Annotated in this window: 54 protein-coding genes and 2 pseudogenes (1 of these 56 only partly in view); 22 read left to right on the top strand and 34 right to left on the bottom strand. The window is 67.0% G+C overall.

Going from position 1 to position 54,632, the window contains the following annotated elements; all coding sequences use genetic code 11:
- The 4 genes from paaK to BACI349Y_RS04675 form a co-directional block, all read left to right on the top strand.
- A protein-coding gene (paaK, locus tag BACI349Y_RS04690) for a phenylacetate--CoA ligase PaaK (RefSeq protein WP_201302390.1) crosses the window boundary here: on the top strand, positions 1-827 show its 3' portion. The gene continues 550 nt to the left of window position 1, outside the view; the window shows 827 of its 1,377 coding nt (coding positions 551-1,377); its start codon lies off the left edge, out of view; it ends in the stop codon at positions 825-827.
- A 97-nt stretch (positions 828-924) separates the two neighbouring features.
- Positions 925-1,557: a TetR/AcrR family transcriptional regulator gene (locus tag BACI349Y_RS04685; RefSeq protein WP_159630896.1), complete on the top strand. Its 633-nt coding sequence runs from the start codon at positions 925-927 to the stop codon at positions 1,555-1,557.
- 103 nt (positions 1,558-1,660) lie between these two features.
- A complete protein-coding gene (locus BACI349Y_RS04680; protein WP_159630894.1) occupies positions 1,661-2,791 on the top strand; it encodes a S1C family serine protease in 1,131 nt (376 codons plus the stop codon).
- 12 nt (positions 2,792-2,803) lie between these two features.
- Complete coding sequence (locus BACI349Y_RS04675; RefSeq protein WP_159630892.1) at positions 2,804-3,109, top strand: hypothetical protein; 306 nt, start codon at positions 2,804-2,806, stop codon at positions 3,107-3,109.
- 93 nt (positions 3,110-3,202) lie between these two features.
- Here BACI349Y_RS04675 and BACI349Y_RS04670 read toward each other — a convergent pair whose 3' ends face one another.
- Both BACI349Y_RS04670 and paaZ read right to left on the bottom strand, forming a co-directional pair.
- Positions 3,203-3,598 carry a VOC family protein gene (locus BACI349Y_RS04670; RefSeq protein ID WP_236560718.1) on the bottom strand — a complete coding sequence of 132 codons (396 nt, stop codon included), beginning with the start codon at positions 3,596-3,598 and terminating at the stop codon, positions 3,203-3,205.
- A gap of 178 nt (positions 3,599-3,776) precedes the next feature.
- Entirely contained in the window at positions 3,777-5,888 is a 2,112-nt protein-coding gene (paaZ, locus tag BACI349Y_RS04665; RefSeq protein WP_159630888.1) for a phenylacetic acid degradation bifunctional protein PaaZ, read from the bottom strand.
- Positions 5,889-6,030: 142 nt separating this feature from the next.
- On the opposite strand from paaZ, the gene BACI349Y_RS04660 reads away from it, so the two are divergent.
- Both BACI349Y_RS04660 and BACI349Y_RS04655 read left to right on the top strand, forming a co-directional pair.
- On the top strand, positions 6,031-6,465 hold the full coding sequence (locus BACI349Y_RS04660) for a PaaI family thioesterase (protein WP_159630886.1): 435 nt from the start codon (positions 6,031-6,033) through the stop codon (positions 6,463-6,465).
- 99 nt (positions 6,466-6,564) lie between these two features.
- Positions 6,565-7,272, top strand: a complete 708-nt coding sequence (locus BACI349Y_RS04655; RefSeq protein ID WP_159630884.1) for a DUF4397 domain-containing protein — start codon at positions 6,565-6,567, stop codon at positions 7,270-7,272.
- Between the two features lie 80 nt (positions 7,273-7,352).
- On the opposite strand, the gene BACI349Y_RS04650 is transcribed toward BACI349Y_RS04655, so the two are convergent.
- Both BACI349Y_RS04650 and BACI349Y_RS04645 read right to left on the bottom strand, forming a co-directional pair.
- The gene (locus BACI349Y_RS04650; protein ID WP_159630882.1) at positions 7,353-9,578 is read right to left on the bottom strand and encodes a peptidase; all 2,226 of its coding nucleotides are present in this window, start codon (positions 9,576-9,578) and stop codon (positions 7,353-7,355) included.
- 96 nt (positions 9,579-9,674) lie between these two features.
- Complete coding sequence (locus tag BACI349Y_RS04645) at positions 9,675-10,394, bottom strand: tyrosine-protein phosphatase (protein ID WP_159630880.1); 720 nt, start codon at positions 10,392-10,394, stop codon at positions 9,675-9,677.
- Positions 10,395-10,570: 176 nt separating this feature from the next.
- Here BACI349Y_RS04645 and BACI349Y_RS04640 point away from each other — a divergent pair, with 176 nt between their 5' ends.
- Positions 10,571-11,407: an SGNH/GDSL hydrolase family protein gene (locus BACI349Y_RS04640; RefSeq protein WP_159630878.1), complete on the top strand. Its 837-nt coding sequence runs from the start codon at positions 10,571-10,573 to the stop codon at positions 11,405-11,407.
- On the opposite strand, the gene BACI349Y_RS04635 is transcribed toward BACI349Y_RS04640, so the two are convergent.
- Entirely contained in the window at positions 11,392-12,048 is a 657-nt protein-coding gene (locus BACI349Y_RS04635) for a GNAT family N-acetyltransferase (protein WP_159630876.1), read from the bottom strand. The genes BACI349Y_RS04640 and BACI349Y_RS04635 overlap by 16 nt on opposite strands.
- 74 nt (positions 12,049-12,122) lie before the next feature.
- On the opposite strand from BACI349Y_RS04635, the gene BACI349Y_RS04630 reads away from it, so the two are divergent.
- Positions 12,123-12,356, top strand: coding sequence for a DUF6480 family protein (locus BACI349Y_RS04630; protein WP_159630874.1), 234 nt, complete (start codon positions 12,123-12,125; stop codon positions 12,354-12,356).
- Between the two features lie 24 nt (positions 12,357-12,380).
- Here BACI349Y_RS04630 and BACI349Y_RS04625 read toward each other — a convergent pair whose 3' ends face one another.
- The 4 genes and pseudogenes from BACI349Y_RS04625 to BACI349Y_RS04610 form a co-directional block, all read right to left on the bottom strand.
- Entirely contained in the window at positions 12,381-13,253 is an 873-nt protein-coding gene (locus tag BACI349Y_RS04625; RefSeq protein ID WP_159630872.1) for a 3-hydroxyacyl-CoA dehydrogenase family protein, read from the bottom strand.
- A gap of 3 nt (positions 13,254-13,256) precedes the next feature.
- Positions 13,257-14,063 carry an enoyl-CoA hydratase/isomerase family protein gene (locus BACI349Y_RS04620; RefSeq protein ID WP_201302389.1) on the bottom strand — a complete coding sequence of 269 codons (807 nt, stop codon included), beginning with the start codon at positions 14,061-14,063 and terminating at the stop codon, positions 13,257-13,259.
- A complete protein-coding gene (locus tag BACI349Y_RS04615) occupies positions 14,063-15,289 on the bottom strand; it encodes a thiolase family protein (RefSeq protein WP_159630870.1) in 1,227 nt (408 codons plus the stop codon). The genes BACI349Y_RS04620 and BACI349Y_RS04615 overlap by 1 nt, the downstream gene beginning before the upstream one ends.
- Positions 15,290-15,451: 162 nt before the next feature.
- Positions 15,452-15,982, bottom strand: a pseudogene (locus BACI349Y_RS04610) (pentapeptide repeat-containing protein); the annotation flags it as partial.
- 126 nt (positions 15,983-16,108) lie between these two features.
- On the opposite strand from BACI349Y_RS04610, the gene BACI349Y_RS04605 reads away from it, so the two are divergent.
- On the top strand, positions 16,109-16,285 hold the full coding sequence (locus BACI349Y_RS04605; protein WP_159630868.1) for a CsbD family protein: 177 nt from the start codon (positions 16,109-16,111) through the stop codon (positions 16,283-16,285).
- Positions 16,286-16,445: 160 nt separating this feature from the next.
- On the opposite strand, the gene BACI349Y_RS04600 is transcribed toward BACI349Y_RS04605, so the two are convergent.
- Positions 16,446-17,516 carry a DNA polymerase IV gene (locus tag BACI349Y_RS04600; protein ID WP_442858395.1) on the bottom strand — a complete coding sequence of 357 codons (1,071 nt, stop codon included), beginning with the start codon at positions 17,514-17,516 and terminating at the stop codon, positions 16,446-16,448.
- A 46-nt stretch (positions 17,517-17,562) separates the two neighbouring features.
- On the opposite strand from BACI349Y_RS04600, the gene BACI349Y_RS04595 reads away from it, so the two are divergent.
- Positions 17,563-18,300, top strand: a complete 738-nt coding sequence (locus BACI349Y_RS04595) for a dienelactone hydrolase family protein (RefSeq protein ID WP_159630866.1) — start codon at positions 17,563-17,565, stop codon at positions 18,298-18,300.
- Between the two features lie 102 nt (positions 18,301-18,402).
- Here the strand turns inward: BACI349Y_RS04595 and BACI349Y_RS04590 are convergent, their stop codons facing one another.
- Complete coding sequence (locus BACI349Y_RS04590) at positions 18,403-19,866, bottom strand: amino acid permease (RefSeq protein WP_159630864.1); 1,464 nt, start codon at positions 19,864-19,866, stop codon at positions 18,403-18,405.
- Between the two features lie 208 nt (positions 19,867-20,074).
- On the opposite strand from BACI349Y_RS04590, the gene BACI349Y_RS04585 reads away from it, so the two are divergent.
- The 5 genes from BACI349Y_RS04585 to BACI349Y_RS04565 all read left to right on the top strand — a co-directional run bounded on the left by BACI349Y_RS04585 (position 20,075) and on the right by BACI349Y_RS04565 (position 24,497).
- Positions 20,075-20,836, top strand: a complete 762-nt coding sequence (locus BACI349Y_RS04585) for a CPBP family intramembrane glutamic endopeptidase (protein ID WP_159630862.1) — start codon at positions 20,075-20,077, stop codon at positions 20,834-20,836.
- Positions 20,837-20,887: 51 nt separating this feature from the next.
- Positions 20,888-21,328: a VOC family protein gene (locus BACI349Y_RS04580; protein WP_159630860.1), complete on the top strand. Its 441-nt coding sequence runs from the start codon at positions 20,888-20,890 to the stop codon at positions 21,326-21,328.
- A gap of 22 nt (positions 21,329-21,350) precedes the next feature.
- On the top strand, positions 21,351-22,304 hold the full coding sequence (locus BACI349Y_RS04575; protein ID WP_159630858.1) for a 1,4-dihydroxy-2-naphthoyl-CoA synthase: 954 nt from the start codon (positions 21,351-21,353) through the stop codon (positions 22,302-22,304).
- A gap of 12 nt (positions 22,305-22,316) precedes the next feature.
- The gene (locus BACI349Y_RS04570) at positions 22,317-23,540 is read left to right on the top strand and encodes an AMP-binding protein (protein ID WP_159630856.1); all 1,224 of its coding nucleotides are present in this window, start codon (positions 22,317-22,319) and stop codon (positions 23,538-23,540) included.
- Between the two features lie 75 nt (positions 23,541-23,615).
- Positions 23,616-24,497: a 1,4-dihydroxy-2-naphthoate polyprenyltransferase gene (locus BACI349Y_RS04565; RefSeq protein WP_159630854.1), complete on the top strand. Its 882-nt coding sequence runs from the start codon at positions 23,616-23,618 to the stop codon at positions 24,495-24,497.
- On the opposite strand, the gene BACI349Y_RS04560 is transcribed toward BACI349Y_RS04565, so the two are convergent.
- On the bottom strand, positions 24,494-24,805 hold the full coding sequence (locus BACI349Y_RS04560; RefSeq protein ID WP_201302388.1) for a DUF4229 domain-containing protein: 312 nt from the start codon (positions 24,803-24,805) through the stop codon (positions 24,494-24,496). The two genes, BACI349Y_RS04565 and BACI349Y_RS04560, sit on opposite strands and share 4 nt — an antisense overlap.
- A gap of 61 nt (positions 24,806-24,866) precedes the next feature.
- Between BACI349Y_RS04560 and BACI349Y_RS04555 the strand changes: the two genes are divergently transcribed.
- The gene (locus BACI349Y_RS04555; protein ID WP_159630852.1) at positions 24,867-25,256 is read left to right on the top strand and encodes a PLD nuclease N-terminal domain-containing protein; all 390 of its coding nucleotides are present in this window, start codon (positions 24,867-24,869) and stop codon (positions 25,254-25,256) included.
- Positions 25,257-25,261: 5 nt separating this feature from the next.
- The gene (locus tag BACI349Y_RS04550; protein ID WP_224026974.1) at positions 25,262-25,831 is read left to right on the top strand and encodes a hypothetical protein; all 570 of its coding nucleotides are present in this window, start codon (positions 25,262-25,264) and stop codon (positions 25,829-25,831) included.
- 28 nt (positions 25,832-25,859) lie between these two features.
- On the opposite strand, the gene BACI349Y_RS04545 is transcribed toward BACI349Y_RS04550, so the two are convergent.
- The 10 genes from BACI349Y_RS04545 to BACI349Y_RS04500 all read right to left on the bottom strand — a co-directional run bounded on the left by BACI349Y_RS04545 (position 25,860) and on the right by BACI349Y_RS04500 (position 39,739).
- Positions 25,860-27,353 carry a dynamin family protein gene (locus BACI349Y_RS04545; RefSeq protein WP_159630850.1) on the bottom strand — a complete coding sequence of 498 codons (1,494 nt, stop codon included), beginning with the start codon at positions 27,351-27,353 and terminating at the stop codon, positions 25,860-25,862.
- Positions 27,350-29,230: a dynamin family protein gene (locus tag BACI349Y_RS04540; protein ID WP_159635199.1), complete on the bottom strand. Its 1,881-nt coding sequence runs from the start codon at positions 29,228-29,230 to the stop codon at positions 27,350-27,352. Before BACI349Y_RS04540 ends, BACI349Y_RS04545 begins: the two co-directional genes overlap by 4 nt.
- Positions 29,231-29,350: 120 nt before the next feature.
- Positions 29,351-30,466 carry an IniB N-terminal domain-containing protein gene (locus tag BACI349Y_RS04535; RefSeq protein WP_159630848.1) on the bottom strand — a complete coding sequence of 372 codons (1,116 nt, stop codon included), beginning with the start codon at positions 30,464-30,466 and terminating at the stop codon, positions 29,351-29,353.
- A 164-nt stretch (positions 30,467-30,630) separates the two neighbouring features.
- The gene (locus BACI349Y_RS04530; RefSeq protein ID WP_159630846.1) at positions 30,631-32,715 is read right to left on the bottom strand and encodes a LuxR C-terminal-related transcriptional regulator; all 2,085 of its coding nucleotides are present in this window, start codon (positions 32,713-32,715) and stop codon (positions 30,631-30,633) included.
- Position 32,716: 1 nt separating this feature from the next.
- Positions 32,717-34,633: an Hsp70 family protein gene (locus BACI349Y_RS04525; protein WP_159630844.1), complete on the bottom strand. Its 1,917-nt coding sequence runs from the start codon at positions 34,631-34,633 to the stop codon at positions 32,717-32,719.
- Positions 34,634-34,807: 174 nt separating this feature from the next.
- Complete coding sequence (ccsB, locus tag BACI349Y_RS04520) at positions 34,808-35,896, bottom strand: c-type cytochrome biogenesis protein CcsB (RefSeq protein WP_159630842.1); 1,089 nt, start codon at positions 35,894-35,896, stop codon at positions 34,808-34,810.
- Positions 35,896-37,674 (bottom strand): cytochrome c biogenesis protein ResB, encoded by a 1,779-nt coding sequence (resB, locus tag BACI349Y_RS04515; protein ID WP_159630840.1) that lies wholly within the window; start codon positions 37,672-37,674, stop codon positions 35,896-35,898. The genes ccsB and resB overlap by 1 nt, the downstream gene beginning before the upstream one ends.
- Positions 37,674-38,429 carry a cytochrome c biogenesis CcdA family protein gene (locus BACI349Y_RS04510; protein WP_159630838.1) on the bottom strand — a complete coding sequence of 252 codons (756 nt, stop codon included), beginning with the start codon at positions 38,427-38,429 and terminating at the stop codon, positions 37,674-37,676. The genes resB and BACI349Y_RS04510 overlap by 1 nt, the downstream gene beginning before the upstream one ends.
- 15 nt (positions 38,430-38,444) lie before the next feature.
- Complete coding sequence (locus tag BACI349Y_RS04505) at positions 38,445-39,023, bottom strand: TlpA family protein disulfide reductase (RefSeq protein WP_159635196.1); 579 nt, start codon at positions 39,021-39,023, stop codon at positions 38,445-38,447.
- 35 nt (positions 39,024-39,058) lie between these two features.
- On the bottom strand, positions 39,059-39,739 hold the full coding sequence (locus BACI349Y_RS04500; protein ID WP_159630836.1) for a histidine phosphatase family protein: 681 nt from the start codon (positions 39,737-39,739) through the stop codon (positions 39,059-39,061).
- A gap of 214 nt (positions 39,740-39,953) precedes the next feature.
- On the opposite strand from BACI349Y_RS04500, the gene BACI349Y_RS04495 reads away from it, so the two are divergent.
- A complete protein-coding gene (locus BACI349Y_RS04495; RefSeq protein WP_159630834.1) occupies positions 39,954-40,502 on the top strand; it encodes a YceI family protein in 549 nt (182 codons plus the stop codon).
- 233 nt (positions 40,503-40,735) lie between these two features.
- On the top strand, positions 40,736-41,563 hold the full coding sequence (locus BACI349Y_RS04490) for a hypothetical protein (protein WP_159630832.1): 828 nt from the start codon (positions 40,736-40,738) through the stop codon (positions 41,561-41,563).
- A gap of 71 nt (positions 41,564-41,634) precedes the next feature.
- On the opposite strand, the gene BACI349Y_RS04485 is transcribed toward BACI349Y_RS04490, so the two are convergent.
- On the bottom strand, positions 41,635-42,339 hold the full coding sequence (locus BACI349Y_RS04485; RefSeq protein WP_159630830.1) for a redox-sensing transcriptional repressor Rex: 705 nt from the start codon (positions 42,337-42,339) through the stop codon (positions 41,635-41,637).
- Positions 42,340-42,349: 10 nt separating this feature from the next.
- On the bottom strand, positions 42,350-42,604 hold the full coding sequence (locus BACI349Y_RS04480; protein WP_159630828.1) for a glutaredoxin family protein: 255 nt from the start codon (positions 42,602-42,604) through the stop codon (positions 42,350-42,352).
- A gap of 78 nt (positions 42,605-42,682) precedes the next feature.
- On the opposite strand from BACI349Y_RS04480, the gene BACI349Y_RS04475 reads away from it, so the two are divergent.
- Entirely contained in the window at positions 42,683-43,501 is an 819-nt protein-coding gene (locus tag BACI349Y_RS04475; protein ID WP_159630826.1) for an HAD family hydrolase, read from the top strand.
- Between the two features lie 105 nt (positions 43,502-43,606).
- On the opposite strand, the gene BACI349Y_RS04470 is transcribed toward BACI349Y_RS04475, so the two are convergent.
- The 8 genes from BACI349Y_RS04470 to BACI349Y_RS04435 form a co-directional block, all read right to left on the bottom strand.
- A complete protein-coding gene (locus tag BACI349Y_RS04470) occupies positions 43,607-43,705 on the bottom strand; it encodes a 30S ribosomal protein bS22 (protein ID WP_003792170.1) in 99 nt (32 codons plus the stop codon).
- A 151-nt stretch (positions 43,706-43,856) separates the two neighbouring features.
- Complete coding sequence (locus BACI349Y_RS04465) at positions 43,857-44,069, bottom strand: helix-turn-helix domain-containing protein (protein WP_043452394.1); 213 nt, start codon at positions 44,067-44,069, stop codon at positions 43,857-43,859.
- 154 nt (positions 44,070-44,223) lie between these two features.
- On the bottom strand, positions 44,224-45,345 hold the full coding sequence (locus BACI349Y_RS04460; RefSeq protein ID WP_159630824.1) for a 3-deoxy-7-phosphoheptulonate synthase: 1,122 nt from the start codon (positions 45,343-45,345) through the stop codon (positions 44,224-44,226).
- A gap of 243 nt (positions 45,346-45,588) precedes the next feature.
- Positions 45,589-46,608, bottom strand: a complete 1,020-nt coding sequence (locus tag BACI349Y_RS04455) for an acetylxylan esterase (protein ID WP_159630822.1) — start codon at positions 46,606-46,608, stop codon at positions 45,589-45,591.
- Between the two features lie 2 nt (positions 46,609-46,610).
- A complete protein-coding gene (locus BACI349Y_RS04450; protein WP_159630820.1) occupies positions 46,611-48,095 on the bottom strand; it encodes a rhamnulokinase in 1,485 nt (494 codons plus the stop codon).
- Positions 48,092-50,128: a bifunctional aldolase/short-chain dehydrogenase gene (locus BACI349Y_RS04445; protein ID WP_159630818.1), complete on the bottom strand. Its 2,037-nt coding sequence runs from the start codon at positions 50,126-50,128 to the stop codon at positions 48,092-48,094. The genes BACI349Y_RS04450 and BACI349Y_RS04445 overlap by 4 nt, the downstream gene beginning before the upstream one ends.
- 6 nt (positions 50,129-50,134) lie before the next feature.
- Positions 50,135-51,301, bottom strand: a complete 1,167-nt coding sequence (rhaI, locus tag BACI349Y_RS04440) for an L-rhamnose isomerase (RefSeq protein WP_159630816.1) — start codon at positions 51,299-51,301, stop codon at positions 50,135-50,137.
- A gap of 127 nt (positions 51,302-51,428) precedes the next feature.
- Positions 51,429-51,773: an L-rhamnose mutarotase gene (locus tag BACI349Y_RS04435; RefSeq protein ID WP_159630814.1), complete on the bottom strand. Its 345-nt coding sequence runs from the start codon at positions 51,771-51,773 to the stop codon at positions 51,429-51,431.
- 152 nt (positions 51,774-51,925) lie between these two features.
- On the opposite strand from BACI349Y_RS04435, the gene BACI349Y_RS04430 reads away from it, so the two are divergent.
- A complete protein-coding gene (locus BACI349Y_RS04430) occupies positions 51,926-52,948 on the top strand; it encodes a LacI family DNA-binding transcriptional regulator (protein WP_159630812.1) in 1,023 nt (340 codons plus the stop codon).
- A 13-nt stretch (positions 52,949-52,961) separates the two neighbouring features.
- On the opposite strand, the gene BACI349Y_RS04425 is transcribed toward BACI349Y_RS04430, so the two are convergent.
- Positions 52,962-53,339 (bottom strand): DUF7793 family protein, encoded by a 378-nt coding sequence (locus BACI349Y_RS04425; protein WP_159630810.1) that lies wholly within the window; start codon positions 53,337-53,339, stop codon positions 52,962-52,964.
- A gap of 306 nt (positions 53,340-53,645) precedes the next feature.
- Between BACI349Y_RS04425 and BACI349Y_RS04420 the strand changes: the two genes are divergently transcribed.
- The gene (locus BACI349Y_RS04420) at positions 53,646-54,212 is read left to right on the top strand and encodes an ABC transporter substrate-binding protein (RefSeq protein ID WP_159630808.1); all 567 of its coding nucleotides are present in this window, start codon (positions 53,646-53,648) and stop codon (positions 54,210-54,212) included.
- A gap of 135 nt (positions 54,213-54,347) precedes the next feature.
- Here BACI349Y_RS04420 and BACI349Y_RS20515 read toward each other — a convergent pair.
- A pseudogene (locus BACI349Y_RS20515) lies at positions 54,348-54,608 on the bottom strand (DUF1961 family protein); the annotation flags it as partial.
- Positions 54,609-54,632: the final 24 nt, after the last annotated feature.

The raw sequence follows: 54,632 nt of genomic DNA, 5'->3' as shown, positions 1-54,632 counted from the left end.
AGACCGAACGCCAGATCCAGCTGATCCAGGACTTCAAGCCGGACGCCATCCTGGCCACACCCACCTACCTGCTCACCATCGCCGACGCCATGGCACACATGGGCATCGACCCCGCCTCCACCTCCCTGAAGTTCGCCGTGCTCGGCGCCGAGCCGTGGACCCAGGAGATGCGGCACGAGCTCGAGGTCATGATGAACATCAAGGCGTGCGACATCTACGGCCTGTCCGAGGTCATGGGCCCGGGTGTCGCCGGCGAGTCCGTGGAAACCCAGGACGGCAGCCACATCTGGGAGGACCACTTCCGCCCCGAAATCATCGACGCCTTCAACCCCGTGGCGGGCAAGGAGAACGTCCTGCGCGACGGCGAGCACGGCGAGCTGGTCTTCACCTCGCTCACCAAGGAAGCGCTGCCGATCATCCGCTACCGCACCAAGGACCTCACCCGCCTGCTGCCCGGCAGCGCCCGTCCGGCGCACCGCCGGATGGGCCGCATCACCGGCCGCAGCGACGACATGATCATCCTGCGCGGCGTGAACCTGTTCCCGTCCCAGATCGAGGAAATCGCCCTCCGCATCCCCGAGCTGAGCCCGCACTTCCAGCTCGAACTGACCCGTCCGGAAGGGCAGCGGATGGACCAGTTGACGGTCCGGATCGAACGGCGGGACGCGGTCACCGTTGAGCAGAGCACGACGGCGGCACGCACCCTGAAGGAGCAGATCAAGATCCACGTGGGTTCTTCGTGCACCGTGAACGTGGTGGAGCCGGGCTCGCTGGAGCGGTCCAACGGCAAACTGCGCCGCATCTACGACATGCGGCCGAAGGCGTAACGGAAGATGCTGCCGGGCACAGCCGATGCCGGCCGGGCTGCTGCCCGGCCGGCGCCGGCTCCCGGACCGACCGACCGTTCGTGAGAAACTAGCCACTATGCCCAGCACCACCGAAACTTCCAGCCCCGGCGCAGCCAACGGAACAGCAAAGCGCGGCCGCCCCGGCTACGACCAGCAGTCCGTGCTGCGCATCGCCGTCGACGTCTTCAACCGCCATGGCTACGACGCCACCTCCATGGGGATCCTGGCGGACAACCTGGGCATCTCCAAGTCCGCCATCTACCACCACGTGCCGTCCAAGGGCGACCTCCTCAAGCTTGCCCTTGACCACGCCCTGGGCGGCCTTGAGGCCATCCTCGAGCAGCCGGAGGCCACTTCAGGGGCTGCCGACGCCCGGCTGGAGTTCGTGCTCCGGCAGACGGTGGCCGTGCTGGTGGACCGCCTGCCATTCGTCACCCTGCTGCTGCGACTGCGGGGCAACACGGAAATTGAACGGGACGCCCTGGAACGCCGCCGGACCTTCGACCACAAAGTGGCCGTACTGATTTCCGCCGCGCGCGATGAGGGCTCGCTCCGCCAGGACATCGATCCCCGGACCGTCACCCGTCTCCTGTTCGGCATGATCAACTCGATCGTGGAGTGGTACAAACCGGGCGGCTCCCTCTCCCCGCAGCGGCTTGCGGACGACGTCATCACCATGGCGTTCGACGGCCTCCATGCGGACGTGTAGGGCGCGCATCCACGCGTCCGCGGGCAACTAATAAGCGTGCTTGGTATTTGGCGGGCTCCCCGGCTACGGTGGTAGAAAGCCATCGTCCGCAGGGAGGTCCTGAATGAGCCAGGCCAATGATCCACGGCGTTCATGCCGGCCCCGGACAGTACTCGCGGGCGGACTCCTGACCGCAGCCCTGGCACTTAGCGGCTGCACCGGCTCGCCTGCTCCCCCAACCCCTGGCACCTCCTCCCCAGGCCAGCCATCGCCGTCGGCCCCGGCCTCCGGGACTTCCGCTTCGGCAGCGCCAACCGCCGGCGCAGGCCCGGACTCCGGAACCGCAGCCGGCAACCTGCCCCAGCTCGTGGAAAACCTCTCCCCATCAGTGGTCACCATCTTCACCCAGGGCGGCCTGGGCAGCGGCGTGGTCTACTCCGCCGACGGACTGATCCTCACCAACGAGCACGTGGTCCGGGGCGCAACCACCGTGGAGGTCGGATTTGCCGACGGGCAGCGCGTGGAAGGGACAGTCAAAGCAAGCGACGCCGTGACGGATCTGGCCCTGGTGCAGGCCAAGCGCACCGGCCTGCCGAAACCCACGTACCAAAGCACCCTGCCCAAGGTAGGCGAAGGCGCACTGGTCCTGGGTTCCCCGCTCGGATTCGAGAACACGGCCACCGCAGGCATCATTTCCGGGCTGCACCGTTCCATTCCAGGCTCCGCATCCAACAGCCTCGCCCTGGTGGACCTCATCCAGACGGACGCACCCATCAGCCCCGGCAACTCCGGCGGTGCCGTGATCAACATGCGCGGCGAGGTGATCGGCATCAGCGAGGCGTACATCCCGCCGTCAGCCGGGGCGGTCTCCCTTGGCTTCGCCATCCCGGCCGCCACCGCAATAGACGTGGCGGAGGAACTGCTGGCCAACGGCACCGCCAAGCACGCCTACCTGGGCCTCACCCCGGGCGAACTGACGGCCCAGATCGCCGCCCAGCTGGGCATCCAGGGAGGATCCGGAGTGGTGGTCCTCGCCGCGGACACGGACGGCCCGGCAGGCAAGGCAGGAATCCGCCCCGGGGACGTCCTGCAGTCCATGGAGGGCGTTGAGCTCACCACGCCCGAAAAGCTCCTGGCGGAACTGCGCAAGCGTAACCCCGGCGACACCGTAGGCTTCAAGGTCAAGCGGGGCGACCAAAACCTGGATATCAAGGTTGACCTCACCGACCGGCCTGCCACTACAACCACCCGATAGGAAGGAAGAAACATGAGCCACCCCAAGGAAGAACCGGACGCAGGATACATCGTCCCAGACCCGTCCAAGCTCCGTGAGGACATTCCCGGCGACGCCGGCGACGAGGCCAACGCGATCCGCTTCAGCGAGGAGCAGGCCCTGATCGAGGAACAGTCGCACGGCATCCGCCCCGACACCTACAGCGTTCCGGCAGGCGGCCCCACCATGGACGAGGCCCGCGGCAACATGGACCTCTCGGACCGCAGCGAAGAAGGCCGCGGCACCGGACGCGAGGATGACAGCAGCGACGACGGCCTGCACGGCGGCGCCGAAAGCTGACCTCCGGACAGAGACAAGCAGCAGGGGTGCCCCGATCCGACCCGGGCACCCCTGCTGCTGTGTTTAACGGCGGAGCCGCGTTTGCCGGGAGGCCTAGACCTGGTACTCCAGCTTCCCGCTCAGGTTCTCGTGGACGCACAGAATGTTGTGCTCGGTGTCCATGAACCACGCGCACTTTTCCGAGCCGGTAGTGCAGATATGGTTCTCCGTCTTGAGGTTGGGCAGGTCGTAGTCCTGGAAAATGACGCCCCGTGCCTCCATGTCACGGACGGTTTCCTCGATATCGGCGACCTCAAAGCTCAGCGCGGTATGGTACGAGTGCCTGCCATCCGAGACCGGCATCAGCTGCAGCAGCGGACCGCCGTCGGCGCCGAGCAGTTCGCTTCCGTCCTCCGTTTTGCCACGGTGCGGGAGTCCCAGCTTTTCCGTGTAGAAACTGCGGGCGCGGGCTGCATCATCAACCGGCAGGATGGTTGTGGCTGTGTTCATTCTCAGGGTCATTGGGCCACCTCCTACGGGCAGAATCCTACGCCCGGCAGGCCCAAAAAGAACCGGCCAAACGCCCCATCACTTCCCGCCCACCAAACCCAAATGCCCCATCATTTTCCTCAGGGAAGTGATGGGGCGTTTGGGAAAAACCGGCGGTAAGTGATGGGGCGTTAGGGGTTTACTTCTCGACCAGGGTGAGGACGTCGTAGGTGGCCACGATCTCGTCGTTCTGGTTGGTCAGGACAGCGTCCCAGGCCACCTCACCGTATTCGTCGGTTTCGCGCGGGGTGATCTTCTTGGCGGTGAGGGTCACCCGGATGGAGTCGCCGGCGGCCACCGGGGTGATGAAGCGAAGGTTCTCCAGGCCGTAGTTGGCAAGGACAGGGCCCGGTGCAGGCTCCACGAACAACCCGGCGGCCCAGCTCAGCAGCAGGTAGCCGTGTGCCACGATGCCCGGGAAGAACGGGTTGGCTTCCGCTGCCTCCTGATTGGTGTGGGCGTAGAACGTGTCGCCGGTGGAGTGGGCGAACGCGCTGATGTCCTCCAGGGTGACCTGCCGCAGGTCGGAACGGACGGCGTCGCCGATCCGCAGGGTGGACAGGTGCTTCCGGAACGGATGCGCGCCCTCGGTCTCCACGGTGAAGTTGCGGTCGGCCCCGGTGTGCCACACACCGGTGACCGCGGTGAGCATGTTCGGGGAGCCCTGGATGGCGGTCCGCTGCATGTGGTGCAGCACGGACCGGATGCCGCCCAGTTCCTCGCCGCCGCCCGCGCGTCCGGGGCCGCCATGGACCAGGTGGGGAACGGGTGAGCCGTGGCCGGTGGAGGACCGGGCGTCCTCGCGGTTCAGCATCAGGACGCGGCCGTGGTGGGCCGCGATGCCGGTGACCAGCTCGCGGGCCGCCTCGGGATCGTTGGTGCACACCGAGGCCACCAGTGAGCCGCCACCGCGGGCGGCGAGGCGTACGGCGTCCGCCAGGTCCTTGTAGCCGATGACGGAGGATACCGGCCCGAACGCCTCAAGCGAGTGGATGGCTTCTGCTTCGGGGTTGTCCCAGTTCAGGACCACGGGTGCCATGAAAGCCCCACCGTCCACTACCCCGGTGGTTCCGTCGGCGGAGGTGACCGACGGCGAATCGAGCGTTCCGTACGCCAGCTCACCGCCGGCGTCGAGCATTGACTGCACGGCGGCACGGACGTCCTCCAGCTGTTCCACGGACGCGAGGGCGCCCATGGTGACGCCTTCGCCGCGGGGGTCGCCCAGGACCATGCGCTCGGCGATGCGCTTGCCGATGGCTGCGGACACGGCGGGCACCAGTTCCTGCGGCACGATGGCCCGGCGAATGGCGGTGCATTTCTGGCCGGCCTTGACGGTCATCTCGGTGACCACGGACTTGACGAAGGCGTCGAATTCCGGGGTCCCCTCCACGGCGTCGGGGCCCAGGATGGCAGCGTTCAGGGAGTCGGTCTCGGACGTGAACCGGACGCCGCCCTCGACCACGTTCGGGTGGGACTTGAGGGACTTGGCCGTGGAGGCGGACCCGGTGAACGCCACCAGGTCGCGGTAATCCAGTACATCCAGGAGCCCGCGGACGGAACCGGAGATGAGCTGCAGCGAACCCTTGGGCAGGATGTTGGACTCAACGATGGCCTTGACCACGGCGGCGGCAACATAGCCAGTGGGGGTGGCCGGCTTGACGATGGTGGGGACGCCGGCCAGGAAGGCGGGGGCAAACTTCTCCAGCATGCCCCAGACCGGAAAGTTGAAGGCGTTGATCTGAACCGCGACGCCGGGGATGCGGGTGTAAATGTGTTCGCCGGCGAAGGAACCGTCCTTGGACAGCACCTCCATGGGGCCGTCCACCACCACCTGGGAGTTGGGCAGCTCGCGCCGGCCCTTGGAGCCGAAGGTGAAGAGGACGCCGATGCCGCCGTCGATGTCCACCATGGAGTCGATCTTGGTGGCGCCGGTCTGGAATGAGAAGTTGTAGAAGTGCTCACGGCGGGCGTTGAGGTACTGCGCCAGCTCCTTGAGCTTGAGGGCGCGCTGGTGGAAGGTCAGCTTGCCGAGTTCAGTCTGGCCGGTGGTGCGGCCGTACTCCACGACGGCGGCGAGGTCCAGGCCTTCCGTACTCACCTTGGCCAGGACCTCCCCCGTGCTCGCATCCCGGACGGGGACCGCGGAAGCCGAGGAGCCGGCGTCGGGCGTCCACCATGCGTCCATGACGAAGCTGGGCACTGTCTCCACGGTGTCGACCGTGGCCTGGGGAGCTGTGGCTGTGGTGGTCATCGTTGACGGTCCTTCCAACAAGGGGGCAGGCAAACAGGGCGGCCATTACTGACCGTCCGTTCGGTAATATATTCACCATACATGAAGTGCCGTGCTGCACACTAGAAGGCCAGGACCGAATTGGCCACCCAAAGGAGAACGCATGAACGCCCCGTCGCCCCAGGATGCTTCCGATAACCAGCATGAGCTCTGGAAAATCACCCTCGGGGAGCTGGACGAGAAGATGGGCGTAAAAATCCTGGAGGAGTCAGTGGAGCGCGTGGTGGCCACCATGCCCGTGGAGGGCAACCGGCAGTCGTTTGGGCTGCTGCACGGCGGCGCCTCGCTGGCCGTGGGCGAGGCGGTGGGGTCCTGGGCGGCCGTCATCCACGCGAGCACCATGGGCAAGACGGCGGTGGGCGTTGACGTTTCCGCCACGCACCACCGTTCCGCACGCGAGGGCCAGGTGACCATTACCGCCACGCCCATCCACCTGGGCGGGACGCTGACCACGCACGAGGTGCTCATCACCAACGAGGCCGGCCAGCGGCTGTGCACGCTGCGCATCACCAACCTGCTGATGAAGCGAAAAAACTGAAAAAAATCCCCGGCTGTGCATCCATGGGCGGCCTTCCAGAGGTATTAAGCGTGTCAGCATCACCAGCCCGGATACCGGGCATCCCCCAAGGAGTTCGACATGCGCAAAATAACCTACGCCGCCGGAGCACTTTCCCTAGCTGCTTCACTGGCCTTCGCCGCTCCCGCCCAGGCCGGCAACTGGCACCACGATGACGACCCCGCCCTGCTGTCCGTCCTGCACGGGGTACCCGGCCTGACTGTGGATGTCTGGGTGAACGGCGAGCTCACCCTTGATGACTTCACGCCCGGCACCCTGGCCGGACCGCTGGAACTGGCCGCCGGCGATTACCAGATCGCCATCACCGCTTCGGACGCCACCAGCGCCGACAATCCGGTGATCGGCCCGGTGGATGTGCAGCTCGACGAGGGCCGCAATTACACGGCAGTGGCGCACCTTGACGCCGGCGGAGCCCCCACGGCGACCCTCTTCACCAACGACACCAAGGCCCCCGGCAATGACACGAAGGGCAAGCTGACGGTCCGGCACGTCGCCGCAGCGCCCGCGGTGGACGTACTGGCCGGCGGAACCGCCGTAATTGAAGGCCTCAGCAACCCGGACGAGGCAACCCTGAAGCTGAAGGCCGGCACGGTTTCAGCCTCGGTGGCAGCGGCAGGGACCACCGACCCCGTGATCGGCCCTGCTGACATCACCGTCGAAGCCGGGAAGAACACCATCGTCTACGCCTGGGGAAGCCTGGCGGACGGCACGCTGGACGTGGCTGTCCAGATGGTTGACGGCAAAGAGACGTGCGGCGGGCGCCACTGAGGCTAACGCAACCGGGAGGCGCGAAGCGCCATTCCCTCGGCATCGCTACGGGCCGGTCCTTGTAGGCCGGCCCGTAGCGGCTACCGGGAAGGCCGCCGGTTCCGCCGGCGGACAAGCACCGTCAGCAGAATCCCGACGGCGAGGACGCCCGCGGCAGCAGCCGTTGCGGGGATGAGCCCGGCTGATCCCGTGTAGGCCAGGCCGCCGCCGGCGCGATCACCGTTTCCGCCCGTGTTGGCAAGGCCCGCAGGAGCGCTGGCAGCGGGGCTGGTTGCCGGCGGAAGTACGACGACGGGACTCGCCGACGGCGGGGCAGGCGACGGGTCTGCTGGGGCCGGGTCGGTCGCGGCCGGGGTGATCGGGTCGGTCGCGGCCGGGGCGGGTGTGGCCGGGGCAATGTTGCCTGGTGCGGGGCTTGCCGGTGGCTCAGTCGGTGCGGGGCTTGCCGGTGGCTCAGTCGGTGCCGGGCTTGCCGGCGGGGCGGGCGGTGCCGCTGCAGCGGACGCAAACTCAAAGCTGTTGGCACCCGACCGGCTGTACCCGTTCACGGTTTCTGCCGTGAAGCGCAGCGTGTCCGTACCCTGCGGAGCCGTGAAACTCCATGTCCCGTCGTTATGCACGGGGACCTCGAACGGTTCCTTAGCCTGGAACGTGACCCGGACCGTGGATCCGCCGGCGACCGCAGATGCCGGAGCAGCGGGAACCTGGCCGCTGATCACCTGGCCCGACTGGTAGGCCTTCCCGGGTGCGGGGGCCGTGACGGCAGGCTTGTTGAGGAATACTTCCAGCTGGTAGCCGGGCAGCACGGCAAGGGCATCCTCCAGGGTGGCTGCAATGGCCCGCGTCTGGACGCCGTTCTGGCTTTCGGCACCGGTGTGCGTACCAACGGCAAAGTTGCCGCTGATCCACGGGCCGCCGGAGTCGCCGCCCGCCGACGTGACCGTCGATGAATCGAAGGCACGGACCGGCCGGAGGTCGTTGTCGTAGTTGGGCGGAACACTCTTTTGGCCCGGCATCATCCAGATGCCCACCGCATCGACCGTGCCGCACTTCCAGCCGGACGTCCGTCCGGACCTGCAGACGTCCTGGCCCTGGAAGGGCGCTATGGTTCCCACGATCCTGACAGGATCGGGCGTCCTGGAATTGCCCCAGGTAGTGGTGGAAGGCTCAGGGTTCACGGAAGGCGCGATGTCCTGGATGACGGCGATGTCGGTCCCAGCCACGGATCCGTCTGCCGCTGCCGAGTTCCCGGGGCCGCCGAACTGGCTGAACCCGAAGCTGCCCAGGGGTGACAGCGGAGGCAACGGCTGAGGCGTCAGGGCGCCGGGCCCGCTCGCGGGCGCCCACCCGGGAGGTTCCACTGACGCCTGCCGCGCCAATCCATCCCTGGCACAGTGTCCGGCGGTCAGGACGAGCGGCAGCCCGGCCGGACTGAATGCGCTGAAACCGGCTGAACAGATGGCGGCGCTGTCCACGTAGTATCCCTGGCCGCCGAGGAGGTCCCCCTCGGTCTTGAGGGAAGCACCCTTCTCCAGTTTCACGTTGGCGTACCGCGCGACGAACTGTGCCGGCGTCATTTTGCCGGTTCCGGACGGCTGGCCGGCGGAAGGAACCGGGTCCGGCTGGTTGCCCGGGGTCCCGGACTCTGCGATGTTGACGGGCCCGGTCCGGATGACGAAATGACCGTCGGTGTAGGCAACCGCCTGGAGGCCCTGGGTGCCAACGTCGCGGACATAGGCCTTGTACAGCTGGTCGAGGTCGGCTGCGACCAGCCCGTTCGTCGGCGGAGGTGTGTCCTTGACCGCCGGGGAGGCGGTGGGGACAGCCGGCGTGGCCGGGAGGGTGACCGTCGGGGGAACCAGTACAAAGGCGGCCGGGCCGGAGCGGTTCAGTTCATCCACCGCGGCCTGAAGCTCCGGACCGTCGCCTTCCACCCTGATGTTGCCGGCTTTCAGGCTGATGCCAACGAAGCCAGGCAAGGCCCGAAGGGTGGGCGCGGCGCCGGCGGCCCGCCGGCCGAGTTCACCGGCAGCATTGAATTCGGCCACGCTGATGCCAAGATCCCGGCGAAGCGCTTCAGCAAGGCCTGCCTCGGAGGGTCCACCCGCGTTGACAGGAGCAGTCGGGGCGCCGGAAACCGCCTCGTTGCCCGTAGCCGTGCCGGCGGCGCCGGAGCCCTGGGGCGCAGGAGCCACCATGGGGCTGCTAGTTGTGGCCGGCGCCGGAACAGCCACTGCGGGGCCGGCAGCCAACCCGGACGACAGCACTACGGCGGCTATGGCTCCTGTCGCGGAGATTCTCTTCATGGGGGTTCGCCGTTCCACTCATCCGCGCCTGCGTGCAGGCGCCCTGCGACCGCGGCCGCCGACATCAAATATCAACAGCCACATCAGTAACTTAAGTCACAAGGGTATCTTTCGGCATGCCAAGGCGGAAACGGAATCCAGCTCCGCTTCCCGCAACCCGTGCGCCAGGAGATAGCCACGGGTTCCGAGGTCACGGACAAATGACACCACCGCGAGCCCGCGCCGTTCCAGCAGGGGCTCAAGCTCCGGCCCGGTCAGGTACCGCTCCCGGCCGTGCGGCGGACCATGGGTGCGGTAGCGCTCGTTGATCCCGCGGGCCGCCCGCCGGTAGCCCTCGGCAATAGCCTCGTCCGAGTCACCAGCCAGGTCCTGGACCATGGCCGCGATCAAACCGCTCCGGTCACGGCCGGCGGCGCAGTGCAGCACCACATCCCCTTTGGGCGCGGCGAGGGCAATGGCCCGGAAGACGCCCACCAGTTTTTCCGGGAAAAGGCGCGCATTCTCGGCGTAGTGCGCGGGGTCGTTCAGGTAGGGACCGGTGACGGCGGTAAACCGCGGATCCTCCGGTTCCTCCGTGGGTGCCTGCACCACGTCGATGCCCGCCCAGGCCGCGGCCGGCACCTCGGGGTCATTGCTCCGGCGCCGCGCCTCAACTGCGTTGCGGAGATCGACGACGGTGCGGACGCCGTCGTCGAACGCCTCTTTCCACCCCGCTGCGGTGAGCCACTCGCGGCGTCCCATCCGGTAAATGCCGCCCGAAATGCGCCATGCGTTTACAGCTCCATCCCAGTCCACGGACGTGCCCTTCTTGCTCATCCGCACAGCTAACCACACGCCCCTGAACGGCGCACTGCACAGCAGCGGACATTTCACCAGGGCACAAAGGCCTGCTGACCGCCGCGCAGGGTGGCAATACTGTGGCACCTACGTACCTGCCCGCGGTGTCCAATGAGGTCATTGTTCAAAGAGGTAACTGTTCAAAGGGGAAATTCATGGCAAGTCCAGCAGTACAGCGGCGCCGTCCGGCTTTCGCAGCCGCCCTCGCAGCCCTGGCAATCACCGCCGGCATGGCAGCGGCCCCGGCCCAGGCCGTGGACAAAGAGAAATACATTGCCCTGGGGGATTCCTATGCCGCCGGACAAGGGGCCGGTCCCTACCTGGACAGCTGCTATCGCAGCGACAACGCCTATTCCGAGCTGGCAGACGTGGACAAAACCGTGCAGCTGGTGGTCAATGCTGCGTGCAGTGGGAAGACCACCTGGGATGTGGTGAACACCCAGCTTCGCCAGCTGAACAAGAGCACGGAACTGGTGACCATTACGGCGGGAGGCAACAACCTGGGCTTCGGCCAGATCATTACCTCCTGCGGTGCTGCTCTTTCTGATCACGCGGCAGCCCCTGCCTGCGACGCGGCTACGTCCGCCGCGGCGGCAATGATCGGGAGCGGGCAGCTCACCCGCGACGTCATCTCGATGATCCAGAGTGTCAAGGCCGCAGCCCCCAATGCCAGGATCGTTGTCACGGGATACCCGTACCTCTACAATCCGGTGGCCCCGAACCCCGCGGATCCACTGTCCCTGTTCATCAACCAGGCCACCCTTCTGGCGGACGGCCTGGACGCCTCCATCGCAGCGGCCGCCGCTGCCACCGGGGCGCAATACGTCGATGTCAGGGCCGCGTTTGCCGGGCACGGCGTCAACTCCGCAGATCCCTGGATCAACTTGGACCTTGCCAACCCCGCAAGCCCGGACAACTTCCATCCCAACGCCGCGGGCTACCAGGCCTACTTCACTGCGCTGAGCAGTTCGGGCGTCTACTCCGCTCCCTGAGCACGGTCAGCGCCCGGGGTGCGCTCCGCACCCTGGGCGCGGCGGGCCAGCCGGTATTCCAGCCCGGCGCGGACGGCCGGCCATTCGTGCTCCAGGATGGAGAACACCACCGTGTCCCGGAGGGTTCCATCGCTGGTCCGTGAATGGCTGCGGAGCACACCGTCCTGCTTGGCGCCCAACCGGGCAATGGCTTCCCGCGACTGATGGTTCAGCCAGTGCGTGCGGAACTCCACGGCGGGGCAGCCCAGCGCCTCGAAGGCATGCCGGAGCAGCAGGAGCTTGGAGTCGGGGTTGGTCCCTGTCCCCTGCACCGAGGCCGCATTCCACGTGGAGCCGATTTCCACGCGGGGCGTGGCGGCGTCGATGTTCATGTACGTGGTCATGCCGATGATGCGGCCCGGGCCACCTGTGCCCGGATCAATCAGCCGGGTGGTGAAAGGCAGCATGGATCCCTGTTCCTGCAGGGTCAGGCGGCGCCTGATCTCCGCCGCCATGGCGTCCGGCGCGGGCACCGACGTGTACCAGAGCTTCCAGAGTTCGCCGTCGCTGGCTGCGGCCAGCAGGCCGTCGTGGTGTTCCTCAGCGAGCGGCTCCAGGATTACGTGGCGGCCGGTCAGGGTAAGGGGTTCAAGGAAAGTCACTGCACCAGCCTAGGCCCGCCGGCCGCGGGGGTTACGCTGGGGCAAGCACCACGACGTCGAGCGAGGGAGTTATTGTGTCAGGAACCAACCCGGATCCCGAGGACGACAAGATCACCGGCCTGGAGCCTGGCGGCGGGGTTCCGCCGGGCGAAACCCCGCCGGGGGAAGCCTCCACCGCCGGCCCTCAGGGCCACGAGGAGCGCGGCACCGGGAAGGGCACCCAGTTCCTGTGGATCGGCATCATCGGCGTCGTAGTCCTGCTGTGCCTGCTGTACTTCATCGGCTACATCGTGGGCTTCTTCGACTAGGCCGTGTTCCGCCAGGCGGTCAGCCTAACTGGGCCAGTCGAAGAATCCCTTGCCGGTTTTGCGTCCGAGTTCTCCGCGGGCCACTTTGTCCTTGAGGATCTGCGGGGGTGCAAACCTCTCGCCAAGGGTGGAGTGGAGGTATTCGGCGATTCCCAGGCGTACGTCCAGGCCCACAATATCCGTGGTTTTGAGCGGGCCGGTGGGGTGTTTGTAGCCCAGGACCATGGCATTGTCGATGTCCTTAGCGGAGGCCACTCCTTCCTCAACCATCCGCATCGCCTCCAGTGCGATGGCCACGCCCAGGCGTGAGGAGGCAAAGCCGGGGGCGTCATTGACCACGACGGCGGTCTTGCCGAGTGCCTCCACCCAGGTTTTCGCCGCATCAGCAAGTTCGGGAGACGTGCGCTCCCCCAGCACCACCTCGATAAGGGTGGATGCCGGCACGGGGTTGAAGAAGTGCAGGCCCAGGAAGTTCTCCGGCCGCTTTAGTTCACGGGCCAGGCCGTTGACGGACAGCGATGACGTGTTGGACGCCATGAAGGCATCCTCTGCCAGCCGTTCCTCGATGCCGCGCAACGCGGTGACTTTCAGGTCCCAGTCTTCGGGCACTGCTTCCACCACCAACTGGCGGTCCTTGAACGCGTCGTAGTCGGTGCTGACGGTCAGCCGGGTCACCAGTTCTTCGAAGTTGGCATCCACCGCCCCGCGTTCAATGCTTTTCAAGGCTGCGGACTCCACCCGTTCCTGGGCAGCTTCGGCGGAGACGTCGTCGCGTTCCACCACCAGCACGTTGGCGCCCTTGATGAGGAAGGCGTGGGCGATGCCCGCGCCCATGCGGCCGCCGCCCAGCACACCGACGAGGGAGGGAAGGCCGGGGGCTACTGATGAATTACTCATGGTCTACTTTCCATCGGCGGGGTTGGCGGAGGCGGCTGCCTTCTTCGCTGCATTGCGGTCCAGGAACGCCTGCATCCGGTCGAATTTGGCCTGCGACTCGAAGAGGATGCCCTGGGCCAGCTGGTCGATCAGCGGGTGCGCTTCCGCGGGGGCGTGGAATACGGATTTGGTGATGCGGACGGCCAACGGGTCCTGCCGCCCGATCCTGCTGGCCAGGCTGTGGGCAGCCTCCAGGAGTTCTGCCGGATCGTGGATTTCCGTGATGAGGTTGGCCGCTTTGGCTTCCTCGGCGCCAAGGACCAGTCCGGCCAGCAGGATCTGCTTGGCCAGCGGCTCGCCGACGAGTTCCCTCAGCCGCCAGCTGGCACCGGCCGCCGCAAGGATTCCGAGCCCTGTTTCCGGGTTGCCGATCCGCACGTTGGGGGTGCCGATGCGGAAGTCCGCGGCGTAGGCGAGTTCCGCGCCACCGCCCAGGCAGTAGCCGTCCAGGGCCGCGATGACCGGCATGGGCAGCTTGGCGATCCGGACGAAGATGGTGGAGTTGATGCCCTCCAGTGCATCTTCGCGGCGCCGTTCGCGCAGCTGGGCAATATCGGCGCCGGAAGCGAAGACCCCGTCCACGCCGGCGATGATCAGTACCTTGGGGTTCTGTTCCAGGGCCGCGCAGACAGTGTGGAGTTCGTCCACCATCTGCTGGTCGATCGCGTTCTTCACCTGGGGACGGTTGAGCAGCACCACCACCCGGTCCTCGCGCTCCTCCACCAGGAGCGCGGAGAAGTTTTCTGCTGCCAGGTCCACCTCCGCCGCCATCAGATTTTCTCCAGCAGCATCGCCGTGCCCTGGCCTACGCCAATGCACATGGTGGCCAGGCCGATTTTCGCGTCTTCGCGTTCCATCCGTCCCAGCAGGGTGATGGCGATCCGTGACCCGCTGGAACCCAGCGGGTGACCCAGGGCGATCGCGCCGCCGTCGCGGTTCACGATCTCCGGTTCCAGCCCAAGCCGGCGGATGCAGGCCAGGGACTGCGTGGCAAAGGCTTCATTGAGTTCGACGGCGGACAGGTCGCCGACGCTCAGGCCGCTCCGCTTGAGCACCTTCTGGGTGGCGGGGACCGGGCCGATGCCCATGATCTCGGGCTCGCAGCCGGCTGAGGCGCCGTCGATGATGCGGGCACGGGGGGTAAGGCCCAGCCGCTCGATGGCTGCTTCCGAGGCGATGATGATGGCGGAGGCGCCATCATTCAGGGACGAGGAGTTCCCGGCCGTCACCACGGAACCGCCGTGCGCCACGGGCTTGAGCTTGGCGAGCACGTCCATGCTGGTACCGGCGCGCGGGCCCTCGTCGGTGTCCACCACGGTCTCTGACTTGCGGGTCTTGACCGTGACGGGCACGATTTCGTCCTTGAACCGGCCGGCCTCGATGGCGTCCAGGGCAAGCTGGTGGGACCGGACGGCGAATGCGTCAGCGTCCTCACGGGAGATGCCGTCCACCCGGGCTACTTCCTCCGCCGTTTCCGGCATGGAGTAGGTCATCTTGCCGTCCCGGGACAGGCCGCCGTGCAGGAAGTGGGGATTGGTGAACCGCCAGCCGATGGAGGTGTCGAAGATCTGGCCCGGCTTGGCGAACGCAGCAGTAGGCTTCTCCTGGACCCAAGGGGCGCGGCTCATGGACTCCACGCCGCCGGCGATGACGATGTCAGCGGCTCCGGCCTTGATCATGTGGCTGGCCTGGATGATGGCACTGAGGCCGGAAGCGCAGAGCCGGTTGACCGTGATTCCCGGAATATGCAGGGGCAGCCCGGCCAGCAGGGTGGCCATGCGGGCCACGTTCCGGTTTTCCTCTCCCGCGCCGTTCGCGTTGCCCAGGATGACTTCGTCGATGCTCTCAGGATCCAGGCCGGCGCGTTCCACCGCTTCCCGGACCACAAGGGCCGCAAGATCATCCGGCCGGACGGAGGACAAGGCGCCCCCATACCTGCCTACGGGCGTTCGGACCCCACCAACAAGGAAAGCCTGCGGACCTGCGGTTGCAGCCATGGAAACACCCTTCACGCGATAAACAGCACTGTCATCGGCGGCCGGCGCAGCGAAATTTCCCACTTACCGACCGTTCGTTCTGTAAATGGTACACGGGCAGCCCCGGCCGCGCATCCGATTACAGGACCCTCACCCCAAGATGCGCAGCGATCAGCGGCGCCAGGAGCCCGTCAGGTCAAGTGATCCAAGGGTGCAGTCTTCCAGCCGCACGCGGGTGGCGCCGGCACCGCCCAGGTCCAGCTCGTTGATGATGCACCCACTGATGAGCACGTCCGCCAGCTTGGCGCCGCGGAGGTTGAGGTAGTCCAGCTTGCCGCCTTCGATCCGCACGGACTGCCAGCCGCTTTCATACAATTCGGCCGAGCCCAGGCGCGGGTTGCGAAGCTCCACGTCCCGCCAGGTACTGTGGGCACCCTGGAAGACCGGCGCGTACGCCTCCGCCAGGATGCAGTCGCGGAACGAGGTGCCGCGGAGCTGCGCGTCGTTGAAAGAGGCAGCATCGAACCGGCACTCGGCAAATACGGCCTCACCCAGGTCAAGGCCATCCAGGGCGGCGCGGTTGAACCGCAGGTTTTCGTACCGGTCCCCGCGGCGGAATACCGGATCCTGCACTTCTTCGAGATCCTGCAGTTCCACGGCGGAAAGCCGGGGCGGGGCCACCTTGGCCGCCGCCGTGCCACGTCCTTTATCCATAGGCCGAGCCTAACGCCGGTGCAGCCAGCAGGCCGCAACTGCAACAGGGTACTTGAAATAGTAAGCAAGCTTTGTTTATGGTGAAAGGGCACGGTTGATCGACGGAAACGAAAGGAGGCCGGAACCATGGGCCTCGGAGACAAGATCAGTAACGCGGCAGAGGACCTTGGCGGCAAGGCCAAGGAAGCTGCAGGCAACGCGACCGACAACGACCACCTGAAGGCAGAAGGCCAGGCCGACCAGGTCAAGGCAGACGCCAAGAAGGTGGGCGAAAGCGTGAAGGACGAGTTCAAGCGCAATTAGTCCTTGCTGCTGCAGCCGCAGCGAACGGCGTGCTGCAACAGCCCAAAACGGCGGCGGATCCAATGGATCTGCCGCCGTTTCGCTGTCCACCCACCATCGATTGCTGAGTAGATGCCGTTTTGGGGCCTCAAAACGGCAGTTACTCAGCAATCGATGGGGTTCACCAGCCGCTGCGGGTTGGGGTATGCCCCTTCCGGGAATCTTCGGGCATGGACATCTCGGCCCGGACACCCAACAGCCGGACAGCGTTGCCGGGTTCGATCTTTGAGACCAGGCCAAGCACCTCTGCCAGCACCACTTCGGGATCGGAGGTCTCGGGGATCTTCCGCGCGTAAGTCCTGGTGGTGAAGGGAACGTAGCGGACCTTCAACGTCAGGCCGACCACCGGCCTGCCTTCGGCGGCAACATCCTCCAGGACGTGCGCAGCCAGCTCCCGGACGGCGTCCTCAATCTGCACCCCGTCGGTCAGGTCCCGCTGGAAAGTGGTTTCGCGACTGTGCCCGCGCGCCACCCACGGGGTGTCATCGACGGTCCGGGAACCGTCGCCCCGTCCCAGTTGCGCGTACCAGGGCCCCATTTTTGGACCGAATTCGGGAACCAGGTCATCGGGGTTCGCCGCTGCCAGTTCGGCAACGGTCGTGATCCCCAGGGTGGCGAGCCGGCGGGACACCGCCTTTCCCACACCCCAGAGGTCGATGGTGGGCCGCTCACCCATGATCTCAAGCCAATTCCCTTGCGTGAGGCGGAAAACGCCCGCGGGCTTGCCGAACGTCGTCGCGACCTTGGCACGGACCAGGGTGTCCCCGATGCCGACGCTGCAGTGCAGCTGGGTTTCCGCCAGGACTGCCTCCTGCAGCCGGCGGGCAAAGGCTTCGGGATCGGCCGTCTCAAGCCCGACGAATGCCTCGTCCCAGCCGAGCACCTGGACGGTGGTTCCCGGCTGGGCACGCAGGACCCTCATCACCTTTTCGGATGCTTCCAGGTAGGCTTCGTGGTCCACCGGCAGGATGACCGCATCGGGCACTTTCCGCGCGGCGATGCGCAGCGGCATTCCGGACCCCACGCCGTAGGCCCGTGCTTCGTAGGACGCAGTGGACACCACTGCCCGCTCCGTGGGGTCGCCCCGGCCGCCGACGATTACCGGCCTGCCCGCAAGCTCGGGACGGCGCAGTACCTCGACGGCGGCGATGAACTGGTCCAGGTCCACATGCAGCACCCACTGTTCGCTCACAAGCCCCAGTCTGCCCGGCCGGACTCCAGGGGGCTAGCCTTGGCCCATGATGAACGTAGACCTCAGCGCTGCGGGCGCGGCTGCCGGCGGCTCCCCCTCCCTGCACGGCTACCTCGCCGTGCCTGTTGGACAGGGGCCGTTTCCCGGCGTCGTGATGATCCATGAAGCGTTCGGCCTGGACGACCAGACCCGGCGGCACGCGGACCGGCTGGCCCGGGCCGGGTACCTCACCCTGGCGGTGGACCTGTACAGCGACGGCGGTCCGCGGCGTTGCCTGGTGAGAACCATGCGCGCCATGGCGGCCCGTACGGGGCGTCCCTTCACCGACATCGCCACGGCCCGTACCTGGCTCGCGGAGTCTGAACTGTGCAACGGCAAAACCGGGGTGATCGGCTTCTGCATGGGCGGCGGGTTCGCCCTGCTGGTGGCGCGTGACGGATTCGACGCCGCGTCCGTCAACTACGGCCGGCTCCCGGGCAAGCAGCAGCAGGAACTGGAAGACGCACTGCGCGGTTCCTGCCCCATCGTGGCCAACTACGGCGGCGCGGACAGGTCCCTGAAGGGGGCCGCGGCGCGCCTCGAAACTGCGCTGGACCAGTTGGGCATCGAGCACAGCGTGAAGGAGTTTCCCGGGGCCGGGCACGCCTTCCTCAACGACGAAGAAATCGGGCCGGTTCTCCTCAGGCCGCTGATGCGGGTCATGGGCGTGGGGCCGGACCCCGAGTCAGCCCCGGAGGCCTGGCAGCGCATCGAGGACCACTTCGCCAGGTACCTGAAGGACTAAGCAGCAGCAGAGGGGCTGGACCTGTCCGGCACTCCGTGGAAACGCCGACGGCGGGCCACCCACTGAAGGGGCGGCCCGCCGTCGAACATTGTCCGGAAAGCGTTAGCTGAAGAGCTCGCTCTTAGGCTCGTTGTTCTTGACCTTCTGCCAGCCGAGCCACAGGAGCACGGCGAAGAACGGGATCGTGCCCAGGGTCCAGAGGCCCAGGTAGAACACCTCGCCGGTGGCCTTGTCCGTCATGGTGTCGAAGCCGATGAGGATGGTGATGGCGAGCAGGCCCAGCAGTCCGGCCCAGCTGGTCCACGGCGAGCCGGGCATCGGCAGGGTGGAGGTGATGCCCTTGCGGCGGCGCAGCACGATCTGGCTGGCGAAGATGGCACCCCAGCAGAAGATCACGCCGATCGAGGCGCTGTTGAGCGCCAGGTCGAAGGCGTGCGAACCGCCCAGCCAGATATTCAGCAGGATGCCCACCAGGTAGAACGCCGCGATGGCCAGGATGGCGGCATACGGGACGTGCCGCTTGGACATTTTGGTAAGCCACTGCGGGGCGTGGCCGTTGTTGGCCATGGTGCGGAAGACCCGGCCAATGGAGTACAGGCCGGAGTTGCACGAGGACAGCGCGGCGGTGATGACGATCATGTTCATCACATCGCCCACCCAGCCCAGGCCCATCTGGCCGAAAACGGTCACGAACGGCGACGTGCCGGCCTTGTACTGGTCGGACGGCAGCAGCATGGCCAGCAGCAGCACGGAACCGACATAGAACACCACGATGCGCAGGACGACGGCTCGGATCGCCTTGGGCACTTCGCGCTCCGGCTTTTGCATCTCGCCGGCAGTGACTCCGACCAGCTCGATGCCGTTGTAGGCGAAGATCACGGCGTTAAGGACCAGGACCATCACCAGCGCACCCTTGGGGAACATGCCGCCGTCGGCTGCGAAGAGGTTGGCCACCGAGGCATGCCCGGTGCCCACCTGGGCATTGGTGACCACCATGAAGGTGCCCACGGCCAGGAAGATGACGATGGCGCCGACCTTGAGGCAGGACGCCCAGAACTCGAATTCGCCAAACGCCTTAACGCTCAGCAGGTTGACCGCCACCAGCAGAGCCAGGGCCGCGATGGCCGAGGCTTCCACGGGGACGTTGGGGAAGAAGAACTGGAAGTACAGACCGATGGCGATGAGCTCCGCGATGCCCGTCATGCCCCAGTTGATGAAGTACATCCAACCGGACAGGTAGGCGCCCTTTTTGCCGAACATCTCCCCCGAATAGCTCACCAGGGAGCCGGAGGTCTGGCGGTACATGATGAGTTCGCCCAGGGCCCGCATGAGCAGGTAGGCAATGACGCCAGCGATGGCGTAGGAGAAGATCAGGGCCGGGCCGGTGGAGGCGAGGCGTCCGCCGGCGCCCATGAAGAGGCCGACGCCGATGGCGCCGCCCATGGCGATCATGGTGACGTGGCGTCGGCCCAGCGTCTTTTTGTAGCCCTCGGCGCTGAGGGACGGGTCGACGGCGGAGGATGGCGCCGTGCTGTTTTTGAGGTCTGTGGGGGTACTTTGAGGCACAACTGTTCCTTGTGGGTTGGGGGTTGGCCGCATCCGGTCTTCGTATGATCAAGCTCACAAAATTCGGCCTTTAGGCCTTGGGACCAGCAGATGTGAGGGTGGATCGGCCGAACTGCCGAAGCTTCACGCGACCTGACCATCTTACAAGACGGTCCGGGGTGGTACGTGACGCGCACTACACCCCGGCGCCCGGCGATAGGCTGGGGGCATGGCAACAGCCCACCGCTTACCGCCCGCCCCGCAACCCCAGCTGTACCGGTTTTCGCCCCTGGACCTGGCCGCACTGTGCCTCTACGTTGCCATTGCCGGGTTCTTCGCGGTGGCCGGCAATGTGCTGTCCCCACTGCTCCGGCTGGTGGCCCCGTCCCCGGCAGCGGCCTCTTATGCCGTGAACCTGCTGTTCTATGCCTCCGTGGGAATACTCGCGCTCCTGGCCGCCCGCCGGGTGGTGGCGCGGGACCTTAGAGTGCTGGGGACCCGGCCCTGGTTCACCCTGCTGATGGTGCCGGCAGCCGTGATCGCGATGATGATCCTGACCGCCGTCGTGGTGGCCGCGAACGGGCAGGTTGAAACCTCCGCCAACCAGGCCGGGCTGCAGGCGCTGATGCAGCAGGTCCCCGCATGGCTCATGGTGCCTTTGCTGGTGGTGGTGGGTCCGTTCGTGGAGGAGTACATCTTCCGCCACCTGCTCATCGGCAAGATGTCCAGGCGCGTGAACGTCTGGATCTGCTGCGCCCTGTCCGTGGTGCTGTTCGGCGCGCTGCACATCGTGGGGCAGGAGGCGCTGACCCTGACTGCCCTGCTCCCCTACCTGGCCATGGGTGCCACCCTGGTGTCCGTCTACATGTGGACCGGGAAGAACCTCATGTTTTCCTACTTCGTGCACGCCGCCAAGAACCTGCTGGCCGTGATCCTGGTTTACGCCATCCCGCCGGAACTGTTCAACCAGATGCAGAACGTCCAGGCCTAGGCGCGCGCACAGGACCTTCCGCAACGCCCCGGCCGCCCTTACCGTGGACGGATGGGACTAAACATCCAGATCGTTGTCGATTGCGCCAGCCCGCATGAGCTGGCCGACTGGTGGGCCGAAACCCTGCAGTGGGCGGTGGAACCGCAGGACGCAGGCTTTATCCGCTCCATGATTGAGCAGGGCTACGCCACCGAAAACCAGACCACGACGCACCGCGGAAACCTGGTGTGGAAGGACGGCGCCGCCATCCGGCCACCGGAGGAGATCGAGGCCAAGGATCCGCAGCGGCGCATCCTGTTCCAGACCGCACCCGAGGGGAAAACGGTGAAAAACCGGGTGCACTGGGACGTCCGGCTGGACGGCAGGGACAAGGATGAGGTGCGGCGCGAACTCGAGGCACGCGGGGCTTCCTTCCTTTGGTCTGCTCGGCAGGGACCGCATTCCTGGCACACCATGGCGGACCCCGAGGGCAACGAGTTCTGCATCAGCTAAGCACGATTACTAGACTTGGACGGTGAGCAACCAGATCCCCGCCCCGGTGTCCGATGTCTTCGATCCCACGCGCTGGCGGGTGGTTTCCGGCTTCGAGGACTTCCAGGACATGACCTACCACCGGCAGGTGGAGCGGGATTCCGGGGGCGGCTGGGTGCGTGACCTGCCCACGGTCCGGATCGCGTTCAACCGCCCGGAGGTCCGTAACGCGTTCCGGCCCGGCACCGTGGACGAGCTCTACCGCGCCATGGACCACGCCCGGATGACGCCGGACGTCGCCACCGTCCTGCTGACCGGCAACGGCCCCTCCCCCAAGGACGGTGGCCACTCCTTCTGCTCCGGCGGCGACCAGCGGATCCGGGGCCGGGACGGCTACCGGTACGCCGACGGCGAGACCCAGGAAACCATCGACCCCGCCCGGGCCGGCAGGCTGCACATCCTTGAAGTCCAGCGCCTGATGCGCACCATGCCCAAGGTGGTCATCGCCGTCGTCAACGGCTGGGCGGCCGGCGGCGGACACTCGCTTCACGTGGTTTCAGACCTCACCATCGCGTCCCGGCAGCACGGAAAGTTCAAGCAAACGGACGCCACGGTGGGAAGCTTCGACGCCGGCTACGGCTCGGCGCTCCTGGCCCGGCAGGTGGGCCAAAAGACCGCCCGCGAGATCTTCTTCCTGGCCCGCGAATATTCCGCAGAAGACATGGTCCGCATGGGCGCGGTCAACGAGGCCGTGGACCACGAACGCCTGGAGGAGGTGGCGCTCGAGTACGCAGCTGACATCGCCCGGCAGTCCCCGCAGGCCATCCGCATGCTGAAGTTCGCGTTCAACCTTGCCGATGACGGCCTGGCCGGCCAGCAGGTGTTCGCCGGTGAAGCCACCCGGCTGGCCTACATGACGGACGAGGCTGTGGAGGGCAAGGAGGCCTTCCTGCAAAAACGCGACCCCGACTGGTCACGCTTCCCGTACTACTTCTAAGGCAGGACGGCAATGAACAGCGAAGCCTCACCCAGCACCGCCCACGGCGGCCCGCTCAACATCGAACCGGCCCTGAAAGCCCTCGCGGCCGCCCTCCACGGCGAGGGCCCCGCCGTCGAACTGTCCGTTGGACCGGACGGCGAACTGGTGGTGGGCCACGTGGAGACCCCCGGTTGCGACGACGCCGTGGCCGTGGTCCGCACCTCCGGTTCCACCGGCACGCCCAAGGCAACCCTGCTGACCGTGGAGTCCCTGGCGGCATCCTCGATGGCCACCGCGCTGCGGCTCAAGGGCGAGGGCCAGTGGCTGCTGGCCCTGCCCGTGCAGTTCGTGGCCGGCATCCAGGTGCTGGTGCGGTCCCTCTTTGCCGGGACCCGGCCATGGGTGATGGACATGTCCGGCGGCTTCACCCCGGAGGCCTTCACGGCGGCCGCGCTGGAACTCACGGACAAGATCCGCTTCACTTCCCTGGTTCCCACGCAGCTCCAGCGGCTCCTGGACGATCCTTCGCCGGACACGCTTGCCGTGCTCCGTCGTTTCAACGCCATCCTGCTGGGCGGGGCCCCTGCATCCCCGGCCCTGCTGGACGCCGCCCGCGACGCCGGAGTCCGGGTGGTCACCACGTACGGTTCCGCGGAAACCTCGGGTGGGTGCGTGTACGACGGCTACCCCCTGGAAGGCGTCTCGGTCCGGGTGGCGGAGGACGGCCGGATTCTGCTGGGCGGGGACACCGTGGCTGCCGGGTACATCGAGGCCCCGGACGAGGAAACCGGAACATTCTTCGAGGAGGACGGGGTTCGCTGGTACCGCACCAGCGACCTCGGCACCATTGACGACGACGGCCGGCTCACCGTGCTGGGCCGGGCGGACGACGTCATCATCACCGGCGGCGTCAAGGTCTCGGCCGGCCACGTGCAGGAGCAGCTGGAAAAGTCCGACGCCGTCGCAGCGGCTTTCGTGGCGGGCGTCCCTTCCGCGGAATGGGGCCAGGCGGTGGCGGCCTACGTGGCGCTGGCACCCCATGGTGCCGCCGGGATCGGTACCGCCGGTGAAGCCGGACCCGGGCAGGAGGCCGGGGACCCCGGCGTCGTGCTTCAACAGCACTGGCAGCGGCAGCTGGGGGTGCTGGCGCCCAAAACGGTCCTCACCGCGCCTGCCCTGCGGATGCTGCCCAATGGAAAACCGGACCGGCTCGCCATGGCCGCCGAACTCAGCTCCCGGCACGGGGGAAAGTAGAGTGGACCTGCACCACCGCGGCCGGTGCACACGTTCCATCCAGCCGTCTTACCGAAACAACACGAGGTACTAACCGTGGCAACAGCCGCCCAATGGATCCAAGGCGCCCGACTCCGGACGCTGCCGGCAGCGATCGCGCCGGTGCTGATCGGCACCGCCGCCGCCTACGAAATGGACTCGTTCCTCCTGCCCAATGCGATCCTCGCGGCGCTGGTGGCGCTCCTGCTCCAAGTGGGCGTGAACTTCGCCAACGACTACTCGGACGGCATCCGCGGGACGGACGATGACCGGGTGGGTCCGCTGCGGCTGGTGGGCTCCGGTGCCGCCAAGCCCGAACACGTCAAGTGGGCGGCGTTCGGCGCCTTCGCCCTGGCCATGGTGTTTGGCCTGGTCCTGGTGGTCCTCACCCAGGCATGGTGGCTGATCCTGGTGGGCCTGGGCTGCGTCATGGCCGCGTGGGGCTACACCGGCGGCAAGAACCCCTACGGCTACATGGGCCTGGGCGACCTGTTCGTGTTCGTCTTCTTCGGCCTGGTGGCCACCCTGGGCACCACCTTCACCCAGGCAGGGCACATCAGCCTGTCCGCGGTCATCGGCGCAATCGGCACCGGGCTGATCGCCACCGCCCTGCTCATGGCCAACAACGTCCGGGACATTCCCACCGACATGCAGGCCGGCAAGAAAACCCTGGCCGTGCGGCTTGGGGACAAGCACGCGCGCGAAAGCTACGTCCTGATGCTTGCCGTAGCCATCCTGCTGGTGGTGATCCTGGCGCCGGGACGGCCGTGGATCCTGATCGTGCTGCTGCTCATTCCGGCCTGCCTGATGCCGGCCTGGCTGATGATCAACGGCCGCAAGCGCAAGAGCCTGATCCCGGTCCTGAAGCAGACCGGCCTGATCAACCTCGGCTACAGCGTGCTGTTCTCACTGGGGCTGGTCCTCAGCCACGGGTTCTAGCGCTTCTTGCCGCTGCCTTTGGCGTTGTTGATGGTGATGTCCGGGTTGGCGTCCAGCAAGGCGTCCTCGGCGTTGGCGTCCTGGACCTCGCCGGCGGAACGCATCGGCTTGGCCTTCCCGGAGAAGCGGTGCTGCAGGGCTGCCGAGGCGGCGTCGCGCTGCTTCTGGAAGAACAGGTAGCTGATGGCAAACGCAATGAGTGCGGCGCAGATAACCGCCATCAGCGCCCCGACCTGCAGGAGCGCAAACAGGACAAACAGGGGCACGAAGATTGCCAGGCGGATCAGGGAGTATTTCAAAAAGGCCACTATTCAAGTTTAGCCGCCCCGGCCAGCAGCCCCTGCGCGTCCTGACGATAGACTTAATGGCATGCTCTTCCGTGTGGCTTTGGCCGTCGCAGTCCTCGTCATCTTTGTGTATGGCCTGGTGGACGTGATCCGCGCTGAAGGCCGCCTGACCCGGGGCATTTCGAAACCCGCGTGGATCATCGTGCAGATCGTCCTCCCCGTCCTCGGCGCCGTCCTGTGGCTGCTGATCGGCCGGCCGCGCGGCACTGCGCAGCCGCGGCCCAGCTACCCGCACCCCACCGCCCCGGATGACGACCCGGACTTCCTGCGCAACCTGGAGGCACGCCGCCGCAACCAGGCCGAGGCCGAGCGGCTGAAGAAGCTGCGTGACGAGCTGGAGTCCAGGGCCAAGGAGGACGGCGGGAAGCACCCGCGCGGCACGGACGAACACGATACCGACGGACTGAAATAACGCCCATGGCGTCCCCGTCCGGAGGAGAAGAGCGGCGGCTGTCCGCTCCCCCACCGAGGCCCGGCCTGTCCTACTCAGCGCCACCGCCCATCCCGGTCGCTCCCCCTGTGCCGCGGACTGTCCGCACCGCCCGGTCGCTGTGGCTCTTCAGCTTCGCCGCCGGGCTGGCAGTCCTGCTGGGCTCCTTCGTGGCCCGTGACTCCAACCTGCAGCGGCTTCGCGGAGTGGTGGCGGACATGGCCTCGGGAAGCGACGCCGGATCGGTGGGAACCGCAGCGAACATCGTGTTCTGGGGCAGCATCGGCGCCCTGCTCCTGGTGACCGTGCTGGAGGCCGCTGTCCTGGCCGCAGTAATGGGCCGCCGGACCTGGGGCCGCTGGGCCCTGGTGCTGCTGCTGGCCGGCCATCTGCCCGTCATGGTCCTTGCGTCCGCGTTCCTGGTCCCCAGTGGCGCCGCGGGCAGTTACGTGGTGATGCTGTGGGGCGCCGAACTTCTCCTGGCCTTCGCCGGGCTGGTGCTCCTGTTCCTGCCGCCCGCGGGAGCCTGGCTGAAGCGTCAGCGTCCGCGGGGCTGAGCCGCCCGTCCTTGCCTTGCCGGCCGCACTATGCCGATTGCGGCTGCCGCGTCCTGCCGGTGCAATCGGCCAGCACGCCCTCGCAGCTGCGGATCACCACCCGGCAGGCCTCCACGGCTGACCGTGCAGTCAGGGGGCTTTCAGCGACCGCGCGCCAGCGGCCCAGCACCTGGCGGGCCTGCGCCGCCAGGACCTCCGGAGGCGAATCGGAGGGCACGCCCAGCCGCTGTGACGCCGCGGCGCCCTGGCCGCCGATGAGCCGTTCAGCTTCCGCCGCCAGTTCCGGAGCAAGTTCCACCCCTGTGGTCCGCAACGCCGCCAGCAGCCGGAGCTCGCGGAATTCGTGCGCGCCGGCCTGCAGCCGCTCCAGGGATGCCGCCAGCTGCTCCGTTCCCTGCCGCGGCCGGGTGGCCAGGAGGTCTTCCACCGCTGCCAGCGCGGTCCTGGCCTTCAGCGCCCCCGCCCTCGCCTGGAACTGGCGGTCCAGCAGCTCCAGCAGCGGGTCCAGGCCGCTGCGCCGGGCGAGTTCATGGGCCAGGGCTGTTGGCTCCCCGAATCCGTTGCGGACCAGGACCATGGCGAGCCGGATGCCGAAGAGCCCGTAGCGCTCCAGCAGTGATGTCCGGGCCTCTTCCGTCAGTCCGTCCGGTTCAGCGGAGCGGCGGAACCTGTCGGCGGAAAGCAGCATCCGTTCGCGCGCGGCGCGGTCCAGGGTGGCAAGCAGCTGGAGGGCCTCGAAGTCCGCCTGGCGCAGGGTGCGGGCGCTTTGCGCCAGGAGCCCTGCCACCGGGACAACGCCCAGGGCCAGCTTCCGTAGGTTGGGGTCCCGGCTGTACCGTTCCGCGATGGTGCCGGCGGACAGCAGGGAGTCGATGCGGCCGGCTCCCACCTCATCGGCCCGGGACAGCACCGCGATGGCGTTGACGGTGCCTGAGCGTCCCGCCCCGATGTCTCGGAAGGATTCCAGGAACCGGATATCGGATTCGTGCAGGTGCCGCATCAGGTAGATCACGGCATCAGCCTCCGACGGCGTATCCTCCGGGGTCAGGAACCGAATGGACCGTGCCGACACATCCTGGGAGAGGGAAGCGATGCCGGGGGTGTCGATCAGCGTCATGGCCTTCAGCGCCGGCGACGGCCATTCGACGTCGAGGCGCTCCACCTCCTCCGCACGCACGCCGTCCAGGACGAAGACCAGGCGCCCGTCCACGCGCTTCAGCGGGAGGTTCCGGGGCAGGCCGTCCGTGGGGTGGAGGGTGATGCGGGGGGTGCGTCCGTGCCGGTACCAGGTGACAATCCGGGTGCATTCGCCGGTGTCAGTGGGCGCGATCTCCTCGCCGATGATGGCGTTCAGGAGGGTTGATTTCCCTGCTTTCACCATGCCGGCTACGGCAATCCGCAGGGGCTCGGCCAACCGCTGCGCGTAGCCCTGCAGGGCCTGGACGGCGTCCGGGTCATCCGCATAGGCCTCCAGCGCTTCGCGGATCAGCGCCGCCGCTCCGGCTGTGGTGGACGCCGTCATCCCACCCCTGCCGCGGTACGGGTTCCGGCGGCGGCAACCTCCGCTGCCACCGCTTCCGCCGCGCGGTGCAGCGCGTCCACCCGCTTGAGCTCGGCCCTGATGTCCCGGATGCGGCCTTCCTTCTCCTGCGCATACGAGTTGGCTGCCTTTTGGGCTGCTGCCACCGAGTCCGACAGCGACCGGTGGTATTCATCGGCGATCTCGGTGAAATGGTCCCTGATGGTCCGCTGGACCAGGCGCAGCCTGTCCTTCAGCTGCTTGCCCACCTGGAAGGTGACATCGTCCAGTTGGCGCCTGACCAGCGCTTTCGCTTCGCCCTGACGGCGCTTCAGCCGCGTTTCCTTGTCCTCACGGTAGGCCTTGCGACCCAGCAGCAGCCCGGCACCCACGGACAGCGGATTGATCAGGGCCATCCCGAAAATCCCGGTCAGGAGGCCAAACATCAGGACGCCGCCATAGGATCCCCGCATGCCGATGAGGACTTTTTGGATCGGGTTCACGCGGCCGGGATCCAGCCCGGGCATCTGGTCCACCGGGTCCAGGGCGTCCCCGGAGTCGGACACGTGCAGGACGGGCAGTGACACCTCGTCTGCGGCGAAGTGCTCAGCCACCTGCGCGGCCAGCCATTGCGACCGCTCGCTGGTCCAGACAAAGGTGTCCGAGACCGCCGCGGCAACGCACTCTTCGAGCCACGCGGAAAACTGCGTCCAGACAGGACCGGGATCGCCCTGGTCGATGGCGTTCTCGGCTTCCCGTTGGATCCGGCGCAGGCGGTCGCGGAGGTCGTATTCCATGTCGGCGATGAGATCGTTGATGCCATCGCTGAGCGTCAGCTGCCAGCGCGCGGACCGCTTCCGCAGCTCGTCCGCCTCCGTTTTGGCCTGTTCCAGGGCTGCGAGCATCTGGGGCGTACCGTCGGGGTTCTCCAACGCGTCCAGCTCGGACTGCAGGGACAGGCGCAGGTTTTCGGTGACGGAGAGCAGGTCCTGGCTGACGGAGCGGCGCTGGATGCGCTGCGCCTTGCCCACAATGTCGTTGCGCAGGTGGGACACCAGGGCTGGGAAGCCTGATTCGGCGTTGAGCTCGGCGTCCTGGAGGCGTGAGGCCTCGAGGCGGAGGTCTGCGGACAACGGGAACAAGGGGATGTCCGGTGCCACCTGGTCCAGGTGGTTCCTGTCCAGCTCTTCAACCCGGCGCCAATCCGGGTACAGGTCCGTTTTGGAGAGGACGGCGGCAACGCTGGGGGTGATCCGCATGGCCTGGCGCAGGAACCGCAGTTCCGGTTCCGTGTATTCCTGGGAGGCGTCCGAGACCAGCAGCATGGCATCCGCCGTGGGAAGGGCGGTGAGGGTGGTCAGCGTGTGGGTGGAGCCCATGCCGCCCACACCCGGGGAGTCGATGATGGTCAGTCCCCCGGTGAGGACGCGGCGGGGCAGGCAAACTTCCGCGGCCGCAAGCTTCCGGCTGTTTCCCGGGTTGCCCTGCTCCGAGACGAGTGCCGGCAGCTCTGACAGCTCAATGGGCCGGCGCTCGATGCTGCCGTCCCCGCCGTCGCCCGCAGGGTTGGCCGCCTGGTTGCCGGCCTGGTTGTCCGCCGTGGGGACCAGGACGGCCGCCGAGGCCGGTTCGCCGTAGCGGACGATGGTGGGCAGCGAGGTGGCAATATCGTCATCCACCGGGCACACCGGGGCGTTCACCAGGGCGTTGATGAGCTTGCTCTTCCCCTGCTTGAACTCCCCCACCACAATGACCCTGATGCTGGGGTCCTGCAGCCGGACCATGGCCTGGCCCAATCTCCTGCGCAGGTCCTCGCGGTCCCCGGCACCCACCAGCTGCAGGCCCTGCTCCACGAGCTTGGCCAGCTGTCCGGCCGTCATGGGCCCCGCCGGCCGTGCCGGTTCTGCATCTGCCACAGCCTCTCCCCCCCCCTGCCCCAGCGCCAAAAGATCTGTTCCCGTGAGACGGATCCGGGTGGTTCGCCCCACGGGAATAGCGTGTTACAGCACGGTGGAGTCGTCAACCACCGAATCGTCGATGGTGGCGTGGTTGTCCAGGTCAACATCCGTGTGCGTGGAGTTGTCCTCCGTGAAATCGAGCTGGTTGTCCGCCACCACCAGGTTGTCTTCAACGATGCTGGTGGCGGGGTCGTCCTGGAACGAGTCGTCCACGTGGACATCCACCGCGGTAGTGGTGGAGCTGTCCTGGTTGAAGGAATCCTCAACCAGGGTGGAGGTGTCCTGGTTGTAGGAGTCGTCCACCGCCACGGAGTTGTGGGTGGAGTTGTCGGAATTGTCGTTGAACGAGTCCCGGACGTCCACGTCCACGTCGGTGCTGGTGGAATGGTCCGAGTAATCCGTGTGGCGGGAATTGTCGGAGTTGTCGTTGAAGGAATCGTCCACGTCCAGGCCGAGATCGGTGTTGAAGGAGTCGGAGATGTCCGTCTGCTCGTTGCCGATGCTGACGTCACTGCCGGCATGGATGGAGTTGTCCGTGGAGTTATCGGTCGAGTGGTCGGTGTTGTAGGAGTCCCTGACGTTGTAGGAGTCCCGCACGTTGTTGGAGTCCCGCACGGCGGCGTCATCACCGGCGGCCACGGCCTGGTCGCCGGAGGCCACCACGGCATCGTTGTCGAACCACTGCTCCACGTCACCGTGCGCCCAGATGTTTTGGTTGACGGACTGGTCGGTAATGGTGACGCGGTCATCCAGCATGGTGGTGTTGGTGGTGTAGGAGAAGTGGTTCACCACGTGGTGGAGCTGCTGGACCGCGTGGGCGTGGTCGTCCTGGTCGTAGCCGGCGCCCCCCTGCCCCGCAGCCCCTCCGCCGTGGAGGGCGGAGGTGCCTGCGCCGTGGCCGCCCAGCGTCCCCGTCTGCCCGGCCCACACACTGTTGCCGCCGGTGGTGTGCTCCCGGGCGAAGGAAGTGGCATTGACGGTGATGGGAGCGTAGTCGAGGACCACCGGCATGGCGGCGTCAACGTCAGCCGAGCACACGTTGGCCAGGCCGTGTTCCTGCAGTGCCCTCTCCGGGTCATCCAGGAACTCCTGGATCGCCTCCCGGTCGCCGAAGAGCTGCATCAGGAACTGAACAAGGTCATTTGCGAGTGTTGGCATATGCGTGGTCCTCACATCTTCGTGGAGTTGTGGATCATCCGGTGTACGTATCCGGTTGCTTCAAACCTAAATTCGCCGCCGGGGACGGTGCATCGGGCGCTTTCCCCCTACCCCCGGGCGCTGTTCCGGGGCACTGGCACCCCCGTGTCTAGGGGGATTAGGGGTTATTCCTGCTGCGGATTCAGCGGCTGGGAATGTTCCACGCCAAGGGCCAGGCGCAGACGGGCCAGCAGGTCGGAACGGTTTTCCGCTCCCAGCCGGCGCCGGATCCTGGCAATGTGGTGCTCCGCGGTCCTGGGCGATATGTAGATTGCCTCGCCGATCTCCCGGTAGGTCTTGCCCTCAAGCACCAGCCTGGCCACTTCCTTTTCGCGCTCGCTCAAACCGGAGGCGTCGGGCTGCCCCGCTTTGCCGGCGTCGGTACCGGTTCCTGCCTGCACCTCCGCCGCCCCTGATGCTCCGGCAGCAGGGCTGCCTTGGGGGTGAAGGTCCCGGGCACAGGAGAGCAGGCGCATCATGTCCCGGCGCTCGTCGGCCCGGGCGGCAGCGTGCCCGGCCAGCCGTGCACCCTCCCAGGGCATCCCCACCGCACCGAGCAGCCGGGCAGCACCCTCCACATCGGCGGTCCGGAACCGGCCGGCGAGCACCGACACCCAGGCTTTGCCGGCCGTGGCGAGCACCGCGGCAAGCTGGCTGTGGGCAGAGGCCCGCGCCAGTGCCGTTGCGTGGGGAGCAAGATCGGCGGGGCTTTCATTCAGCAGCGCAGCCTGGACGGCGGACCAGTGCAGGGGAACGGACCACAGGGCAGGACCACCCAGGCGGCCCAGCAGTTTCCAGGCGTCCTCCAGGTACTGCGCCACCCGGCGTGTCTCGCGCAGCCGGGCCGCGGCGATCAGCAGTTCGCCCCACGGCAACAGGTTGTAGAGGTCCACCGAGGTGTGGAGCATGGCTTCGCGTGCCCGTTCCCATGCCCTGAGCAGCTCCGGCACGTCGCCGTTCCGGCGCGCAAGCCCCACCTCCAGGGCCGCGCACATGAACTCGTCGCGCGGGACCAGGGGCCAATGGTTGGCTTTGGCCGCTTCCGTGGCTGCCAGGCGGGCGTCCTCGAGTTTGTCCTGCATCATCGCCGCCCAGGCCTGGAGCAGCAGGAGCCTTGGCTGGGCGGCGTTGCCGCCCTGTCCGGCTGCGGCTGCTGCCTTGCAGACCGTCTCCGCCAGGTGCGGCTCACCGCTCTGCAGGGCCAGCAGGGCTGCCAGGGCTGCCGGTGTTTCCGGCAACGGAAGGGCCGTGCCCGCCGAGTTCAGCATGTCCGAGGCATGGATCAGGATGGAGATGCCCTGTTGCGGCTTGTCCCCCAGGGAGGCCAGGATTCCCTGTCCCGTCTGGACCAGGGCGGCCGCAAGCAGCGTCGGCGAGGCCGCCGGAGCATCGGGCCGGAAGAAGGCCTCCGCACCTGCCCGGTCACCGGCGCCGATCATGGCGACGGCGGCAAGCGGCGCGGAGGGGCCCACCCGTCCGGGACCAAGCCAGCTGTACACGTCGGCTCCACGGGCCAGCATTCCCCGCTGCGCCCAGACGGAGGCAGCGACATCGGCTCCGCGGCGCACGTCCGGCGGGTCCGGGCTGACCAGGAGCGCGTCAATGATGCGGGCCGCGGCGTCGAGTTCCCCGTCGCCGGCTGCGGCCTGGGCGCGCCTGGCTGCGGTGGCCACCGGGTCGGCGCCGGCCAGGAGTGCTTCCTCGTAGAGTTGGGACGCCAGCCTGGGGTCATTCTCCAGCACGGCGTTCCCAGCCTGCTCCAGTTCCGCGGCCACCCGTGGATCGGCAAGGCCTCCCCTGGCCAGCTCGCGGGCGAGGTTCCCCAGCGGCTGTCCTGCGGATGTGAAGACGGTTACGAGCTCCCGCTGGAGCGCGTGCACCTTGGCCGTGGGGGTGGCGGTCAGGAGGGCGTGTTGGGCCGTCCCCACCACCGTGCCGTCCGGCCGCAGCAGGCCTGCGGCTTCGGCGCGGTCCACCAGGGCATCAAGGTCCTCCACCGTTCCGCTGATGAACTTGTGCTGGAGGTCCGCCGGAAGCGGTCCCGGCAGGGCGAAGCCCACCGAAAGTGCCAGCAGCAGCTCCCGGACGGCAGCGTTTGCGCCCTTCAACTGCTTGGCCATCAGCTCCGCGGCGTGGGGCGGATGGCCCTGGTGGTCAGGTGCGGTGAGCAGGGGTACGGGCCGTTCCGCCCGCTGGATGTGTCCGTCCATGTCAGGCCCCTGGAGAAGTGGTCGTGGCCGTTGCGACGGCAGTGTCCGTCGGAGTCACGGTGGACTCCTCCGGCGTGGGTGAAGGTGCAACGGTCGGGGTGGGCGTTAGGTCTTCCTTTTGTTTCTCGATTTTTTGGGCAGGCGCGGTAGGGACGGGTTGCGTGGTGGCCGTTGGCGTTGCGGGGCCTATGGTGGCTGAATCGGGAACGATGGCTGTCCCCGGAGTGCTGCCCCCGGCTGCTGACGGCGGATCCGCTGCAGGGGCTGCGCCGGCGGCCGCAGGCCCACCCGCCGTGGCGCCGCCGGCCGCGGCCTGGCTGCTGGTGGGTGAGGCGGACACGTCGAGCCCGGGCTGCTGCGCGATTGGCTTTTTGGCGCTGGCCTCCACGCCCGCGAGCGGCTGGGGCGCGCCAACGGCTGCTGCTCCTCCCCCTCCACCTGGTGTTTCCGCCCCGCCGGTGCCTGCGGATCCGCCGTCGGTGCTCGCTCCGGCCTGCGGTACGAACATGGCGGTGAGGCTTCCGAAGCCGTCGGGGCTCTGCGCGGCAGTGGCGGTGAGGACCGTCAGGAGGGCTGCCGCAGCGGCAACAGCCGTGACCCGGACGGTGGGTTTCGGGGCGTGTGCCCCTCTTTCCCCCCGCCGCGCAGTCCGGACGGCCCCGTGCCCCGCGCCGGCGTCAGCCGTCGTCGCATATTTACGTGACCAGCTGGGCAGGCCTGGTCCGGAGGGTGCCGGTGGCACTGCGGAGGGCACGACGGCGGGTGGCGCCGCTGCGGCGGACGTTTCAATTCCTGCCGCGTCAGTTTGGGGCACTGCCGTTTCTGCGCGGGCTGCGGCGTGCGCGAGAAGCGCGGCCACGGCCGCGCCGAGGCAAATGGAGGACTTGGGATCCGCGTCAACGGCGATGGGCCGGTCCAGTTCCTCCGATACCACCTGCGCTACCAGGGGGATCCGGGACGAGCCGCCAATCAGCAGCACCGCGGACAGGTCTGCCGGTTCCAGGTGCAGCTGGGCCAGGGAGCGCTCCAGCGCGTCCACCGTTTCCCGTACGGGCTCTTCAATCAGGGCCTCGAACTCGGAACGGACCAGGCGGATTTGCTGCTGGACGCCGGGCAGGAGCACGGGAATGCTTGCCTCGCTGTCGGAGGACAGGGCTTCCTTGGCCTCCACGCATTCGCGCCGGAGGCGGGCCAATGCCCCGAGGACCGCGGGGTCGGCGGGGTCGAGGTCTGCCAGGGCGGCGCCGGTGTGCGCGGCAACATAGCTGAACACGGCGGCGTCGAAGTCGGCCCCGCCCAGGTCTTCGATGCCCTCCGGACGGCCCAGCAGTTCGAAGCGGCTGCTGCCGGACTTCCGCAGGACCGCGGTATCGAAGGTGCCGCCGCCGAGGTCGTACACCGCGATGGTGCTGCCCTCCTCCACCCGCACCTGCGAGGCGTAGTGCAGCGCCGCGGCCTCGGGTTCGGGAAGGAGGGTGACGTTTTCCAGGCCGTGGGCGGCAAGGGCGGCGCGGATGGCGGACAGGCGGTGGATGCCCCAGGCAGCGGGGTGGGTCAGATAGACGGCCGACGGCGGGCCCCCCTCGCGTTCGGCCGCGCGGTCTGCCACCCAGCGGGCCATGGTGGCGAAGACGTCCTCCGGCTGCAGCGCCAGGGTGCCCAGGATGATGGGAACGTCGTCGCCGATGCGGCGTTTGAATTCCCGCACCACGCGTTCCGGCGAGTCCAGACCGCGGCGTTCCGCGACCTCGCCCACCAGGACAGTGCCTTCCTCCGGGAAGTACACCACGGAGGGAACCGACGCTCCACGCGCGCCCAAAGGCAGGCACTCAGGCACAGCGGAGGGACCTTGGTGAAATCGAACAACGGCGGCTGCCGTGAAACTGGTCCCGACGTCTACGGCGAGAGCGTAGCTCATGGTTACCTCGGAAGGCTGGCGGTCCACATGCAAGCTTCATCACAGTGAACGTCACCAACGTAGCATTTCCGACGGACCCGCGGACAGCCCTGTTGCTACATCGAATGGTTATTTAGCGGCCAGTTGCCGCGATGCGGGTGGATTCCCCGCCCAGGGCCCGGAAAGGGCCCGTTTCTAGAGGCCGGAGTAGGAGTGAAGCCCGTTGAAGAACTGGTTCACGATGGTGAAGTTGAAGATCACGCACAGGTACCCCACGATCGACAGCCACGCGGCGCGTGTCCCGGTCCAGCCGCGGGTGGCGCGGGCGTGCAGGTAACCTGCGTAGACAACCCAGATCACGAACGTCCAGACCTCTTTGGTGTCCCAGCCCCAGAACCGGCCCCATGCCTTTTCCGCCCAGATGGCACCGAACATGAGGGTGAAGGTCCAGCCGATGAAGGCGATGGCGTTGATCCGGTAGGAGAGGTTTTCCAGGCTCAGCGCGGAGGGCACCAGGCGCATGAAACCGAGCTTGTCGGCGCCGCCGGCTGCAACGGTCTTCTGCCGGTGGGACTGCACCAGCTGCAGGGCGGACATCGCGAACGTCAGGGTGAACAGGGCCGAGGAAAGCACGGCAATGGATACGTGGATGACCAGCCAGTAGCTCTGGAGGGCGGGGACCAGGTGGCCCACGGGGGTCCAGAAGGCCACCGAGGCAGCCACCAGCATGATGATCACCAGGCCCACCACGAAGGTACCCAGGAAGCGCAGGTCGCGCCGGATCAGCGAGAGCAGGAAGACGGCCGCCACCAGGAACGCGCCGGTGGTGAGGAACTCGTACATGTTGCCCCACGGCACGCGGCCCGCGCCCAGGGCCCTGGTGACCACGCCGGCGCCGTGGATGAGGACGGCGAGGGTGGTCAGGGCCACGGCGACCCGCGCCGGAACCCGGCGCTCCGTGGCGTACTTCATGTCGCCGTCGGCCGTTACGACACCGCCGGCCCCGGCGCCGCCGGCCTTGGCAGCGGACGACGACGGACGCTCGGCCCGGTCGGCGGGCCCGTCCAGGCGCGCCCCGGCAGAGCCGGCGCCAACACCGGCGGCCACGGGAACCTTGGTGGCAGCCCCGGCCTGGGCGGCCTTCAGGTCAACTGCGCGCAGGGCCTTGCTGCTCTTGGCCAGGTCCCAGGCGAAGGCAATGAAGGCCACTGTGTAGGTGCCCGCCGCCAGCAGCATGAAGAGTTCGCTGTACTGGCCCATGGTTTCGTTGATTCCAAATGGCATTACTGGTCCTTTTCGGGCCCGGTGGGGCCTGCTGGGGTGGTGACGGAGCCTTCGGCCTTTTCGGCGGAGCCTGCGACATTATCGCCTGTCCGGCTGGGAGTTTGCTGGGACGGGGCAGTATTTTCGGGGGCAGCAGCGTCAGGCGCGGCCTCGTCGGCCAGCTGCCACTCGGTGGCGAACAGTTTCCGCAGCGCGGCCGCCTCGCCCGCCAGCCGGTGGTCCTCGCCGCGGGCCAGCAGCCCGTATTCCACCATGGTGCGGCCGTCGTCAGCGGTGCCGGTGCGCACCCAGACGCGGCGGCGGTTGACGTAGAGCGAAAGGATCAGGCCGGCCACAGCCAGCAAGGCGAAGATCAGGGCGTACAGCTGCCCGGGGTTGTGGTGGATGTCCACGCCGATGTACCGCTTCACGCCGTCAAAGCTGATGCTGCCCTTGCCGTCCGGGAGGGTGTAGGTGGAGCCGGGCGCCAGCGTGATGCCGCCCGCGGCCAGGTTCCTGGCGTTGAGCGGGGTCAGGTTCTTGACGTCCAGTTCGAAGACGTTCTGCGGAGCACCCTTGTTCAGGCCCAGGTCGCCGTAGTAGGAGTTCAGGGTCAGCTGCGGGTTGAAGAGCTCAGGGTCGGCGCTGAAGGAGACGTTCTTGTCCGTCACGAACGCGGTGGGGAGGAAGAAGCCCACGAAGCCCAGCTGGTCCGGCTGGGCGTCGGGGACCTTGATCACCACGGAGGAGTAGTAGTTCTCGCCCTGCAGCTTGGCCACCACCGGGCCCTGCATGGCCACGTTGCCCGCCCCGTCCCGGATGGTCACCACCGGCGCGTAGCCGTTGCCCGTGAGGTAGATGCTGGTGCCGCCCAGGCTCACGGGGTCGTTGACCTTCAGGATCTCCTGCTTGGGCGGAGCGTCCGGGTTTTCCTTGGTGGTCACGGTGGCGGCGAAATCGATGGGCTGGCCGAACTTGCCCCGGGACTCGCGGTCGAAGGTGATGTTGAACTTGTCCAGCTGGAGCGAGTACGGCTGGAGCTGGCTGGACTGGAAGTTGGTGCCCGGGTTGAACTGGTCATAGCCCACCAGGGTGTTCACGAAGGTGTCGCCTTCCACCAGGATGCGCTGGCCGCTGTATCCGAACAGGCCGCCGGCGGCCACGGACACCAGCACGCCGATGAGCGAGGTGTGGAAGACCAGGTTGCCCACTTCCTTCATGAAGCCGCGTTCGGCACCCAGGGACGGAAGGGCGCCGTCGGCATCCCTGACCTCCACCCGGTAGCCGCGCTTGCGCAGCAGGCCGGCCGCACCGTTGATGGCGTCCGACGCCGGGACGGCGGCACTGGCGGGGATCACCAGGGTGCCGTATTCCGGCAGCCTGGAGAGTCGCTGGGGGGTCCGCGGCGGCTGTGAGCGCATGGCCTTGTAGTGGGCGATGGCCCGCGGCACCACGCAGCCGATCAGGGAGATGAACAGCAGGAGGTAGATCGCGGAGAACCACGCCGAGGAGTAGACATCGTAGAGCTGCAGGGAATCGAGCAGCTTGCCGTAGTCCGGGTGGTCCTTGATGTATTGGGTCACCACGGCCGGGTTTGCCGGCCGCTGCGGGAACAGTGATCCGGGGACGGCGGCGACGGCGAGGAGCAGCAGCAGGAACAGCGCGGTGCGCATGCTGGTCAGCTGGGTCCAGGCCCACCGGAGCATGCCCTTGGGTCCCAGGGCCGGGAGGGCAGCCTGGGCCTTCGCCTCTGCGACAGGGGCGGATTGCTTCTTCTTTACGTTCACACGCTCGCTCATCAGATCGGCAACTTCACGTCGGTTTGGAACCAGTACTGCAGCCCGGTCACCCAGGCACCCCACACGCCGGTGGCCATCAGCAGCCCGAGGACCACCAGGATCCCGCCGCCGGTCCGCTGGATGGCCAGGCGGTGCTTGCGGAAGAACGCCATGACGCCCATCCCCCGGCGCAGGGCCAGCGCGATCAGCAGGAACGGGATGCCCAGTCCCAGGCTGTACACAAAGGCAAGGAAGGCGCCCTTGGCGGCGGAGGATCCGCCGGAAAGACTCAACAGCTGCACGGCGGAGTACGTGGGGCCGATGCACGGGGCCCAGCCCAGGCCGAAGGTCAGGCCCAGCAGGGGCGCTCCCCAGAGCCCGGCGGGCGGCTTGGCGTGGATCTTCGCGTCGCGCTGCAGCCAGCTGAAGCCGCCCATGAAGACGATGCCCATGATGATGACCAGGATCCCCAGGAGCTGGGTGATCCAGGCGTTCTGGCTGCCCGTGATCAGGGTACCCAGCTGGCCGAACGCGCCGCCCAGCAGGACGAAGATCACCGAGAAGCCCAGGACGAACAGTCCGATGCCTGCCAGCATCCGGCCGCGTTTCTGCTTTTGCAGGTCCACTCCGCTCAGTCCGGTGACATATCCCAGGTAACCGGGCACCAGGGGAAGGACACAGGGGGAAAGGAAAGACACAAGTCCGGCGAGCAGGGCCACCGGAATGGCCAGCAGGAGGGAGCCACTGAGGATAGCTTCGGCGAAGGGGCTGTTCACGGTCCCGGCCTGTCCCTATTCCGCCACGGCGGCGGTGATGAGGGCTTTCAGGGTGCCCTTCTCGATTTCGCCGAGGACGCGGGAGGCCACCCGTCCCTGCTTGTCCAGCACCAGGGTGGTGGGCACGGCCCCGGGCGGCACCAGGCCGGACACGGACAGCAGGACGCCGCCGTCCTTGTCGTCGAAGCTGGGGTAGGTCAGGTTGAAGGTCTTTTCGAAAGCCTCTGCCGTGGGCTTCTCGTCCCGGAGGTTGACGCCGAAGAACTGCACGCCCTGGTCCTTGAACTCCTGGTGCAGTTCCTCAAGGAGCGGCGCTTCCACGCGGCAGGGGGCGCAGGCGGCAAACCAGAAGTTCAGGACGCTGACCTTGCCCTGGAAGTCGGCCGGGGTGACCGCGGCGCCACTGAAGAGCGCGCCCTGGATCTGCACGGCTTCCTTGCGGTCCCCGGCGGCGAACTCGGTCACGGAACCGTCGCCGGCAACGTAATTCTTGTTGTCTCCCGCCTTGGCCTGCTTGGCCAGCGCATCCTCCTGGGCACAGCCGGAGAGGCCAAGGGTCAGCGCGGTCAGGGCCATGCCGCCTGCTGCAAGCATGCTGCGGCGCGAGGGAAGGTTGTTGTTGCTCACTGCTAGGCTCCAGGGGTGCTGGCGGCACCGGGAAGAAGGGACGCCGCGGGTTCGCTGTACTCGACCCGCACCAGCGAGCCGTCGTCGTCGAACACCAGGGACGTGACGGATGTCAGGGTGCACTCGCGCTTGCGCGGGTCATGCCACAGCGGCCGGCCCTCCGCGCTCAGCCGTGCCGCCCAGATGGGCAGCTGGTGGCTGACCAGGATGGCCTCGGGGCCGGCGGCGCCGAAGTCGCCGGCTGCCAGTTCGATGGCCTTCAGCCGGGCGTCCTGGACGGCAGCCGCCACCCTCGCGGCCTGCTGCTTGTACGGCTCGCCCCATGACGGGCGCAGCGGGTTGACCAGGCGCGGCCAGTGCCTCGGCCGGCGGAGTTCGGCTTTGGTGACCTTCATGCCCTCGAAGTAGTTTTCCGCTTCGATGATGCGCCCGTCGGTGTGGATCTGCAGGTGCAGCGCCTCCGACGTCGGCCGCGCGGTTTCCTGCGCACGGTCCAGCGGCGAGGCGGCCAGGTAGGTGATCCGGGCGCCGCCCGCGGCACGCTCGCGGAAGTGTTCGGCAAGCATCCGGGCCATCTCCTGCCCCAGTTCGGAGAGGTGGAATTCCGGGAGCCGTCCGTAGAGAACGCCGTCGGGATTGTGGACCTCGCCGTGGCGGAGCAGATGGACAGTGGCTTGGGGCATGTTTACCAGTTTCTCAAAGATGGCGTGCGATCCGAAATCTTCCGCACGTGCTTTCTACAAAGAGTAGAACTCAAGTTTCTGAAGAAATGTTCCGAAACCGGGAACAAAAGATGCAAACGCATGTTTATACTGAATGCAGCAAGTTAGTTGAGACTTCAACCGATGAAGGTTCAACCGCACGACCCCAGCAGCATTCACACCAAGGAGCAACATCATGGCACTTCCCGCAGACGTCACCACCGGCACCTGGACCCTGGACAACTCCCACAGCGAGATCGGCTTCACCGTCCGCCACGCGGGCATCAGCAAGGTCCGCGGCCAGTTCAAGGAAGCCGAGGCCACCCTGGACCTCGCCGAGAACGTGGCCGACTCCAAGGTCAACGCCACCATCAAGACCGCCAGCTTCGACTCCGGCGACGTCAACCGCGACGGCCACGTCCGCGGCGAAGACTTCTTCGACGTCGAGAAGTTCCCGGAAATCTCCTTCGTTTCCAACTCGATCGTCCCCAAGGGCGATGCCTACGAACTCCAGGGCGACCTCACCATCAAGGGCGTCACCCGTCCCGTGGCCCTTGAGACCGAACTCCACGGTGTGGCCGTCGATCCCTTCGGCAACACCCGCGCCGGCCTCACCGCCGAAACCACCATCAGCCGCAAGGACTTCGGCCTGACCTGGAACGCCGTCCTCGAGGCCGGCGGCGTGCTGGTCAGCGACAAGGTTGCCATCAACCTGGAACTGGCCTTCATCGCCCCCGCAGCATAAGTTTCCCCGTTCACGGCACCCCGGTACCAGGCCATCCCGGCCCGGTACCGGGGTGCCGTGTTTAACCAAGGGCCTTTCCCCCGGGTTCACCTGCCGGCCGCGGGCGTGGATCCCGCCTGAATCACCCACAACGCCACCCGCCGGGGGTACGGTGGACTTAAGCCACGCTGGGGGGAAGGCTGAGGACCGATTCCCGGCAGCCTACCTGGATCCCGACCTGCAGAAGGAACGCCATGAGTACTCCTCCCGTCCCGCCTCCCGCGCCCCAAGACCCCCACTCCGGCAATGGCCAGCCAGGGAACGGCCAGTCCGGCAGCCAGCAGCCCGGACCACAGCAGCCCCGCTACGGCCAGAACGCGCCGCAGTATGGCCAGAACGCTCCCCAGTACGGGCAGAACCAGCCCCAGTACGGTTCCCAGCCGCCCGCAGCGCCGCAGTACGGGCAAAACGCGCCGCAGTACGGTTCCCCGTACGGGCAGAACGCTCCGCAGGCCCCGGGCTACGGCCAGAATGCACCCCAGTACGGGCAGTCGCCGTATGGCCAGTCCCCTTACGGCCAGTACCCCTCGGAGCAGCCGCAGCCGGCCGGAAGCAACGGCGTCCCCCAGCTGGTGAACATCGCATTCTGGCTGCTGATCGCTGCCACCGCGATCTACGTCATCTCCATCCTCGTCAACCTCACCCAGCTGGATGCCCCGCAGTTCCGGCAGGAATTTGAACAGCAGGTCCGGGCCAGCGGGGCGGACATCACCTACGACGACATCAAGCCCTTCATCGCCGGCTCCCTGGTGGTCTTTGGCATCATCGGCGCCGCCCTCTACCTGCTGGTGGCCTTCTTCATCCGCAAGGGCAAGAACTGGGCACGCATCCTGGGAACCGTCTTTGCTGCACTGTCGGTCTTCGGCCTGTTCGGAATCCCCTCCTTTGCAACGATCGGGACCGTCCTGGGGATCGCCGCCATCGTCCTGCTCTACCTCCCTGCCGCTGCCCCCTACTTCCGGAAGCAGCAGCCCTTCGCCAACCCGTATTCCGGTGGCTTCGGCAACCCTTACGGGCGCTGACCACCAACCACAGAACGCAACGGCGGCCCGGGATGTCCAGCATCCCGGGCCGCCGCCCTTAAACCGTGCCCCTAGGCTGTCTGCCCCGGCGCCTGCGCCCGCTGGGCGTGGTAGGCCAGGATCTGCAGCTCCGTGGCCATGTCCACCTTGCGGAGGTTGACCCCTTCCGGAACCTGGAGCATTACCGGTGCGAAGCTGAGCACGCTGTGCACGCCCGCCGCCACCACCCGGTCGCAGATGCCCTGCGCCACCGCCGCAGGAAGCGCCAGCACCACCATGTTGGCCCCGGTGCGGTGGAGGACGGTCTCAAGGTCCGCGACGTCGCTGACCCGCAGCCATCCCACCTCGTTGCCCACCACCATCTGGTCCGCGTCGAAGATGGCCACCACATCGAAGCCACGCGATTCAAAGCCGCCGTAGCGTGCCAGCGCCTTGCCCAGGTTTCCGGCTCCGACGATGGCCACTTTCCAGTCATGCGTGAGCCCCAGGGCCGCGGCAATGTGGCGGCTGAGGTACTGGACCTCGTACCCCACTCCCCTGGTGCCGTAGGACCCCACGTGGGACAGGTCCTTGCGCAGCGTTGAGGAACTGACGCCGGAGGCTTCCGCCAAAGAGTCAGAGGAGACGCGCTCAACACCCTCGGCCAGCAGCGTGTTCAGGGCCCGGAGGTACAGGGTCAACCGGGCCACGGCAGCAGGGGGAATTTGCTTTGCCGGTGCACCCGCGGCATCCGGGATGCCCGGGACGGGCTGGGACGTTGAATCCAAGGACGTCACTCGCATCCCCCTAATTGGCCATGGCGCGCTGCAGGACGCGTTCCAGCCGGGCTTCGTCGATCTTCCAGAAGTCGCGCTGCACCCCGTCAACCAGGACCACGGGGATCTCTTCGGCGTAACGCTCCCGCAGTTCGGGCTGGTTGTCCACCAGCTCTTCGCTCCAGGTAAGGCCCAACGAGGCAGTGACCCGGCCGACGGCGTCGCGCGCCTCCTCGCAAAGGTGGCAGTCAGCTTTGGTGACCAGGACGACGCGGGGGGTAGCCATGGCTTAACGGTATCGCCGTTCGCGCCGTGCGGGTGACGCCGACGGCGGCCAGCGGGTGGATTGACTAGACTCAAGTCCATGCCCGAGGAGAAATACGTCGCCGTCGTCACGCGGCCGGTTGCTGCGCCGCAGCCCGGTGAAGCGGCGTTTTTCGATGTGGACAATACTTTGATGCGCGGGGCCAGCCTCTTCCACGTGGCGCGGAAGATGCACCAGCGCGGCGCGTTCACCCTGGCCCAGGCGGCCGGATTCGCGTGGAAGCAGTTCAAGTTCGTGGCGCGCGGTGAGAATATCGACGACGTCCATGCGGTCCGTGATTCGGCCCTGACGCTGGCCGCCGGCATCACCGTTGACGACATCAAGGCCCTCGGCGAAGAAGTCTACGACGAGATGATCGCATCGCGGATCTGGCCCGGCGCCAAGGCGTTGGCGGAACAGCACCTGCGGGTGGGCCGCCGCGTCTGGCTGGTGACGGCCACCCCCATCGAAGTGGCAACAGTCATCTCCACCCGGCTGGGGCTGACCGGAGCGCTCGGGACAGTAGGTGAGGTGTCGGACGGCATGTACACCGGGCGCCTGGTGGGGGACATCCTGCACGGCTCGGCCAAAGCCGTAGCGGTCCAGGGAATTGCGGACCAGGAGGGCCTGGACCTCAAACGCTGCTGGGCGTACAGCGATTCCTACAACGACGTGCCGCTGCTGTCACTGGTGGGACACCCCGTGGCCATCAACCCGGATGCCAAGCTTCGCCGGCACGCCCGGGACCGGAACTGGCCCGTGTATGACTTCCGCGCGGGCCGCCGCGCTGCCACGCTGGGCCTCAAGGCAGCAACCTTCGGCGGCGCTGTCTACGGCCTCTGGAAGGGCTTCGCCCGCATCCGCGGTCCCCGGGCATAAACCACCCTGCCGCAGCCAAAAGCCTGCAGTTCAAAACCCTGAAGACAAGAAAATGCCCGCCGCCTTTGGAAGGCGACGGGCATTTCCACGCTGTTCGAAGTATCTCTACTTCTTGTTGCGGCGCTGGTGACGGGTCTTGCGAAGCAACTTGCGGTGCTTCTTCTTGGCCATACGCTTGCGACGCTTCTTGATAACTGAACCCACGAAAGTTCCTTACAAACTAGATGCAGTACCTGCCTGATGGGGAATGTCCGCGGACAAAGCTACGAACTGAACAACTGACAGATTCTTACAATGACGTAAAACGTTCCTTAACAGGGTACCGCTTATCGGGGGCGGCTCGGGACAGGCCGCCTCAGGCGGTCTCGGTGTGGCCGTCCACAACCGCACCTTTGAGGTACTGTTCGACGGCGTTTTCGGGGACACGGTAGGAGCGGCCGAAGCGCACCGCGGGCATTTCGCCTGAGTGAACCAGGCGGTAAACAGTCATTTTGGAGACGCGCATGACCTCGGCCACTTCAGCCACGGTCAGGAACTTCGCGTTGGAGAAGTTCTGTTCTGCCGACATTTCCCTATTTTCCTTTGCTGACGGATGGACAACAGTGACCCCAGGTACGTGCCAATGCGGTGTTCCGATGCTGAGCCATCCACCAACCACCTAAACAGATACTCTAGATGTTCATGTGGCAGATGTGAAAGTAGTGTTTCCCCTATTTCGCCCCCTAATTCGAGGCCCGGCGCTTCCGTGCCGACGCCGCCAGCTGCTCCAGGACTGACGCGGAAACATCCCAGTCCATGCAGGCGTCGGTAACGCTCTGGCCGTAGACCAGTTCCGCCCGTCCCGCGGCGTGCTCCGCAACATCGAGGTTCTGGGCGCCGCCCACCAGGAAGCTCTCCAGCATCACACCTGCCACTGCCCGGGCCGCTGCGCCGCCTTCCTCAAGCTGGGCACCGATCTCCAGTGCCACCTCAGCCTGCCGGTGGTGGCTCTTGCCGCTGTTGGCGTGGCTCGCATCAACGATCAGGCGGGGGTTGAGCCCCTTGCCCGCCAGTTCGGTGGAGGCGCGTTCCACATCGGCGGCCGAGTAGTTGGGGCCCTTCCGGCCGCCGCGGAGGATGACGTGCGTATCGGGGTTTCCGGCCGTTGCCACCAGCGCGGCCCGGCCTTCGCCGTCGATCCCCAGGAAGGCCTGGGCCGCCGCGGCGGCACCGCAGGCATCGATGGCAACCTGCAGGCCGCCATCGGTCCCGTTCTTGAAGCCAATGGGCATGGAGAGCCCGGAAGCCAGCTGGCGGTGGATCTGGCTCTCGGTGGTGCGGGCACCGATGGCTCCCCAGGAGATCAGGTCCGCCATGTACTGCGGGCTGATCGGCTCCAGGAATTCGGTGGCGGTGGGCAGGCCCAGCGCCGTGACCTGCTGCAGGAACTGCCTGGCGGTGCGCAGGCCGGTCACCATGTCATGGCTGCCGTCCAGCCGGGGATCGTTGATCAGGCCCTTCCAACCCACGGTGGTGCGCGGCTTCTCGAAGTAGGTCCGCATGACGATCAGCAGGTCTTCCTTGTGCTTCTCGGCCTGGCTGACCAGCCGGCGGGCGTACTCCAGCCCGGCCTTGGGATCGTGGATGGAGCAGGGGCCCACGATGACCAGCAGGCGGTCGTCCACGCCGTCCATGATGGCGCGCACTTCGTCGCGTCCGCGTTCGACGACGGCGGCCTCCCGGTCACCCAGCGGCAGTTTGGTGAGAAGCGCCGACGGGGCGGGCAGCGCAGTGAATTCGCTGACGCGCAGGTTGGACGTGGACTTGGTGGCGCTGGCGGGGGCGGCTGCTGTTGCGGTGCTCATGTTCGGGGTCCTGTTCCAGATGGGAAGCGGGCCCGGATTTCAGAACCCGCCGGAGAAACGGCGAAGGGCAGAGAATGATCTCTGCCCTGTTGGCTCTGAAGGAAGTTGGATGCGTGTCAGTTAGACGCGGGCCCCTCCAGAGCCAACGAAAAATACGCATACCAACGGTTAGTCATGGAAGAGACCATAAACCCGGCACACGGCGGCCGCAAAATCGGTTGCGTCACATTCCGGCGCCGCAGCCTACCCCAGGAGCTTCCGCAGGAACTGCAGCTGGCGGATCCAGTGGTGTTCCTGGCCGCCCTCATGGTTGTTGAACCGGTACACCTCAATGTCCTTCACGGCACCGGTGGCCGATGAGGCGTGGGTGCCGGTCCCGTAGGCGTTGTAGCTGGCGAACACCGTGGACGGCGGGCAGATGTCATCCATTTGCGCAGCCGAGTACAGCGCCGGAACGGTGGCCCAGCGGGCCAGGTTGACGCCGTCGAAATAGTTCAGGACGCCAAGTGCGGCGTCGTAGCGGTCCCGGTGCCGCGCCAGGAACTGGGCGATCTCCGGATAGGGCCCCCGCGGAGTGATGTCGATGGCGCGGGGAAAGTCCTGCAGGAAGGGGACATCGGGCAGCGCGGCGATGACGCCGTCGAGCCGTCCCGCGGTGAGCCCCGCCGTGGCCACCACCAGGCCACCACCCTGGCTGACACCGGCCAGCACCACTTTGGCGGGATCGACGGCGGGGTGGGCCTGGGCAGCCTCCACCGCGCGGAAGGCGTCCACGTAGACACGGCGGTAGTAGTAGTCCTCCCGGCTGGCGATGCCCCTGGTCATGAGGCCCGCGTGCGCCACATCCCCCGCGGAGGGGTGGGGATCCGCGGTGTCCCCCAGCGTGCCGCCGTACCCCTGGCCCCGGGTGTCCATGATCAAGTGTGCGTACCCGGCCTGTGCCCACCGTGTGTCCTGGTTGGCCAGGCCGCGGCCGCCGGAATAGCCAATGTAGTTCACCACCACCGGCAGCCTGACGCCTGCCTCCCGGTTGGCCGGCAGGTGCAGCCAGCCTTTGACGGGCGCGCCGCCGAAGCCGGAGAAGGTGACGTCGAACGTGTCGATCACCGTGAGGTAGTTGTCCACCGGTTCGAAGGTTGCGTCGAGCGGAAAGGCCCGCGCTTCGTCCAGGGTGGCATCCCAGAACGCCTTGAGGTCACCCGGCGGTGTGACCTCGGAGGTATAGCTGCGGAGCTGGGACAGGGGAAGGTCGAAGAGGGGCATTCCTAATTCACGCATCCTTGGCGCGCAGCGACAAGTGGCTGGTACCGGTCCAGGCTGGTCCCGGTGGCGACTATCCGGCGGAGCTCGGCCAGCCCGCCGTCGACGGCTCCGGCGGCCCGTGCCTGGACCAGCACGTTGCCCAGGGCGGTGGCTTCGACGGGTCCGGCCACCACCGGGCGCCCGGTGGCGTTGGCGGTGAGCTGGCAGAGCAGGGTGTTCTGGGAGCCGCCGCCCACCACATGCACCACGTCCACTTCACGGTTGGCGAGGCGTTCCGCAGTGGTGATGGTCCTGGCGTAGCCGGCCGCGAGGCTGTCCATGATGCAGCGGGTGATGGCCGCGGGATCATCGGCCAGGACCTCGCCGGTACGGCGGACCGCCGCGCGGATGCGCCCTGGCATGTTGACCGGGGCGATGAAGTACGGGTCGTCGGCATTAATCCGCGGCCCGCCGACGGGGAGGGCCGCAGCGGCGGTGAGCAGGGCGGCGAGGTCGGGCTGGAAGCCTTCACCGGCCCAGGTGCGCTGGCATTCGCTCAGCAGCCACAGTCCGCCCACGTTCCGCAGGTAGCGGATGGTGCCGTCCACGCCGCGTTCATTTGTGAAGTTGGCTTCCCGGCTGGCCCCGGTGAGGACCGGATGCTTCAGTTCCAGCCCCACCAGGGACCACGTGCCGGAGGAGATGTACGCGAAGTTCTCCCCGCGGCCACCGTCTGCCACGGCGGGAACGGCCGCGACGGCGGAGGCAGTGTCGTGCGAGCCCACCGCCACCACAGGGGTCTCCGGCGGGAGGTCCACTTGCCCGGCGATGTCCGGCAGGAGTGTTCCGACGGTTTCGCCGGGCTGGATCAGCGGCGGGAACAGGTCCTTCCGCAGTCCCAGCGCCGCGAAGAATTCGGTGGCCCATTCCCCCGCCACGGCGTCAAACAGGCCGGTGGTGGAGGCGTTGGTGGCCTCGGTCCGCCGCACCCCGGTGAGCAGGAACGCAATCAGGTCCGGGATCAGGAGGGCCTGCAGCCCGTCCAGGTCCTTCTCAGTGGCCAGCTGGTAGATGGTGTTGAACTGCAGGAACTGCAGCCCCGTGGTTTGGTACAGGCGGGGGGGTTCCAGCTTGGCGTGGACGGGCGCGACGGCGGTCCTGCTGCGGTCGTCGCGGTAGCTGTACGGCTGCGCCACGAGGTTCCCCGCGCTGTCCACCAGCCCGTAGTCCACGGCCCAGGTGTCGATGCCAACGCTGGCGATCTTTTCGCCCCGGGCTGCCGCCGCCGCGGCGGCCGCACGGAGTCCCGCCAGCACCTCCGCGAACAGTGCGTCGAAGTCCCAGCGGAGGCCGCCGTCGCGCTCCATCACGCCGTTGGGGAACCGGTGGACGGTTTCCAGCACCACCCCGGCGGAAGTAACGCGGCCCAGGATCACCCGCCCGGATGAGGCGCCGATGTCGACGGCGGCGAACACCCCACCCTCGGCGTCGCGTGGCAACGTACTCACCGCAGGAAAGCTGCCGCCACTCCGGCGTCCACGGGGATGTGCAGGCCGGTGGTGTGGGACAGTTCGTTGCTGGTGAGGACGGCGGCGGCGTTGGCCACGTGCTCGGGCAGGACTTCGCGCTTGAGCAGGGTGCGCTGCGCGTAGTACTCGCCCAGCTTTTCCTCGTCCACGCCATAGACCGCGGCACGTTTGGCGCCCCAGCCGCCGGCGAAGATCCCGGAGCCGCGGACCACACCGTCGGGGTTGATGCCGTTCACGCGGATGCCGTGCTCGCCCAGCTCGGCGGCGAGCAGGCGCACCTGGTGGGCCTGGTCTGCCTTGGTGGCGGAGTAGGCGATGTTGTTGGGGCCGGCGAACACGGAGTTTTTGGAGGAGATGTAGATGATGTCCCCGCCCATGCCCTGCGCGATCATGACCTTCGCCGCGGCCTTGGCCACCAGGAACGAGCCTTTTGCCATGACGTTGTGCTGGAGGTCCCAGTCCTTTTCGGTGGTTTCCAGCAGCGGCTTGGATATGGACAGGCCGGCGTTGTTGACCACCAGGTCCACGCCGCCGAACGCCAGGACAGCAGCGTCGATGGCCGCGGACACCTGCGCCTCGTCGGTGACATCTGCCTGGACGCCGATGGCGACGTCGGCACCGCCCAGCTCCCCGGCGACCTTTTGTGCGTTTTCAAGGTTGAGGTCGGCAATGACGACGCACGCGCCGTCGGACGCCAACCGTGTGGCGATGGCCTTGCCGATGCCGGACGCGGCACCGGTCACCAGGGCAACCCGGGTGGCGTGGGACTTCGGCTTGGGCATCCGGGCCAGTTTGGCTTCCTCCAGCGCCCAGTACTCGATGCGGAACTTCTCGGATTCCTCGATCGGGGCGTAGGTGGAGATGGCCTCGGCACCGCGCATGACGTTGATTGCGTTGAGATAAAACTCGCCGGCCACCCGGGCGGTCTGCTTGTTCGCCCCGAAGGAGAACATGCCCACGCCGGGGACCAGCACGATGGCCGGGTCCGCGCCGCGCAGGGCCGGGCTGTCCGCGTCCTTGTGCCGGTCGTAGTAGGCCTGGTAGTCCTCGCGGTAGGCGGTGTGGAGTTCTGTGAGCCGTGAGATCGAGTCCTCGATGGAGGCCTCGGCCGGCAGGTCCAGGATCAGCGGCTTGACCTTGGTGCGCAGGAAGTGGTCCGGGCAGGAGGTCCCCAGGGCGCCCAGCCTTGGGTGCTCCGCGGACTCCAGGAAGTCAAGGACGACGGCGTCATCGCTGAAGTGCCCCAGCTGCGGCCTGTCCGTGGAGGCCAGGCCGCGGATCACCGGTGCCAGGGCTGCGGCCTTGGCACGGCGCTCGGCTTCGGGCAGGGCCGCGTAGCCGGGAAGCCTGGCACCGAAGGGCCCGGCCTTCCCATTCTCTGCAATGTACTTTTCGGCCTGGTCGATGATCCACAGCGAGTTCTGCTCTGCTTCTTCGCTGGTGGCGCCCCAGGCGGTGATGCCGTGGCCGCCCAGGATGGTGCCGATGGCCTGCGGGTTGGCGTCCTTGATCGCGGCGATGTCCAGGCCCAGCTGGAAACCGGGACGGCGCCAGGGAACCCAGACCACCTTGTCACCGAAGATCTTGGTGGTCAGCGCCTCCCCGTCCACAGCCGTCGCAATGGCGATGCCGGAGTCCGGGTGCAAGTGGTCAACGTGCGCGGCGTCCACCAGGCCGTGCATGGCAGTGTCGATCGATGGGGCGGCCCCGCCTTTGCCGTGCAGGCAGTAATCGAACGCGGCCACCATCTCGTCTTCCCGTTCCACGCCCGGGTAGACATTCTTCAAAGCGTTCAGCCGGTCCAGGCGCAGCACCGCAAGGTTCTGCTCCTTCAGGGTGCCCAGGTCACCGCCGGAACCCTTGACCCAGAGCAGCTGGACGTCGTCGCCCGTGACGGGGTCCTTTTCGGTGCCCTTGGCGGAGGTGTTGCCGCCGGCGTAGTTCGTGTTCCGCTTGTCCGCGCCCAGGCGGTTGGAACGGGAGATCAGGTCTTCCACAGTCTTATTGATCATGGCTGGTTATGCGCCCCATCCGGCTTGCTGGCCGCCCACGCGGTCCTCGTTGATCTGTTTCTGGTAACCGCTCGCCTTGAAGGCGGCCATTGGGTCCGCGGGCAGGCCGCGGGATTCACGCCACTCGGCCAGGATGGGCCGGACGTCGGTGTAGAAGGCATCGTTGAAGATGCCGTTGGCGGCCAGGACATCGCCGGCACGCTGCGCTTCGCCCAGGGCGGCCGTGTCCACCAGCAGGGCGCGCAGCGTCATTTCCTGGACATTGAGCACGGAGCGGATCTGGCCGGGGATCTTCTCTTCCAGGTTGTGGCACTGGTCCAGCATGAGCGCCACACCGGAGTCCTTGCCGTACCCGCCGCCCCGGATCACTTCGTGCATGATGCGGAACAGCTGGAACGGGTCGGCGGCACCCACGATCAGGTCGTCGTCGGCGTAGAAGCGGGAGTTGAAGTCGAAGGAACCCAGCTTGCCCAAGCGCAGCAGCTGCATCACGATGAACTCGATGTTGGTGCCCGGCGCATGGTGGCCGGTGTCCAGGCAGACGAACGCCTTCTCCCCCAAGGCCAGGGTCTGGGCGTAGGAGGTGCCCCAGTCCGGCACGTCCGTGTGATAGAACGCCGGCTCAAAGAATTTGTACTCCAGCACCAGGCGCTGCCCATCCCCCAGGGCCGCATAGATCTCCTGCAGGGACTCAGCCAGCCGGTCCTGGCGGCCGCGGATGTCATCCTGGCCCGGGTAGTTGGTGCCGTCCGCCAGCCAGATCTTCAGGTCCTGCGAACCCGTGGCGTGCATGATGTCGATGCACTCGAGGTGGTGGTCGATGGCCCGGCGCCGGACGGCCTGGTTGGAGGAGGTGAGGGAGCCGAACTTGTACTCATCATCCTGGAAGGTGTTGGAGTTGATGGTGCCCAGGCCCACGCCCAGTCCCGCCGCATACTCCCGGAGGGCGGAGTAGTCGTCCACCTTGTCCCACGGGATGTGCAGCGCCACAGTGGGGGCCAGGCCGGTCAGCTCGTGGACCTTGGCGGCGTCCGCCAGCTTCTCCTGGACCGTCCGCGGCGTGCCGGGCGTGCCGAACACCTTGAACCGCGTACCTGAATTTCCATAGGCCCACGAAGGGACCTCGATGGCAAGCTCCCCGAGCCTGCCCAGCGCCGTTGCTACGTCGTTCATGTTGGTTCTTTCCGGTGTTGAGCGTCTGTCTGATGCGTTTGGTTGGTGCCCCGCTGCTGGAGCGTGCCTGCTGGCAGTTGCCTGCTGTTCCGGTGCGCCGGTGGTCCTGCGTCCCGCGTCCTGCCGGTCAGCCTGCGGGGGGCTGTGCCGCCAGCTGGCTGTTGAGATTGAAGACTTCCTCCAGCACCTGGAACCCTTCGTCGGGCGCCTGGCCGGAGTCCTCGAACAGGGTTGCCATCTCGGCCTGCCAGCGGGCGTTCACCTCCGTCAGGGCCATGCGGGCGCGGACGGCGTCAAAGTCGTCGCACTCCACGTACCCCACCAGGAGCCCGTCCCCGCCCAGGAACAGGGAGTAGTTGTGCCACCCCGCCTCCTTGAGGGCGTTCAGCATTTCCGGCCACACTGCGGCGTGCCGGCGCCGGTATTCATCGATCAGCGCCGGCTGGACCGAGGAACGGAAACACACCCTCATGCGGACTCCTCCTCAAACTTCCCAAAGTTTTGAATCGTTTCATTGGTACGATTCAAAGTACTCTTGGAGTTGAGCAGGTGTCAAGCAATGGCAGAAACTTTTGATTTCCCGCGCGGAAGCTCCCGCGGCGGGCAGGTCGGCACGGAGAATCGATGAACCGCACAGCCAGTATCAAGGACGTGGCCACCCACGCGGGCGTGGCCGTGGGGACGGTGTCCAATGTCCTCAACTATCCCGACAGGGTGTCCGACCGGACCAAGGAACGGGTCCTGCGCTCCATCGACGAACTGGGGTTTGTCCGCAACGATGCCGCCCGCCAACTCCGTGTTGGCCACAGCCGCACCATCGGGCTCATCGTCCTGGACGTAGGCAACCCGTTCTTCACCTCCGTGGTCCGCGCGGCGGAGGACGCCGCAGCGCTGCAGGGAAGCGCCGTCCTGCTGGGCGATAGCGGCCACAATGCCGGCCGCGAGGCGAATTACATTGACCTCTTCCAGGAGCAGCGCGTGCAGGGCCTGCTGATCTCGCCGGTGGGCGATGTAACGGAAAGGCTGGACCTCCTCCGCGAGCGCGGCGTGCCAACGGTCCTGGTGGACCGGCTGGCTGACGAGTCCAAGTTCAGCTCGGTAGCCGTGGATGACGACGCCGGAGGCTACCTGGCTGCCCGGCACCTGCTGGACACCGGCCGCCGTCGGCTGGCTTTTGTTGGCGGCCCCATGTCCATCCGGCAGGTCGCGGACCGGCTCCAGGGGGCCCAGCGGGCCGTGAAGGAGGAGCCGGACGCCAGCCTCGAGGTGCTGGATGCTGAAGGGCAGACCGTCCTGGCTGGGCGCAGCGTGGGCGACATGCTTGTGGAGCGCGGGCGGGCTGAACTGCCCGAGGGGATTTTCTGCGCCAACGACCTCCTGGCCCTGGGCGTCATGCAGTCGCTCACTATGACGCACACGTTCCGGATCCCGGAGGACGTGGCGCTGATTGGCTATGACGACATCGACTTTGCCATCTCCGCGGTGGTTCCCCTGTCCTCCATCCGCCAGCCCACCGAACTGCTGGGCCGGACAGCCATCGAACTGCTGTCCGAAGAGGTGGAGTCCCAAAATCCCGTCCACCGGTCCGTAGTGTTCACGCCGGAGCTGGTGGTCCGCCAGAGCACGGCCGCGCCGGCCGCCGGCTGATCAGCCGGGCGCTCTACTTTCCCGTCTGCTGCAGCCACTTCATGGACTCGTCCCGGGACGTGAAGAAGCGGGTAGGGCAGGGCGGATTATGGACTCCCAGGAAGAAATTCGCGATGATCCGGTCCACCGGGCTCGATCCAAGCAGGGCAATCCGGTTGGCGGCGCAGGGGATGGAGAACACCGAGCGGGCCTGGATACTGACGTTCTCCGTGGTGGCCATGTCCACCAGCATTGGATAGTTGCCGTCCCCTGCTATGCGGTTCACCGCAGCCATCGCCGCCTGTGCATCCTCGACTTCTATGCGGACTTTGGGCTCCCACATGAGGTGGATGACGCCGTCAGCGCTCAGTTCCACGGTTCCCTTGCCGCCGTCGACCATTACGGGCTCCATACCCCGCCTCCCTCCAGTGGGCAGTTCCTGAACCCCTCTATCTTGCACCAGTCCACCCGGCACAGGCGGCCTGGTGCCCGACAAACAGCGCCGCAACCCCGACTTGACTACTCAGCATGCTTACTAATAGGTTGATCGACGTGCCCGTGGCCTGGATCACCATCCGGAGCTGCGTGTCGCGGCCCGACAGGGCTGCATCTGAAACAAGTGCATTTGAAATAACCAGTTCCGCCGGGGTTCTCCATGGGGGCGGAGCCTCGGGGGGTTCAGAGCGCCGCAACCCGGCGCTGAAAGGATTTACCGAAAATGCGAACAAAGGTCTCAGCTTCAGTCACCGCCATTGCCCTCTCCGGCGCCATGCTCTTCGGCATGGCAGGCCCGGCGACGGCAGCAGCACCCGCGGCTCCTTCTGCCGCTTCCCAGTCATCCCAGACAGCCAACGTCACTGGAACCATCAACCAGACCATTGACGGCGTGGGCACCTTCGTGGGCTCGTTTACGCCATCCAACTTCAGCGTCCAGAACGGCCAGCTGACCGTCACCGGCTTGGTGCAGGGCACCCTCACCGATCTTGCCGGCGTGGCCACTCCGGTGAGCCAGACCGTGACTACCACGGCTGCTGCGGCCCCCACCACCAACGCCGCGACGGCCACAGGAGGCGGTTGCGACATCGTGAACCTGGTCCTCGGGCCGCTGCACCTGGACGTCCTGGGGCTCAATGTCGACCTGAACCAGGTGGTCCTGGACCTTGTTGCGCAGTCGGGAGCGGGCAAACTTGTCGGCAACCTGCTCTGCGCCGTCACCGGGCTCCTTGACGGCGGCAATGGCCTCAGCGGCCTGGCCAACCTGCTCAACCGGCTGCTGGGGCTCTAGTTCCCGGCAGTCCACAAGGCAGCAAGATGGGCAGTCCCCCGGGACTGCCCATCGTCGTTTTCGCCTAAATCTCGCCACCACCAGGTTGCGGTAAGCCGCCCGGAGCGGGGCCATCTGCCGGAAACCAATCCGGCCGCCGCCGAGCACCTTCGACGACGGATCCTGCCACTTGAAGAGCAGCAGCCCATTGATGGAAAACGCCGCCAGGGGCCCGTCCTTCACCAGTTCCAGGCGGTAGAAGTCCGTGGCATCCTCCGCGGGCGGCAACGGGTCCGCGCCCTGCGCCACCAGCTCGAAGCCGGCACTTTTGCGCAGGTTGCAGGTGCGGAACGCGCGCTCGGACGGGAACTTGTGGCGGAAATAGGAGACGTGCAGGGCATCGATATCACCCCTAATGGTACTGGGGGTAGTAGCCCGTCC

Source organism: Arthrobacter sp. 8AJ (assembly GCF_902506025.1).
Taxonomy (GTDB): Bacteria; Actinomycetota; Actinomycetes; order Actinomycetales; family Micrococcaceae; genus Arthrobacter.
This window is presented reverse-complemented; position numbering and strand designations above follow the sequence as displayed.

What these genes read in the sequence shown, in the direction of transcription:
- BACI349Y_RS04685 (WP_159630896.1), top strand. Translation starts at nt 925, where the DNA reads ATGCCCAGCACCACCGAAACTTCCAGCCCCGGCGCAGCCAACGGAACA.
- BACI349Y_RS04680 (WP_159630894.1), top strand. Translation starts at nt 1,661, where the DNA reads ATGAGCCAGGCCAATGATCCACGGCGTTCATGCCGGCCCCGGACAGTA.
- BACI349Y_RS04675 (WP_159630892.1), top strand. Translation starts at nt 2,804, where the DNA reads ATGAGCCACCCCAAGGAAGAACCGGACGCAGGATACATCGTCCCAGAC.
- BACI349Y_RS04670 (WP_236560718.1), bottom strand. Translation starts at nt 3,598, where the DNA reads ATGAACACAGCCACAACCATCCTGCCGGTTGATGATGCAGCCCGCGCC.
- paaZ (WP_159630888.1), bottom strand. Translation starts at nt 5,888, where the DNA reads ATGACCACCACAGCCACAGCTCCCCAGGCCACGGTCGACACCGTGGAG.
- BACI349Y_RS04660 (WP_159630886.1), top strand. Translation starts at nt 6,031, where the DNA reads ATGAACGCCCCGTCGCCCCAGGATGCTTCCGATAACCAGCATGAGCTC.
- BACI349Y_RS04655 (WP_159630884.1), top strand. Translation starts at nt 6,565, where the DNA reads ATGCGCAAAATAACCTACGCCGCCGGAGCACTTTCCCTAGCTGCTTCA.
- BACI349Y_RS04650 (WP_159630882.1), bottom strand. Translation starts at nt 9,578, where the DNA reads ATGAAGAGAATCTCCGCGACAGGAGCCATAGCCGCCGTAGTGCTGTCG.
- BACI349Y_RS04645 (WP_159630880.1), bottom strand. Translation starts at nt 10,394, where the DNA reads ATGAGCAAGAAGGGCACGTCCGTGGACTGGGATGGAGCTGTAAACGCA.
- BACI349Y_RS04640 (WP_159630878.1), top strand. Translation starts at nt 10,571, where the DNA reads ATGGCAAGTCCAGCAGTACAGCGGCGCCGTCCGGCTTTCGCAGCCGCC.
- BACI349Y_RS04625 (WP_159630872.1), bottom strand. Translation starts at nt 13,253, where the DNA reads ATGAGTAATTCATCAGTAGCCCCCGGCCTTCCCTCCCTCGTCGGTGTG.
- BACI349Y_RS04620 (WP_201302389.1), bottom strand. Translation starts at nt 14,063, where the DNA reads ATGGCGGCGGAGGTGGACCTGGCAGCAGAAAACTTCTCCGCGCTCCTG.
- BACI349Y_RS04615 (WP_159630870.1), bottom strand. Translation starts at nt 15,289, where the DNA reads ATGGCTGCAACCGCAGGTCCGCAGGCTTTCCTTGTTGGTGGGGTCCGA.
- BACI349Y_RS04605 (WP_159630868.1), top strand. Translation starts at nt 16,109, where the DNA reads ATGGGCCTCGGAGACAAGATCAGTAACGCGGCAGAGGACCTTGGCGGC.
- BACI349Y_RS04595 (WP_159630866.1), top strand. Translation starts at nt 17,563, where the DNA reads ATGATGAACGTAGACCTCAGCGCTGCGGGCGCGGCTGCCGGCGGCTCC.
- BACI349Y_RS04585 (WP_159630862.1), top strand. Translation starts at nt 20,075, where the DNA reads ATGGCAACAGCCCACCGCTTACCGCCCGCCCCGCAACCCCAGCTGTAC.
- BACI349Y_RS04580 (WP_159630860.1), top strand. Translation starts at nt 20,888, where the DNA reads ATGGGACTAAACATCCAGATCGTTGTCGATTGCGCCAGCCCGCATGAG.
- BACI349Y_RS04570 (WP_159630856.1), top strand. Translation starts at nt 22,317, where the DNA reads ATGAACAGCGAAGCCTCACCCAGCACCGCCCACGGCGGCCCGCTCAAC.
- BACI349Y_RS04555 (WP_159630852.1), top strand. Translation starts at nt 24,867, where the DNA reads ATGCTCTTCCGTGTGGCTTTGGCCGTCGCAGTCCTCGTCATCTTTGTG.
- BACI349Y_RS04550 (WP_224026974.1), top strand. Translation starts at nt 25,262, where the DNA reads ATGGCGTCCCCGTCCGGAGGAGAAGAGCGGCGGCTGTCCGCTCCCCCA.
- BACI349Y_RS04545 (WP_159630850.1), bottom strand. Translation starts at nt 27,353, where the DNA reads ATGACGGCGTCCACCACAGCCGGAGCGGCGGCGCTGATCCGCGAAGCG.
- BACI349Y_RS04540 (WP_159635199.1), bottom strand. Translation starts at nt 29,230, where the DNA reads ATGACGGCCGGACAGCTGGCCAAGCTCGTGGAGCAGGGCCTGCAGCTG.
- BACI349Y_RS04535 (WP_159630848.1), bottom strand. Translation starts at nt 30,466, where the DNA reads ATGCCAACACTCGCAAATGACCTTGTTCAGTTCCTGATGCAGCTCTTC.
- BACI349Y_RS04530 (WP_159630846.1), bottom strand. Translation starts at nt 32,715, where the DNA reads ATGGACGGACACATCCAGCGGGCGGAACGGCCCGTACCCCTGCTCACC.
- BACI349Y_RS04525 (WP_159630844.1), bottom strand. Translation starts at nt 34,633, where the DNA reads ATGAGCTACGCTCTCGCCGTAGACGTCGGGACCAGTTTCACGGCAGCC.
- ccsB (WP_159630842.1), bottom strand. Translation starts at nt 35,896, where the DNA reads ATGCCATTTGGAATCAACGAAACCATGGGCCAGTACAGCGAACTCTTC.
- resB (WP_159630840.1), bottom strand. Translation starts at nt 37,674, where the DNA reads ATGAGCGAGCGTGTGAACGTAAAGAAGAAGCAATCCGCCCCTGTCGCA.
- BACI349Y_RS04505 (WP_159635196.1), bottom strand. Translation starts at nt 39,023, where the DNA reads ATGCTTGCAGCAGGCGGCATGGCCCTGACCGCGCTGACCCTTGGCCTC.
- BACI349Y_RS04500 (WP_159630836.1), bottom strand. Translation starts at nt 39,739, where the DNA reads ATGCCCCAAGCCACTGTCCATCTGCTCCGCCACGGCGAGGTCCACAAT.
- BACI349Y_RS04495 (WP_159630834.1), top strand. Translation starts at nt 39,954, where the DNA reads ATGGCACTTCCCGCAGACGTCACCACCGGCACCTGGACCCTGGACAAC.
- BACI349Y_RS04490 (WP_159630832.1), top strand. Translation starts at nt 40,736, where the DNA reads ATGAGTACTCCTCCCGTCCCGCCTCCCGCGCCCCAAGACCCCCACTCC.
- BACI349Y_RS04480 (WP_159630828.1), bottom strand. Translation starts at nt 42,604, where the DNA reads ATGGCTACCCCCCGCGTCGTCCTGGTCACCAAAGCTGACTGCCACCTT.
- BACI349Y_RS04475 (WP_159630826.1), top strand. Translation starts at nt 42,683, where the DNA reads ATGCCCGAGGAGAAATACGTCGCCGTCGTCACGCGGCCGGTTGCTGCG.
- BACI349Y_RS04465 (WP_043452394.1), bottom strand. Translation starts at nt 44,069, where the DNA reads ATGTCGGCAGAACAGAACTTCTCCAACGCGAAGTTCCTGACCGTGGCT.
- BACI349Y_RS04460 (WP_159630824.1), bottom strand. Translation starts at nt 45,345, where the DNA reads ATGAGCACCGCAACAGCAGCCGCCCCCGCCAGCGCCACCAAGTCCACG.
- BACI349Y_RS04455 (WP_159630822.1), bottom strand. Translation starts at nt 46,608, where the DNA reads ATGCCCCTCTTCGACCTTCCCCTGTCCCAGCTCCGCAGCTATACCTCC.
- BACI349Y_RS04445 (WP_159630818.1), bottom strand. Translation starts at nt 50,128, where the DNA reads ATGATCAATAAGACTGTGGAAGACCTGATCTCCCGTTCCAACCGCCTG.
- rhaI (WP_159630816.1), bottom strand. Translation starts at nt 51,301, where the DNA reads ATGAACGACGTAGCAACGGCGCTGGGCAGGCTCGGGGAGCTTGCCATC.
- BACI349Y_RS04435 (WP_159630814.1), bottom strand. Translation starts at nt 51,773, where the DNA reads ATGAGGGTGTGTTTCCGTTCCTCGGTCCAGCCGGCGCTGATCGATGAA.
- BACI349Y_RS04430 (WP_159630812.1), top strand. Translation starts at nt 51,926, where the DNA reads ATGAACCGCACAGCCAGTATCAAGGACGTGGCCACCCACGCGGGCGTG.
- BACI349Y_RS04425 (WP_159630810.1), bottom strand. Translation starts at nt 53,339, where the DNA reads ATGGAGCCCGTAATGGTCGACGGCGGCAAGGGAACCGTGGAACTGAGC.
- BACI349Y_RS04420 (WP_159630808.1), top strand. Translation starts at nt 53,646, where the DNA reads ATGCGAACAAAGGTCTCAGCTTCAGTCACCGCCATTGCCCTCTCCGGC.